Origin of the sequence: Yinghuangia seranimata (assembly GCF_029953285.1) — a bacterium.
In the GTDB taxonomy this organism is placed as follows: Bacteria; Actinomycetota; Actinomycetes; order Streptomycetales; family Streptomycetaceae; genus Yinghuangia; species Yinghuangia seranimata.
The window spans coordinates 1-57,084 of the sequence record NZ_JASAOI010000044.1; the positions used below are offsets into that span (position 1 = coordinate 1).

Sequence of the window (57,084 nt, forward strand, 5' to 3'; positions counted from 1 at the left end):
CCCCCCCCACCCCCCCCCCCCCCCCCCCCCCCCCCCCCCCCCGCCCCCCCCCCCCCCCCCCGGGGGCCCCCCCCCCCCCCGGGGGGCCCCCCCTTCGGCGCTCCCACGGCCCGGTGGGAGACGCGTCGTGTCTCGCGCTGAGGCCCCCTCAGGCAGCGAGTCGGACGCGAGGCCGGTGCGGTGCGATCATCCGGCCGTCCGGGAGAAGCTCCCCGGTGTCGTCGAACAGGACCACGCCGTTGCACAGCAGGCTCCACCCCTGCTCGGGGTGTGACGCGATCACATGCGCAGCCTCCCGGTCAGGACTGTCCGCCGGAGGGCATTGCGGTTGGTGCTGGCACATCCTCGTACCTTCTCGGTGTCTTCGCGACGGGGTCGCGAGGGGCCGGGCGGCAGCCGACCGGCCCGGTGGTGGTCGGGCACTTTCGACGTCGACACGACCTGACTCGTGTCATGTCCCAGTCTCCGCCCGCGCACCGACGAGCGCAGGGAATTACGCACTTCTCACCCGACCGCGCCATGGCGTTTACACCGGGAGGGTCATCACCAACAGGGGCGAAGTGGTCGGTGCGGGGGAGCCCCCGGAGGGCTCGAGGGTCACGCCGATGCGCGACGCGTCACCGAGCCCCGGGGCGTACAAACGGTTGGCGCCACCCGAGCCCAACAGCCCTGCCGAACGCGCCCCCGAGTCCGCCATGAACCACACCTGGTAGACGTGGCCGGGAGCAGCCTGCGGGAGGCCGTCGGCGAGCACCACCGCCCCGTTCGCGCCGCGTGACGCGACCACCGTCGCGTGCGCGTCGCCGGGACCGCCCGCCGTCACACTCCGGGCGTCGGCCGCGGTCACCACAGCGGCGATCCGGTCGGCACGGGTGTCCTGATCATGCGCGCTCGCCAGCATGACGCCGAGCACCACGGCCACCACGAACATCGCCGCGGCCGCCAGCCACGGAAGCCGCGTCGCGGCGGAGAACCCGCGCACCGAACGCGACGGCACAGGCCGCGGCGGCACCTGCCGCACCGAGCCGATCTCGGCCAACACCCGTTCCCGCAACCGGTCAGGCGGCGGAACCGACGTCGCCGCCGCGAGCCGGGCCGCGGTCTCGCGCAGCTCGCGCACCTCGTCACGGCAGGCCTGGCACACCTCCAGGTGACGCTCGACCAGCTCGCGCTCCCGGTCGTCCAACGCGTCCACCGCGTAAGCACCCGCCAGCGCGTGGACGTCCTCGCCGTCGCCGCGGCGCACCGGATTCAGGGGGTGGTTCATGTCAAGGTCACCCCCAGACAGTCGCGCATGCGTATGAGCCCGTCGCGCAGCCGGGTCTTCACCGTGCCCAGCGGCACGTCCAGCAACTCGGCGACCTCACGGTACGTGTAACCGCCGTAGTAGGCGAGGGTGATGGACTCCCGTTGCAGTTCCGTCAACGAGGCCAGACAACGCCGCACCTGCTCGCGCTCGAGCCGGGCCTCGACCTCCTCGGCCACCTCGTCGTACGCCGGCACCTCGGCCCGCCGCCCGACCCGCTCCTCACGATCCGCCGCGGACTGCGCCGACCTGACCCGGTCCACGGCCCGCCGGTGCGCCATCGTGCAGACCCAGGCATGCGCACCCCCGCGCCCGGGGTCGTACCGCGACGCCGTCCGCCACACCTCGACCAGCACCTCCTGCGCGACCTCCTCCGACTGCGCCGGATCGCGCACCACCCTGCGCACGACACCGAGCACCACCGGCGAGACCCGCACGTACACCGCCTCGAACGCGGCCGTGTCCCCTCGCGCGACGAGCGCTAAGAGCCCCTCCAGCGACTCGTCGGCCGAGGGTTCGGGTTCGGGCTGCCCTCTGCCCCCGCGGATCGCCCGCATCACGAGCCCTCCCTCCGACGAGGCTCACCGACACGACCAGTTCGCCACCGACCCCAGGACGGATTGGTGGCTGGTGACGCGAGTGTGACGCGAAGACCCCTGAATGAGGGAGTTCTGGTGATTCGCATACGTGACGGCAAAGTGATGGGGGGTCGAGGCCGTGCCCCCGACCGAGTCAGGCAGACGCGCTCCCACGCTGGAACAAGCCCCGGCAGCGCAACGAACCCCAGCAACAAAACCCGCCCGGAACCCCAAGCGAAACCGCAGCCCGGCGGCGCGGCGCCAGGAGCGGTGAAGCAGCACCGCAAAACGAAGCAACACCGCAGCCCGGCGGCGCGGCGCCAGGAGCGGTGAAGCAGCACCGCAAAACGAAGCAACACCGCAGCCCGGCAGGGAAACCAAAACAAGTGCGTCCACACCCCGCGCCCCTCCCGCCAGGTGCGAGGTGGTTCAGCGCGGACGGCCCGCGGGTCAAGCCGCAACAGGACAAGGCCAACAGAACCAACGCTGCCAGTATCGGCTTGAGGCGCGGGCCGTCCGCGCGGAAAATCCAAGAGCGGGAGGGGCGCCAGGCCTACACCGCAAGCCAGGTCAGGAACAGCGCAGGTCAAGGACCCCGCCCCCCAGGCGTCAGGCCACCGAAAGCGAACCAGGCCAGGAACGGGGCAGAACCTAGGGCTGCACGAGAAGCTGCCGCCCCCGAGCCGCCAAACTCTGCGTCAACTCCGCCGCCGGATACGCCCGCAACGCCTGAACCCCGGGAGGCGCCGGAGCCAACGGCACCAGGAGATCCTGTCGTCCCGAAAGCCCGGCGAGATCAGCGAGCCACAGAGCAACCGTGTACAGCCCCGGGATGTGCAACAGCCGCAGCTCGTAGTACCCCCGCTCGATCTGCGGAAGCCCCCTGATACTCGCCACCGCGGCATCCGTGCACGTCGTGAACGGGCCTTCCGTGAACCGGGCGACAGGCCGCCCCGTCCCGACGTCGGCGACCTCGACCGCGCCGACCGTGTGACCCGCGTCGTGCACCAACCACCGCCAGCCGACCGGCCGAGCCGCGTCGACCCCGCGGGCGAGGTCAGCCAGATCGATCTCGAACATCCGGTGCGGACACACGGCGGTGAAGCGCCCGCCACGCAGGACCGAGCCCGCCGCGATGGTGGCGCGCAGGACCTCCGGCGGCACGGCGGGGTCGAAGCCGGAGGGTGGGAGCGCGTCCGGGACGTCGGGCTCGCCGGGCTCGGCGGAGTCTTGCGCGGGGGTCGCACGCCGCCGCGGCGTGTCGAGCACCTCGCGTACCGCCTCCCGGGCGTGCTCCGGGGTTTCGGGCACACGCAGGACCATGAGACCGCCTCATTTCTGATGCAGCGTCTGGGGGGTACGCCTCTGGGCGTGGTTCGGGAAAAACCGCTGTGCCGGTCCGGGCCTGCCGGGTGCTGCGCCGCGCATGCAGGTACCGGCCCTACAAGCCGGTCAGCGCATTGTACTTGAATGGCTGCGAAAAGTAACGAACTGTGCGCGGTCACTTGTCGGGTGTCGCCTGCTAGTCGACCGAATGTACGGTTTGCGTCGGCCGGCCCACGGCGAAGCGAAACGGGGGGCGTGCACAGGCGTGCAGCCAGGGCGCACGCCTAGGCCGAACACGCGCCAGGCGTCATTCAAGCCAGGAACCCCGCAAGCACATCATCCAGACTCGCCAACCCCGCGATCGTCCCGTCCGCATCCTGCACGACCGCCAGGTGCGTCCGCCCGGCCCGCATGCGCGCCAGCAGCGTGGACAGCGTCGCATCGGGCCGCACCGCCAACAGCGGGTAGACCGGCACCGCGTCGCCCGCCCCGCGGTCAAGCGTGTCGTGCACATGCACGTAGCCGGTGACCCGCCCGTCGTCCACGACGGGGAACCGGGACCGACCCGTCTCGACGGACGCGTGTTCGAGCGCCTCCCCGGTCACCGGCGACGCCAGCGTCAACACCTCGATCCACGGCCGCATCACCTGTTCGGCGGTACGCGACTGCAGCGTGAGCGCCGCCTCGAGGCGGCCGTGCCCGCGCTTGTCGAGCAGGTCGTGCTCGCGGGACTCGGCGAGCACCGCGGGCAGTTCCTCGACCGTGTACACCCGCCGCACCTCATCAACCGGGTCGATCCGCACCAGCCGCAGGCACAGGTTCGCGACATGCCCGAGGATCCACAGCACCGGCGCGGTGACCCGGGAGAACACCCACAGCGGCGGGGTCAGCCACATCGCGCACTCCTCGGGCCCGGCGAGCGCGATGTTCTTGGGCACCATCTCGCCGAGCACCATGTGGCAGAACACGACGATCGCAAGCCCGACCGCGAACGCCAGCGGCCGCACCGCCCCGTGCGGAATCCCGGCGGCCCGCGCCGGCCCTTCGAGCAGGTGCTCGACGGCGGGTTCCGCGACCGCACCGAGCGCGAGCGACGCGACGGTGATGCCGAGCTGCGCGCCGGCCAGCATGACGGACAGCTGCTCCATGCCGCGCAGCACGATCCGCGCCCGCCGCGAGCCCTCCTCGGCGCGCGGTTCGATGCGGGTGCGCCGAGCGGAGATCAACGCGAACTCGGCCCCGACGAACAAGGCGTTGGCCATCAGAAGAAAAACGGCAAACACCAGCGACCCGATCACAAAGCGCCCCCCACCCGGCCGCGAAAAGCCTCGTCGGGCGCGACCACGACGCCGAAAGCCGGCGACCCGATCACGGAGCATCCCCGGCCCGCCTCGCAGGGCACGAGGAGGCCGCAGAAGGCCGGCACACCGATCACGGAGCATCCCCGGCCCGCCTCGTAGGGCACGAGCAGGCCGCAGAAGGCCGGCACGCCGATCACGGCCCTTCCCCCGTCCCACCAGCCCCCTCGTCGGGAATCCGTGCGATCTCGACCTCGTCGACCCGCAGCCGATCCATGGCCGTCACCGTCAGCCGACGCCCCTCCACGTCGACCCACTCGCCGACCTTCGGCATGTGCCCCAGCCGCGCCAGCACCAGCCCCGCCAGCGTGCTGTAGTCGCCTTCCGGCATGCGCCAGCCGGTGGCCTCCTCGGCCTCGTCGGCCCGCAGCAGGCCGGAGACGCGCAGCGGCGCGGCCGAGTCGCGCCCCGGTACGACCAACGGCGCGTCGGGCTCGTCTATCGGGTCGTGCTCGTCGGCCAGGTCACCGACCAGCTCCTCGGCGAGGTCCTCGGCGGTGATGACCCCGGCAGTGCCGCCGTACTCGTCCACCACGACCGCGAGTTGGGTGTGCGCCTCGCGCAGGCGTTCGACGACGACGTCGAGGTTCAGGGACGTCGGCACCAGCACAGCCGGCCGCGCGATCGTCCGCACCGGTGTCGTGGCGCGCACCGCGGCCGGCACCGGGAAGGCGTCGTGCACCACAGCCACGCTTGTGATGTCGTCCAGCGTCTCGCCGCGCAGCGGGAACCGGCTGTGCCCGCTGTCGCGCGCCGCCGCCATCAGGTCGGACACGGTCGCGGTCGCCGCCAGCGACACGACGTCGATGCGCGGCGTCATGGCCTCGTCGGCCTGCTTCTCGGCGAACCGCAGCGCCCGGTGCAGGACGCGCGCGGTGCCCGCCGGGAGCGCCCCCTCGTGTGCGGAGTGGCGTACGAGCTGCGCGAGTTCCTCGGCGGAGCGGGCCGACCCGAGCTCCTGCTGCGGCTCGATGCCCAGGCGCCGGACGAAAAAGTTCGCGGACCCGTTCAGGAAGGTGATCATCGGCCGGAACGCCGTCGTGAAGCCCGTCTGGAACGGCGCCACGACCCGCGCCACGTCGAGCGGCCGGGCGATCGAGGCGTTCTTCGGCACCAGCTCGCCGAGCACCATCTGCACCGCCGCGGCGAGGACGAGTGCGAGCGGCGCGGTCAGCGCGTCGGCGAGCGACCCGCTGACGCCCGGGATCGCGTCGATCACCGGGTCGATGACGCGCGACAGCGCCGGTTCGGCGAGGTAGCCCGCGACCAGCGAGGTGATGGTGATGCCGAGCTGCGCGCCGGACAGCTGGAAAGACAGCGTCCGCAGCGCCTTGCGGATCCGCCCGGCGCCCCGGTCGCCGGCCTGCGCGCGCTCCTCGACCGCGCTCCGCTCGACCGTGATGAGCGAGAACTCCGCGGCGACGAACATGCCGTTCGCGGCGATCAGCAGCAGGAGCAGCAGCAACGGCCACGCGACGTCGATCGCGGTCTCCTCGGTCCGCCCGCGGCCGGAGCCCGGCTCGCGGCCGCCTGAGTCGCGCGGTCGCACCGGCTCCGGACGATGCCCGCATCGGGCACCGTCCGGTCAGATTACGTCGCTTTCCGGGCGCTGTCCGCCGCGCCACGCCACGCGGTCGCCCCGCGGGCGTTCGGCCGAACGGCGGACCCGACCTCAGCCCGCCGCCCCCACCGGCACGGTGAACTGGTACCCCTCGGCCTGCAGCTTCGGTATCAGCTTGTGCAGCAGGTCGATCGTCATGGCGCGGTCGCCGCCGCCGTCGTGCATGAGGATGACGCCGCCGGGGCCGAGCTGCTTGTCGACGGTCTCGAGGATCTTGTCGATGCCCGGCTTCTTCCAGTCCAGCGTGTCGACCGTCCAGCCGAGCGACCGCATGCCGAGCGACGCCGCGATCTGCTTGACCTCAGGCGACCAGTTGCCGCCGGGCGCGCGGTACCACGGCACCGGGGCGCCGGGCGCGGCCGCCGTGATGGCGTCGAGCGCGTGCTGCATCTCGGCGCGGATCTGGTCGGGCGACTTCTTCGCGAGCTGCTCGTCGTGGGTCATGGTGTGGTTGCACAGGGTGTGGCCCTCGGCGACGACCGCCTTCACCAGGCTGGGCAGCGCCTTGGCCTGGTTGCCCACTATGCAGAACGTCGCCTTGATGTCGTACTGCTTCAGGACCTCGAGGATCTGCGTGGTGTACGTGTTCCACGGCCCGTCGTCGAACGTCAGCGCGACCCACTTGCCCGGGTCGGTGCGGCCGGCCTTCGACTGGAGGATCGCCGGGACCTGGCCGGGCGGCGTCGTGCCGGGGGCTCCGGTGGTACCCGCGGCCGGCACCACGGCGCCGGGCTGTTCGGGCGACTGGGTGCCCTGCTTTCCGTCGAACGGGGCCTCGTCGTGGCTCGGTTGGCCGGCGTCGTCCTGCTGCCCGGTGCGGGTTTCGGCCGCCTGGGCGCTGCCCGTCACGGGATTCGCGCTCGCCGTCCAGACGAGGAAGCCGCACAGGAACACGGCCAACGCCGCGACTGCGGCCTGGAACGATGCGCTGCGCACGGGAAGGACCGGCACGCTGAACCCCCTGGTGGTGCGTGGACTTCGGGCGAGCGTAGTCCCGGCTTCCGGGTGGCCCGATGTCAGGGGTGACGCGGCGCATGCTCGTACGGTTCCCTGGAGTGCGGGCGGTGGCCGAGGCGGTGGGGCGCCGAGTCACTGCGGCCCGTCCGCGACGCCGGTCTTCAGCGGAACAGGGGGACGCCGATGGGGGAGAAGGTCGACCAGGTCGAGTTCACGAGGTCCGACCGGCAGCGCTACCGGCACAAACTGCGCCGCTGCCTCGCGACCCTCGAACGCCTCGTGGAGCTAGGGAGGTTCGAGAGTCCGCGCAAGCTGATGGGTGTCGAGATCGAGCTGAACCTGACCGACGCCGACGGCCTGCCCTGCATGGTCAACGACGCCGTCCTCGACAGCATCGCGAGCCCCGACTTCCAGACCGAGCTGGGCCAGTTCAACATCGAGGTCAACATTCCGCCGCACCGGCTCGCCGGGCCGGTGTTCTCCGAACTCGCCGAGGAGCTGCGGACCAGCCTCGACTACGCCGACCGCAAGGCCGCCGACTCCGGCGCGCGCATCGTCATGATCGGCATCCTCCCGACCCTGACCGACGCGCACATGGTGCTGGAGAACCTGTCCCACAATCCGCGCTACACACTGCTCAACGACCAGATCCTGATGGCCCGCGGCGAGGACATCAGGCTCCAGATCGAGGGCGTCGAACGCCTCGACACCACCTCCACCACCATCGCGCCCGAGGCCGCGTGCACGTCCGTGCAACTGCACCTCCAGGTCACCCCCGACAACTTCGCCGCCGCGTGGAACGCCGCGCAGTCCGTGTCCGGCGTGCAGGTCGCGCTCGGCGCCAACTCGGCGTTCCTGTTCGGCCGCGAACTGTGGCGCGAGACCCGGCCGATCCTCTTCGAGCAGTCCTGCGACACGCGCCCCGAGGAGCTCATCGCGCAGGGCGTCCGCCCGCTCACCTGGTTCGGCGAGCGGTGGATCGACTCCGTCGTCGACCTGTTCACCGAGAACGTCCGCTACTTCCCCTCGCTCCTGCCGATCTGCGACGACGAGGACCCGGTCGAGGCGCTCGACCGGGGCGACGTACCGCACCTGCGCGAACTCAAGCTGCACAACGGCACGATCTACCGCTGGAACCGCCCGGTGTACGACGTCGCCCGCGGCAAGCCGCACCTGCGCGTCGAGAACCGCGTGCTGCCGGCCGGCCCGACGGTCGCCGACATCATCGCCAACTCGGCGTTCTACTACGGCGTGCTGCGCTCGCTCGTCGAGGACGAGACACCGGTGTGGCGGCGCATGCCGTTCGAGCAGGCCGCCGAGAACTTCCACACCGGTGCCCGGCTCGGCATCGAGGCGCCCATCGGCTGGCCGGGGTTCGGCCGGGTGCCGGTGACGGAGCTGGTGCTGCGCGAACTGCTGCCGCGCGCGTACCGCGGCCTCGACGCGTGGGGCATCGACCCGCGTGAACGCGACGAGTACCTGGGCATCATCGAGCAGCGCTGCCTGCGGCGTACCAACGGCGCGGCCTGGCAGAGCGCGATGTTCCACCACGCCCGCGACCGGATGGGCCTGGACCGGCTCGGCGCGCTGCGCGCCATGACGCTGCGGTACGCCGAGCACATGCGCGACGGCGAGCCGGTGCACACGTGGCCGGTCGGCTGAGCCGGCCGTGCCGGTCACAGCACGCCGTGGTCCTTGAGCACCCGCCTCGCCTGGGCGAGCAGCATGCCGACGTTGACGTTCTTGCGGCACACCACGACCGCCACGACGTCGTCGGCGCTGGCCACCCGCAGGAACAGGTGAGCCAGGTTGTCGCTGTTGACCAGGATCTCCTGGAAGTAGTGCTTGTCGCTGACGACGCCCCGGCGTTCCTTGAAGATGTTCTCGATCAGGACCACGTTGCGCCCCTGGAACAGGTCGGCGGTGGCCGCCGCCAGCATGTCCAGTACCTCCGGCGGGTGCGAGTCGACGGTCTCGACGGCCATCAGCATGCCGGTCGTCATGTCGATGACGCCGGCCGCGAGGCATTCGGGCACCTCCGAGCGCAGCGATTTCACCAGCGCCACCACACGGTCGGACAAGGACAGATGCTGGTCCGAGGACCGCGAAACGCTCATAGTGCTCCTCTCCGGGGAATCCCGCCGGTCCGCGGACCGGCGGTCAAAGGACTTCCATAAACGCGCCAGTCGGCCGCGCTTTTTGCGATCGCTCATGAACCGACCCGGACCGCGGATTTCCGGATCTGCTCGATCTGTGTTTCGTTCAGGCCCAACCGGTCGCGGAGAAACCGTTCCGGCAGCACCGGAATTCGCGCCCCCGCGCGCGGCGGGGCCAGCACCGCGTTGATCCCGCTCGCGCCGCGCCGCCGCCGCGGCAGCGGCTCGGCCGCCGCGTCCGACGTCCGCGCGACGTAGCCGTCGGCGAGCAGCCGGCACAGGCCGACCGTGACCGCGTACAGGCTCAGGCCCACCCGGAACGCGATGTCGCGCGCCGTGCTGCGGCCGTCCACGTGCGCGAGGATCTCCCGCCGCGGATCCGCGGGGCCCGCGCCGTACGGCACCACCTCGGCCCGCACCAGCCGGTCCGCGAACGGCGCCACCCGCCGCGGCTGCGCCTCGACCGCGCGCAGCCGCCGCTCGGTCTCGCCCAGCAGCCAGTCGCGGTCCAGGCCCTCGGCCACCGCGAGCCGCCTGGCCTCGGCGTCGTCGAGCGCGTCGGCCGGCCCGTCGACCCCGCCGTCCGCCGGATCGCCCATCGCGATGGCGAACGCCGCGTCCAACGCCGCCGCACGGCAGACCAGATGCAGTTCGCGCGCACCGATCAGCGCGCGGTCCACGAGCAGCCCGCCGACGCAGCCGGACGCGTCCCCCGCCTGGCACACCGCCGCCCACTCCCCGGCCCCGATCCGGCCCGAACGCACCAGGATCGTGGCCGCGTCCGGCGCGCCACCCGACGCCACCGCCGTCACGCGCCCGGCGGTGATCCGGACCACGCCGCCGGGTTCGCCGGGAACCGCCAGCGCACCGGAGAAGCCCGCCTCGGGAGGCGGCGCGAGCAGCCGCACGAGACGCCGGTACGCGGCCCGCTCCGGAGCGACCTGCGGATTTCGCGTGGCCGTGGTACCGGAAATCGACATGGGCATCCCTGTGGACAGCCGACAGCACAAACGGGGTGAAGGAAAACCGAACTGACGTGCCAAGAACGGGTTGATGGACATCAAAGCCCCGGGCGTCGCCAATCGTCAAGCGGGACAAGGAATTTCGCGAAAGCGCCGAATCGGCGCCGCATTTTAGTGCGATGCGTCGAAGGCGCCGGGGAATTCGGAATTTCCGGGACGGCGACGCCATCGGCCGGTGCCGCGCACGCCCGCAACGGTTGCCCGCGACGGGCGTGGGGGCGGGCGGCGCCGGGCCGCGGGCGCCGTGTACCCGGTCCTTATCTCGTGCGCCGCTACCCTGTCCCGGTGATCACGGAAGACCCCTCCGAGCGGGCCGCGCCCGCGCTCCCGCCGCGCCGCAGGATCCTGCGCGACGAGGTGCTGCTGGTGCTCGCGCTGTCGCTGGGCGCGTCCGCCGTGTCCGCGATGATCTCGTTCATCGGCTCGATCACCCGGCCGGGCGGCCTGGCGCACCAGGCCGCGGTGCTCAACCGCTCGGCGGCGCCCGGGCGGCCGTGGCTGGACCTGGCGTGGCAGCTGTTCGGCATCGCCACCGCGCTGGTGCCGGTCTTCCTCGTCGCGCACTTCCTGATGCGCGACGGCGAGTCGATGCGCACGCTCGGCGTCGACACGAAGCACCGCTGGACGGACCTCGGCCGCGGCGCGGCCGTCGCCGCGGTCATCGGCGGCACGGGGCTCGGGCTCTACCTCGCGGCGCGCGGCGCGGGCGCGAACCTGACCGTCGTGCCGACCACGCTGCCGGACGTGTGGTGGCGCATCCCTGTGCTGGTGCTCTCCGCGTTCCAGAACGCGGCTCTGGAGGAAGTCGTCGTCCTCGGCTACCTGATGCACCGGCTGAAAGGCTTCGGCTGGTCGTTCCCCGCGGCGGTGGCGGCCAGTTCGGTGCTGCGCGGGTCGTACCACCTGTACCAGGGGATCGGCGGGTTCTTCGGCAACCTGGCGATGGGCGTGGTCTTCTGCCTACTGTACCGGCGGTGGGGCCGGGTCATGCCGCTGCTCGTCGCGCACGCGCTGATCGACACCGTGGCGTTCGTCGGGTACGTGCTGCTGGCCGGCAAGGTCGGGTGGCTGCCGACGCCGTGACGGGCGCCGGCCGGCGCGTCAGTCGTCGGTGCCGGTGTCGATGAGGCCGGCCAGCGCGTACGTCGGCGAGCGGTCCAGGTTGTGCCGCGCCCGGTCGTAGCGGCGCGTGGTACGGCTGTCGGCGTGCCCCAGCAGGTCCTGCACGTCGCGCAACGAGGCGCCCGCGTCCAGCGCGAGCGTCGCGCACGCGTGGCGCAGGTCGTGCGGGTGCAGGGTGTCCGCCAGGTGCGGAACCGCGGTGGCGGCGAGGGCGCGCAGCAGCCGCCACACGCCCTGCCGGTCGAGCGGCCGCCCGGTCGCGGTCGCCACCAGTGGCCCGGAGTCGCGCCCCGCGAGATAGGCGTCGATCAGTTCGCCCGCGCGCGGCGGCACCACCATGCGCTGCCGCTTGCCGCCCTTGCGGGTCACCGTCAGCACCCGGTGCCCGCGCTCCCAGCCGAGGTCGCCGACCTCCGCGTGGCACAGCTCGGACACGCGCAGGCCGCAGAACAGCAGCAGGTTCGCGACCACGGCGGCACGCGGCGAATGCGCTTCGGCGGCGGCCAGCAGCCGGCCCGCCTCGGTCTTGGACAGGCCGGTCGACTGCACGTTCTCGCCGACCTTGGGGCGCCGCACCCGGGCCGCCGGGTTGCGGTCGATCGCGCCCTCGTCGACGGCGTACGCGTAGAACCCGGAGACCGCCGAGAGCCGGCGCACCACCGTGGACGGGGCGGCGCCGGAGCGGGTCAGGTGCTCGACGTACGCGTCCACGTGCACGCGCCGTGCCGCGAGCACGCCGACCTCCATCCGGTCGCACCATGCGCCGTAGTCCGCGAGGTCGCGGGTGTACGCGGCGCGCGTGTTGCCGGAGTGCGACAGCAGGAAGCCGACGGCCAGGCGCTGGGCGGTGTCGCCCTCGGCCGCGAGCGCGAGCAGGCCCGCCTGCGCGGGGAGTTGCGCGGGGAGCCGGGTGACGGGTTCGCCGGCCGTGGGGACGGGGGAGTGCGCCGCGGGCTCCGCCCCGCTCACGTCGCCGAGCCCCGCGGGGATCGCTGACGTGTCGTCAAGGTCCGGGCCTGCTACGGGGATCGGGGTGGGCTCGGAGGCGGGCACGCGGGGCAGACTCCTGGAATCCTCGGTACGGAACGAGATGATGTGCTCACGGTACCGGTCGCGCGCGGCCGGACCGGCGTGTCGGTGTCCGGCGGAACGGCTGTGTTGGGGGTGCCAATGGTGGCGGGCGGAATCCGCGAACGACTGCGGCTGCGCAGGGAGGCCGCCGAGGCGGACGCGCCGCCGCGCGCCAGGCCCGGGCTGGTCGCGCCGGTGCTGCTGGCGCTGTTCTTCGTGCTGGTCGTGATCATCGTCGTCAAGATCGGCGGCGGCGAGGACAAGAAGTCGGGCAGCGCCGAGAACGTCGGCGGCTCGGGCGACACCGACGCGTCGGCGAGCGCGTCCGCGAGCCCCGAGGGGCCGCCGGTCGCCCCGCCCGGCTCGATTGAGGGCGCCGTGAAGTCGCGCGTGGCACTGGCCGTCTACAAGCAGCCCGAGGCGCGCGGCAAGACGGTGCTGAGCGCCGACCACGGCGTCAAGGTCATGGTGGTCTGCCACATCGACGGGCAGACCCAGTACACGCAGGGACGGCCGGACCCGACCTGGGCGCGGATCATCGTCTCGGGCAAGCAGGGCTACGTGCCGGTGGGCCAGTTGGAGACGGGCGGGGTGGTGCGGCAACAGGTGCCGGCCTGCGGGTGACGGGACGGGTCGGCGGGGGCGGGCGCCGGCACGGGCCCGGTGCGGGCGGGTGACGTGCCGTTACGCGTCTGGCCTCGCGCGGCGGGTCTGTTCGGGATGCCTCACGCCCACCACAGGGCGCGCGCGTTGCCGCCCAGCACCGCGGCGCGCGCGGCCGCGCCCCGGCGGCGGACCGCGTGCTCGGCGAGCGCGACCTTGCCCGCGTAGTCCGGCGTGCGGGTCTGCGGATGGTCGGAGCCCCACAGCAGGCGCTCGTCGCCGAACGCCTCCGCCAGCGTGTCGACGACGTCGGCCGGGTCGTCGGGCGCGCACGTCGCGAACAGATGTGTGCTGATCTTCACGCGTACGCCCGGCAGTTCGGCGAGCGCCAGCACCGGCGCGAGCCCGGCGGGGCCGGCGGTCGGGTCGGGGAAGCCCGCGTGGTCGAGGGCGACGTCCAGCGTCGGACGCTCCGCGAGCAGCGGGGCGAATGTGGGCAGGTGACAGGCGAACGTGGTCAGCACGAGGGTGACGCGGGCCTCGGCGGCGACGTCCAGCAGCCGGCCGGTGTGCGGCGCGTGGAACCACTCGGGCACCGGCCTGCCGGGACCGCCGGAGACGGCGAACAACCGTACCCCGCACACCGCGTCGCGCGCGGGATGGTCGGCGAGCAAGGCCGCGAGCCGCTCCGGCCCCGCCGGATCGGTCGGGTCGACGGCGACCACGGCACGGGTCCGGCCGGGGTGCGCTGCCGCGGCGTCGAGGACGTAGCGGCAGTCGTAGCCGTACGCCCCGACGCCCTGCACGAGGACGCACGAGCCCACACCGGCCGCCGCCTGCACGGCCAGCACGTGCTCGGCGGTGGCGCTGCCGTCGGACCAGTAGTCGGCGCCGTCGCCGGTCCCGCCGGTCCGGGGGTAGCGGACGGTGTCGGGCGAGACGACGTGGACGTGGGTGTCGACGAGGGGGTTCGGGTCGGTCACGCCGCGACGGTACCGCTGAACTGACGCAGTGTCAGGCGTGGGCGTGGCGGGTCAGCCCGCCAGCTCGCCCTTCAGCACCGTGACGGCGAGGCCGAGCAGCAGCACCCGGTCGCCGCGCAGCTCCACCCCGACGGCCCCGCCGCGCTCCGACGCCTGGAAGCCGGTCAGCGCGGTACGGCCCACGCGCGGGGCCCAGTACGGGCCGAGCGCACAGTGCACCGAACCGGTGACGGGGTCCTCGTCGATGCCGGCCGCGGGCGCGAACACCCGCGAAACGAAGTCGATCCCGGGGGTGTCTCCGGGCGCGGTGACCGCGATGAGGCGGTACGGGAACGCGGCCAGGGCACCCAGCGCCGGCGTCAGCTTGCGCACTTCATCCGCGGTCGCGACCTCGACGATCAGATCCGTGCTGCCGACGACGGCGGCCAGCAGCGGCACGCCGAGCGCGTCGGCGAGGCCCTCCGGGACCTCGACGGGCTCCGGGTTCCAGACGGGGAAGTCGAGGCCGATCGCGCCGTCCGGGTGCCGCGTGGCGACCAGCACCCCGCTACGCGTCCAGAACCGCACCTCGCGCTCGGCGAGGCCCTCGGTGAACAGGACGTGCGCCGAAGCGAGCGTGGCGTGCCCGCACAGGTCGACCTCGACGCTCGGCGTGAACCATCGCAGATCCCAGTCGGCGTCGGGCCGCGCACTGGGCGCGAGGAACGCCGTCTCGGAATGCCGCAGCTCCGTGGCGACCGCCTGCATCCAGTCCGCGTCGGCGGCATGGTCGGCATCGGGCAGGCACACACCGGCGGGGTTTCCGGCGAACGGGGCGTCGGTGAAGGCATCGACGACATAGGCGCGCATACACGCCACCCTAGGCGGCCGGAGCGCGGCGGCGCGTCTCAATTCCACCTCAGTTGCGTCTGGTGCAAGTTTCCCGTGCACAACTTGCAATGGAGATCAAGTCTCCCGACCCCTACCGTTGAACCGTCCGGACGACGACGAAGCGGCGCCGGGCCCGGTGTGGTGTGCACGACCCCCCGGGCCCGCCGCGCGCCGCACCGCCCGAATCCCTCTTCGAGGTGCCTTTCCGTGGAACAGCCCACGCCGCCGCGCTCGCGCGCGGTTCTGCCGGTCACGTGCGCCTGCGTGCTGCTCGTGATGATCATGGTGGCGGCCATCAACCTCGCCATCCCCAAGCTCGCCGCGTCCGATCTGCACCCCAGTGCGTCGCAACTGCTCTGGATCGTCGACGCCTATGTCATCGTCTTCGCCGGCCTGCTCATCCCCGCCGGAGCCGCCGGGGACCGGTTCGGGCGGAAGGGGGCGCTGCTCACCGGGCTCGGCCTGTTCTCGGCCGGGGCCACCGTCTGTGCGCTCGCCACGTCCGTCCCCGTCCTGCTCGCCGGGCGTGCCGTCACCGGGGCCGGGGCCGCGCTCGTCATGCCCGCGACGCTTTCGATCCTCATCCACAGCACCGCGCCGGAGCGCCGGCCCCAGGCCATCACCACCTGGACCCTCGCCACCGGTCTCGGCGGCCTGCTCGGCAACGGCCTCGGTGCGCCGATCCTCGAATACCTGCCCTGGCAGGGCCTGTTCGCCGTGCTCGCGCCGGTCGGTGCGGTGCTGCTCCTGCTGTCCGCGGTGCTGCTGCCGAAGGTTCCGCGCAACCCCGCCTCGCTCGACCCCGTCGGATCGGCGCTGCTCATCGCGGGGTTCCTCGCCGTGCTCTACGGCATCATCGAAGGCCCCGACCAGGGCTGGTCCTCCGCCCGCGTGCTCGGCGGCTTCGGCGTCGGCCTGCTCCTGCTCGCCGCGTTCGTCGGCTACGCGCTGCGCGCCAAGCAACCCCTCCTGGACCCCCGGCTGTTCCTGCGCCCGGGGCTCCGGGCCGGGGTGCTCGGCATCCTGGTGGCCTTCGTCGGCCTGTTCTCGCTCTTCTACGTCAACGCCCAGTACCTGCAGTACGCGAAGGGCTTCAGCGTCCTGACCACCGGCTTCGCGATCCTGCCGCTCGGTGTCGGCATGGTGGTCGGATCGCGGGCCAGTGCGAAGCTGGTCGTCCGGTTCGGCAACCGCCCCGTGATCGTCGGCGGCATGCTGCTGATCACGCTCGGCCTGTTCACGCTGTCGTTCCTGACGAAGGACACGCCGTACCCGCTGTACCTGGTCTGCGTCACCTGCAACTCGCTCGGCTTCGGCCTGGTCGGACCGGCGATGTCGACCGCGGTCTTCGCCGCGCTGCCCGCCGACCGCGCCGGGCTCGGTTCCGGACTCAACGGCGCCGCCCGCGAGTTCGGCAGCGCCCTCGGCGTCGCGATCTACGGCACGCTGCTGAGCACGTCGTTCGACGCGAACCTGCCGGACGCGCTCGGCCACGCCCGCACCATCGGCGAGGCCGTCGGCCGTGCCCCGTCGCTCGGCCCCGGCGGGCACGCCGCCGTCCTGGACGCGTTCACCGACGCCATGTCGACCGCGTTCCGCGGAGTCGCCCTCGTCATGCTCGCCGCCACCGCGCTCGTCGCGCTGTGGTCGCGGGAGCGCCCCGACCCGGCGGCGGCTTCCGACGCGCCGGCGAAGGCGTACGCGGGCGCGTCCGGCCGGTCATGACCCGACCGGTCCGGAGGCCGTCGGTCCTTCCGCGACGGCCTCCGCGACCGCGTCCCGCACCAGCGCGCGCAGCCAGGCGTGCGCGCCGTCCGCGTCATGCCGCGGATGCCACACCTGGACGACGCTCAGCGGGTCCAGGTCCAACGGGATCGGGAACGTCCGCAGGCCCAGGGCGCGCACCGAAGGCGCGGACATCGCCTCGGTGGTCATGCCCACCGCGTCCGACAGCAGCAGCATGTACAGCGACGAGGCGTACGACGGCACCGTGCCGACCACCCGGCGGCGCAGCCCCAGCCGGGCCAGCGCGTCGTCGATCGGCCCGGTCGTGCGGCCCCGCCGCGACGCGATCAGGTGGTCCGCGTCGGCGAACCGCTCGGGCGTGACGGTGCCGCGGGTCAGCGGATGGCCCGCGCGCACCACGCCCACGAAGCGGTCGACGGCGAGGACCTCGGAGCGGGCCTCCGGCTCGACGTCCCGGGGCGAACCCACGAGCAGGTCGGCCGCGCCCTCGCGCAGGACGGGCGTGTCGGTGCGCTCCTCCGGGAGGAACCGCACCGTCACGTAGGGCGCCTCGGCGCGGATCCGGGCGAAGACCCGCTGTCCGATCGCCGCGACCAGGCCGTCGTTGATGATCACCGAGAACGTCCGCCGCAGCGTCGCAGGATCCGGCCGCTCGACCGGGCCCAGCAGCTGTCGCGCCTGCTCCACCAGCGCCCGCACCTCGGCGCGCATCGCCAGCGCGCGCGGCGTCGGCACCATCGACCGGCCGGCCCGCACCAGGATCGGGTCGCCGGTCGCCTTCCGGATCCGGCCCAGCGTGCGGCTCATCGCCGGCTCGGACAGGTGCAGGCGCGCGGCCGCGCCGCCCACGCTCTCCTCGTCGAGGAGGACGTCCAGGGCCACCAGCAGGTTGAGGTCCAGCCGAGCATGCATGCCCCGCAGTATCTCGGCTGCGGCCCCGCGGCGCCGGATGGCAAGATCACCGCATGACGAGCCACGACCCCGCGCACGTCGCCCGTCCCGACGCCGCGACCCCGGCCGACGGACTGCCGCCGCAGCTGGTCCCCGAACACCCCTTCCCCCCGGTGCCCGACACGGTGACCGGGCTCGGCCTGGTGCTGCGCCCGTGGACCGAGGACGACATCCCGGCCATGATCGCCGTCCTGGACAACCCCGAGGTCGGGCGGTGGACGCGCATACCCGCGCCGTTCGGCCCGCTCGACGCCGAAGCGCGGCTCGCCCGCGGCACGTACGGCCACGAGATCGGCGAGCGCATCATCTTCGCGGTCACCGAGGACGGCGTCACGCCGGTCGGCGAGGTGCTGGCCTTCCACGAGCGGTCCGGCCGCGAACGCGGCGTGGAACTCGGCTACAGCGTCGCGCCGCACGCGCGCGGCCGCGGTCTCGCGTCGCGCTCGGTGCGGGTGATGACCGCGCACGCGTACGACGTGCTGAAGGCGGAGCGGGTGGTGCTCGTCATCTCCCAGGGCAACGAGGCCAGCGAGGGCGTCGCGCGGGCCACCGGCTTCGTACTCGACGAGGCCGCCGAGCCGGTGGAGGTGCACGCCAACGGCTTCGACCACGTCGCCCGCACCTGGGTGCACCGGCGCGGCTGACCCCCCGCGGGGGACGGCGGTCTTGATCCTTGCGCGCGGATCCGCTCTGCTGGGCGTCCGCGACGCGAGGAGGAGCGCATGGGCCAGGACCCGACCGGCGCCGGTGAACTGCGGGAGACCGTCGACTACATCGGCGTCACGCGGTTGCAGGCGGCGTACGCCGACGCGGTCAGCCGCCGCGCGTGGCCGGAGTTCGCCGAGATCTTCGAGCCGGACGCGGAGGTCGTCGTGGACACCGGTGTCGGCGACCCTCTGCGGCTGACCGGTCCCGACGGCGTCTCCGGGTTCATCGCGGGCGCGATCGAACGGTTCGAGTTCTTCCAGTTCGTGCCGCTCAACACGCGCGTGACCACGGCCGTGGGCGGCGACCCGGACGCCGCCGAGGGCCGGCTGTACATCTGCGAGTTGCGGCAGGACCGCGAAAGCGGCCGCTGGACCAACGCGTTCGGGGTCTACCACGACCGCTACCGGCGCACCGGCGGCGTATGGCGGTTCCGGCACCGCCGCTACCAGTCGCTCGCGCGGACGACGGGCCGGGCCGAGGTGTTCACGTTCCCGTACCACCTCGTTCCGGGGTCCCTCGGCGCCGTCCCCATGGATTGACGACCCGTCAGGTATTGCGTTCGCCGAGCCGACGGCACATGATCCGGGCACGGCGTCCGGGCCCGAACCCGGACGCGGCGACGGACACGGCGGCGAAGGCGGGCGGGCGATGGCGGGACGGTTCGACGGCAAGCGGGTCCTGGTCACCGGAGCGTCGTCCGGCATCGGCGCGGCGACCGCGCTGGCGTTCGCGCGCGAGGGCGCCACGGTCGGCGTCGCGGCGCGGCGCGCGGACCGGCTCGCCGAGGTGCTGGCCGGCTGCCGCGAGCACGCGCCCGCGTCCGTCGCGCTGCCCGTCGACCTCGCCGACCTGGACGGCGTCGAGGGGTTCGCGGAGACCGCCGTCAAGGAACTCGGCGGCGTCGACGTCCTCGTCAACAACGCCGGCATCCCCAAGCGCCGGCGCGCCGCCAAGCTCACCCCCGCCGACCTGCACGAGGTCATGGCGGTCAACTTCGAGGCCCCGGTGCGGCTGACCGCCGCCCTGCTGCCCGGCATACTGGAGCGCGGCCACGGCCACGTGGTCAACGTGTCGTCCATGGGCGTGCACATGTTCAGCATGGGCGCGGGCGCCTACGCCGCCTCCAAGGCCGCCGTCGAACTGTGGACCGAGGCGCTGTACTTGGAGCTCGCCGGCACCGGCGTGGCCGCGCACCTGCTGGTGCCGGGCACCACCGACACCGAGTTCAGCCGGCCGCGCGACGACAACGACCCGCCGTTCCCGGTCGCGCCGGGCTCGGCGGCGAGTCCCGACGAGGTCGCCGCCGCGCTGCTCGACTGCCTGGGCACCGACGTGTTCGTCACCTACGCCACCGCCCGCGACGCGGCCACCGCCGCCGCGAAGAACGCCGACCCGAACGGCTTCCTCGCCGCGTTCCTCGAGCGCCTGCGCGGTTGACCCGGGGAACGCAGCCCGAGGTGCTGCGTCGCGGGCCCTCGCGCGGGTGACCCGGCGCGCCCCGGGCGGCGGTTCCCGGCACGCCGTGCGAGACTCGCCCGGTACGCCGAGTCCCCGCGCGGTATGCCGCGGGCTCGGAAGCGCGAGGGCGGGGAGGTCCCCACGGTGAGCCACACGGAACTGCCGTACCGTCAGATCCGGCAGTCGGCCAAGCTCGCCGGCGTCTGCTACGACATCCGCGGCCCGGTGCTCGACGAGGCCAAGCGGATGGAGGACGAGGGCCACCGCATCCTCAAGCTCAACATCGGCAACCCGGCGCCGTTCGGCTTCGAGGCGCCCGGCGAGATCCTGCACGACATGATCCTCGGCCTGCCGTCCGCGCAGGGCTACTGCGACTCCAAGGGCCTGTTCCACGCCCGCCGCGCGGTCGTCCAGCACTACCAGGAGCGGGGCATCCACGGCGTCGACGTCGAGGACGTCTACCTGGGCAACGGCGTGTCCGAGCTCATCGTGATGGCCCTCCAGGCGCTCCTCGACGACGGCGACCAGGTGCTCGTCCCGGCCCCCGACTACCCGCTGTGGACGGCGGCGGTGTCGCTGTCCGGCGGAACCCCCGTGCACTACCTGTGCGACGAGACCGCGGACTGGTTCCCCGACCTCGACGACATCGCCGCCAAGATCACCGACCGCACCCGCGCGATCGTCGTGATCAACCCGAACAACCCCACCGGCGCGGTCTACTCGCGCGAGCTCCTCGAGGGCCTCGTCGAACTCGCCCGGCGGCACCAGCTGCTGCTGCTCGCCGACGAGATCTACGACAAGATCCTCTACGACGACGCGGAGCACGTCCCGCTGGCCTCGCTCGCGCCCGACCTGCTGTGCCTGACCTTCAACGGCCTGTCCAAGGCGTACCGGGTGGCCGGCTTCCGCTCCGGCTGGCTCATGCTGTCCGGCCCGAAGCTGCACGCCGCCGACTACATCGAGGGCCTGAACATCCTGGCCAACATGCGGCTGTGCGCGAACGTCCCCGCACAGCACGCGATCGCCACCGCGCTCGGCGGGCACCAGAGCATCGAGGCCCTGGTTCTGCCCGGCGGCCGGCTGCGCGCGCAACGCGACAAGGCGTACGAGCTGCTCACCGCCATCCCGGGCGTGACCTGCGTCAAACCGCGCGGCGCGCTGTACGCGTTCCCGCGCGTCGACCCGGCGGTGTGCCCGCTCGTCGACGACGAGCGCTTCGTCCTCGACCTGCTGCTCCAGGAGCGGATCCTGGTGGTGCAGGGCACCGGCTTCAACTGGCCGACCCCGGACCACTTCCGCATCGTGACGCTGCCGCACGTCGAGGACCTGGACGACGCGATCACCCGCATCGGCAAGTTCATCGGGTCGTACCAGCAGTAACGCACAACAAGGGAGCCCGGCCGGGCGGCTCCGCCGCCGCCCGGCCGGGCCGCCCGTCAGACCTTCTTCACCCGCGGGATGATGCGCTCGCCGAACAGCGCCGCCTGGTCGAGGAACTCGGCGCGGCTGTGCGCGGGCAGGGCGATCGTCACGCCCGTGACGCCCGCGGCGGCCTGCTCGGTGAGGTCCTCGACGACCGCGTCGGCGTCGATGCCGGCGCCGGAGAACATGCTCAGGCCGCGCGGCATGAAGATGACGTCGATCGGGTCGGTGCGGCCGACCGACTCGGCGTACTCGCGCGCGTAGTCGAGCCGGGCGCGCAGGTCGTCGAGCGACTCGATGCCGGGGGTCTTGAGGCTCTTGGACGCCTTGGCCGGGGCCGGCATCGGCAGCCAGCCGTCGCCCAGGTCGACGACCCGGCGGATGGCGCGCTTGCTGTTGCCGCCGACCCACACGGGGATCCGGGGCTGCGCCGGGCGCGGCAGCATCGTGTTGCCGGCCGCCGTGTAGCCGGTGCCCTCGAAGGTGACGCTCTCGCCGGTCCAGGCGGCGCGCATCGCGCGCAGCGCCTCGTCGAGGCGGTCGTTGCGGTCGTCGAAGGACGCCCCGAGCGCGGCGAACTCCGGCTCGAGGTAGCCGGCGCCGACGCCGAGGATGACGCGTCCGCCGCTGAGCGCGTCCAGCGAGGAGATCATCTTCGCGGACACGAACGGGTTGCGGTACGCCGGCACGAACAGGTTCGTGTGCAGCCGCAGCGTGCTGGTCGCGGCGGCGGCGAAGGACAGGGTCACCATGGGATCCACGGTGTGGTGGCCGCCGCGGGCGAGCCACGCGTCCCCGGGGAAGGGGTGGTCGGTGGTGAAGACCGCGTCGAACCCGGCCGCCTCGGCGGCACGGGCCATTTCCATGACGGCCTCGGCGCTGATCAGGTCGGCGCCGGCGTCCACCAGATGGGTCGGAAGCCCGAGCGAGAGGAACATGGGCGCACGCTAGCAGTGTTCTGACGATCCGTCAGGTGCGGGTCACGCGGACCCGGACCGCGGCTCCGACCGCGGCGCCGACTGCGCCTCGGGACCCGGCTCGACACCCGGCTCGGCACCCGGACCGGATCCGGGCGGATCGACCGCGTCGGACGCGCGCTCGGCGGCGTTGCGCGCCTTGGCCGCGCGGAGGACGACGACGACCGCGAGCATGAGCACCGCGTACGCCGCGACCCCGATCCCGACCCAGGCCCACACAGTGCTCTCCCTACGCGAATCCGGTCACCCGCGGTGACCCGACGATCCTAGGGCGTATCAGGACATGCCCTGACCCAGGGCGACGGGCCCCCTACCGGACTCGATGCGGCGGTGCGTGACGGCACTTGCCCGAAATGTACCCGCTTCGCGGTGGGATATAGCGATCAACACGCTTGCTGTGAGGGCGAGTTGGCGCACCCTCCCAGGTGGCGGCGGGCGGCGCGGCAAAGGTGGCGCGAAATCGACGCTCTGTCGGTGTTGCATCGCGACAGTATTCCGATATATCGTTGAGGCATCGCGAAGAGATCGCGATAACTCGAAGGAGTGATGAACCATGAACGGCAACATGAAGCGCCGCCCCAAGTGGGGCGAACGAGAAGGACGCCGACCCGCCTACGGCCCCTGGGGTCCGGGCCACGGCCCCGGCCCCGGCTTCGGCCCGGGCTTCGGACCCGAGTTCGGGCGTGAGTTCGGCCGTGGCCACGGCCGCGGACCGCGTGGTCCGCGCGGCGGCCGCGCCCGCCGCGGCGACGTCCGCGCGTCGATCCTCGCGCTGCTCAACGAGCGGCCGATGCACGGCTACGAGATGATCCGCGAGATCGGCGAGCGCACCCAGGGCGTGTGGAAGCCCAGCCCGGGCTCCGTCTACCCGACCCTCCAGCTGCTGGAGGACGAGGGCGTCGTCGTCGGCGAGGAGTCCGGCGGCAAGAAGCTGTTCTCGCTGACCGACGCCGGCCGCGAAGAGGTCGCCCGGCAGCCCGAGGGCACCGCCCCGTGGGACCAGGCCAGCGAGGGCGTCGACCACGAGGCGCTGCACAACCTGCGCCAGTCGGTCTTCCAGGTCGGCGACGCGCTGCGCCAGGTCATGGCGACCGGCAACGAGACGCAGCGGGCCAAGGCCCTGGAGGTCATGGCGGACACGCGCAAGCGTCTCTACCTGATCCTCGCCGAGGCCGAGTAGCGGTGCCGGCCGTGATGGTCGCCACCATGCTCACCCTGGTCCTGCGTCCCACCCGCACACCCGGCTGCCGACAGCCGCGACCCGCGACTGCCGGCGGCCGGGTGTCCACCACCCCGTCCGCGCCGCGTCACCAGGGCGCGACGGCGTAGTCCTTCAGGAAGCACCCGAACGGCGGCTCGGCCGCCTCGTTCTCACCGCGCACCACCGGGTCGTACACGCGCGCCGCGCCGTCGACGACGTCCAGGGGCGTGCGGAATCCCGCCCGTGCCACGCGCTCGCGGTCCGGCATCGGCTTCTCGTCGGTGATCCAGCCGGTGTCCACGCTCGTCATGTAGACGCCCTGCCGCGCCAGGTCGGCCGCGCTCGTCCGCGTGAGCATGTTCAGCGCCGCCTTCGCCATATTCGTGTGCGGGTGCCCCGGCGCCTTGTAGTGCCGGTTGAACTGCCCCTCGACCGCCGACACGTTCACGACGTAGCGGCGCTCCGCGGGCGCCTTCAAAAGCAGCGGCAGCAGCCGGCTCACCAGCAGGAACGGCGCCGTGACGTTGACCAGCTGCACCTCGAGCAGCTCGACCGGGTCGACCTCCTCGACGCGCCGCGACCACGAGTTCGCGGGCGACGGGTCGGGGACCAGGCCCGCCGCGTCCAACGGCAGCGCGGGCGCACCCGATCCGCGGCCGAGTATCCCTGACCCCGCCCCCGCCGCGAGCGCGGGCAGCGGCTCCGGCAGCTCGGCCGGCGCGGTCAGCGCGGTGACCGGCTCGAACGCCGCCGCGCCCAGCGCCGCCCGCTCGGCCGCCAGCAGCGGCGCGTACGACGCCGGCGGCCGCCGCACGGTCTGCGCGGCGTTGTTGACCAGGATGTCCAACGGGCGTCCCTCGGCGACCAGTTCGTCGCACCACGCGAGCACCCGCCCCGGGTCGCGCAGGTCCACGGGCACGACGGTGAGGCGCTCGGCCCACACGGCGTGGTCCGGGGCCGCAGCGAACCGGGTGCGGGTGTCGTGGGGGAAGCGCGAGGTGACCATGACCTCGGCGCCGTCGCGCAGCAGCTTGAGGACCAGCTCGTAGCCGATCTTCACGCGGCCGCCGGTGACCAGCGCGCGGCGTCCGGTCAGGTCGGCGCGGGCCCGGCGGCGGGCCCGGTTCTCGGCCGCGCACGGCGGGCACAGCTGGTGGTAGAAGCCGTCGACCTGCATGTACGGCTGCTTGCAGATGTAGCAGCGCAGGCCGGGCACCAGGCCGACCGGTCCGGCGGGCGAGGCGCTCTCGTCGAGCGGTTCGTCGTCGACGCGGTGGTCGGCGCCGGTCGCGGTCTGGGCGATCACCGCAGCGCGCGCGGCGGACCGTGCCGCGCCGCGGGCGGCCCGGCGGCGCTTGCGGCCCGACTTGGTGAACGCCGCGACGGCCTGCTCGATGCGGATCCGCTGCGGGTCGAAGGGCTCCAGGTCCTCGTACGCGGCGAGCCGCGCGAGGCAGGCCTCGAGCTCGGGGTCGGTACCGACCTGCGCGGGGCGCGGCCGGTGGATACGGGCAGACGGCACCTCTGGGGGTGCCGGAGTGGTCTCGGTCATCGCGGCGCTCCCCTTGGCGTCGTCTTGGGACAGGCGGTGCGGGCCCTACGGCTCGGCGGCGGGGCGTTCCCCGCCGCTCGCACTCGCGCCTGCTGCTCGCGTATTCACACGGCTTCTCCCTCTGTGTATGCGGACGCCTCGGGCCGGGCCGGATTCGAACCGGCGTTTCCCCACGGCTGGTCGGGGGTGCGCCAACCACTGCGCTACCAGCCCCTGACGTGCCGTCACCGTACCGGCGCAACAGGCGCCACGGCACGGGGATTTCCCCCGCTGTGCCGGTTGGCCGGGTGGACGGGGTAGCGTCGGCGCGTCGCCGTACCGATCACCGGGAGCAGGGCATGACCGTCGAAAAGTGGAGCACCCTCGAGGAGATCGCCGAGGCGCGGGCGCGCTTCGAGGCCGCGATCCCCGGCTGGCGGGCGCCCGCGGCGTTCGGCGTCGGCATCGCCGCTCGCGAGCCCGACGACGCGCACCCCGAGGCGGTGTTCCCGGTGGTCAACGTCGGGAAGGGCCCGCTGCCCGCGGTGGTCATGGCGACCGTGTGCGGGCACAGCGGCGGCACCGCGAGCTACGAACTGACGCGGGAGCGGCTGGCCGAGGCGATCGCGCTGGCCGAGCCGGCCGAGGCGTGCACGGACGTCCCGCACCCGAACATCAAGGCGTGGCGCGGACTGCTGGCCGACCTCGACGAGGCCGGCGACGCGGCGTTCGCCGTCGCGGTGTTCGTGGGGGACCTGGCCGACCCGGTCGCGGACGGACACGACGCGGCGTTCCGGCGGGCCGTCGCCACGGACGGCACCGTGCAGTAGAGGCCGGAGCGGGAGCGGTCGGACCCGCACTGTCCCGGAATGACCGTTTCTGCGCGAACGCGTAGTGACCCTGGCCGGGAATGATCGATAGGGTCCCGGCATGCCCAGCCGTTCGGCACCGCGGTTCAGTTGTCTCTCCATCGTCGTCGCCAGCGTGCTGGTGATCGGCCTGGTGGTCGGGGGCCTGGTCGTCATGCTCAAGCTCGAGGCGCGCCGCGACCTCAAGCGCACCGACAAGCTCGCCCTGGAGCACGCGCGGCACTGGGCCACCGTGGTCGCGGGGGAGATGGACGCCGGGGCGTCACCGATGAGCGACGCGCTCCAGGTGGACTTCTTCCAGGTCAAGGTCAAGGTCGTGACGCTCGAGCGCAGCGCCGTAGGCGTCACCGGCATCGTCAAGGCCGAGGAGAAGCGCACCACCACGTTCGGGCACTCGGTCGTGCACCGCTGCTTCTCCTACGACATACCCGTCAAGCCGCGCGGCCAGGACCGGTTCGCGGTGCTGCGGGTCACGTGCCCGCCCGTGCTGCCGGGGATCGGCGGCGGCTGAGCGGCGGCCGAACCGGCCCCGGGAACGCCGAAGCCGGACGGCGCGCGGGTGCCCTACCCACCGCGCGCCGTCCGGCCGTTTGGTTCCGCGCCCGTGCCGGCTACGCCAGCGCGCGCCGGCTCTCGGCGATCCGCTCCGGGTCCCAGCCGGGCCCCGGCACGGAGTCGATCAGCAGCCGCGTGTACGCGTGCTGCGGCGCCGACAGCACGTCCGCCGTCCGCCCCGACTCGACGATCTTCCCGTTGCGCAGCACCACGACGTCGTCGGTGATGTGCTTGACCACCGCCAGGTCGTGGCTGACGAACAGGTAGCCGATGCCCTCCTCGCGCCGGATCGTGGCGAGCAGTTCGAGGATCTGCGCCTGGATCGACACGTCGAGCGCGGCGACCGCCTCGTCGAGGATCATCACCCGCGGGTTCGCCGCGAGCGCCCGGGCGATCGCGACGCGCTGCCGCTGACCGCCCGACAGGCGCTTGGGCAGCGCCCCCGCCTCGCGGGCGCCGAGGCCCACCTGGTCGAGGAGCTCGGCGACGCGCGCCTCCCGGCCGGGCTTGCCCAGCTCGGGGGCGTGCAGCCGCAGCACCTCGTCGAGGCAGTCGCGCACCGCGATGCGCGGGTCGAGCGAGAGGTACGGGTCCTGGAAGACCATCTGCACCTCGCGCGCCCGCGCCAGCCGCTCGGCGCGGTTGCGCGGACGGCTCGCCCGCTCGCGCCCGCCGACCGTGATGCTGCCGCCGTCCGGACGCTCGAGGCCGACGATCATCCGGGCCGTGGTCGTCTTGCCCGACCCCGACTCGCCGACGATGCCCACCGAACCGCCGGGCGGCAGCGTGAACGACACGTCGTCGACGGCCTTGTGGTCGCCGAACGTGCGGCACAGGCCGCGTACTTCCAGCAGTCCGGCGGCCGCCTCGGGACCGCCCTGCGGTGTCTTCGGCTTGCTCACGCCAGGATCCCTTCCTCGACGCGCAGGCACGCGGCGGCCCCCGTGCCGTCCTCGACCAGCGCCGGCTTCTCGGTGCGGCACCGGTCGACGGCGAACGCGCACCGGTCCGCGAACGCGCAGCCCGTCGGCGCCTCCGCCAGCGACACCGGCCGCCCGGAGATGGCCGTCGGCGGCTCCGCGCCCTCCTCCAGGCGCGGAGTCGACGCGAGCAACGCCGCGGTGTACGGGTGCCGCGGCCGGGCGAACAGCTCGGCGGCGGGCCGCGACTCGACGATCCGGCCCGCGTACATCACGTAGATGCGGTCGCAGATCGCCGCCGCCAGCTCCAGGTCGTGCGTCACGAACAGCATGCCCGTGCCGTGCGTCGCCTGGAGGCGGCGCAGGATGCCCACCACCTCTGCCTGCGTGGTGACGTCCAGCGCCGTGGTCGGCTCGTCCGCCAGCAGCAGCGCCGGGTCGCTGGTCAGCGCCGCGGCGATGACCACGCGCTGGAGCATGCCGCCCGAGAACTCGTGCGGGAAGCGCCGCAGCGCGCCCTTCGGGTCGCGGATGCCCACCTCGGTGAGCAGCTCCTCGGCCCGGGCGAGCGCGTCCTTCTTGGACATGCCGCCCAGCCGCAGGCCCTCGGTGAGGAAGTCCCCGACCCGGCGCATCGGGTTCACCGACGCGCGCGGGTCCTGGAAGACCATCGACACCTTGTTCCTGCGGAGGTCGCGCAGCCCGGCGGGGCCGGCCGTGAGCACGTCCGTGCCCTCGACCCGGACCTCGCCGGTGGTGCGCGCGTTCTTCGGCAGAAGTCCGAGCACCGTGCGGCAGGCCACCGACTTGCCCGAGCCGGACTCGCCGACCAGGCCGATGGTCTCGCCGCGTTCGACGCGCAGGCTCACCCCGTCCAGGATGGGCCGGGCGGCCGCGCCGTCCGGGAGGCGCAGGGTCACGTCGTCCAGCGCCAGCAGGGGTGTGGCGCTGTCCGCGGCCCGGGTCGCCGGGACGCTGTTCTTCTTCTTCGTGGTGCTCTTCGTCGTGTCGGCCATGTCCGTCACCTCTCCCGCTTCGCGACGCGGTCGGCGAGGCCCTCGCCGACGATCCCGAACGCCACCACCGCGATCACGATGGCCGTCGCGGGGGCGAAGGCGGGCAGCATGACGTCCTTGACCAGGGGGCTCTGGCCCGCGTTGACCATGACACCCCAGTCCGCGGTCGGCTCCTGCACGCCGAACCCCAGGTAGGAGAGGCCGGCGAGCTCGATCAGCGCGTACCCGAAGCTGATCGCGGCCTGCGCGAACACGGTCGGGACGATGTTGGGGATCAGGTGCTTCGTGCAGATCGACCAGGCCGACCAGCCCTGCACCTTGTACGCCTCGATGTACGGCCGGGACTGCTCCTGCCGGGCCACCGAGCGGACGAACCGCCCGACGTACGGGGTGTACGCGACCATCATGGCGATGACCGGCGCGGTGAGCCCCGCGCCGTAGACCGCGACGCACAGCATGGCGAGCAGCATCGCGGGGAACGCGAACAGCATGTCCATGGAGCGGGACAGGAGCGAGTCGACCCAGCCGCCGCGCCACGCGGCGACGACGCCCATGACGATGCCGAGCAGGGTGGACACGCCGACCACCAGCAGCGGACCGAGCAGTCCGGTGCGGGCGCCGTAGAGCAGCCGGGAGAACGTGTCGCGGCCCGACTGGTCGGTGCCCAGCCAGTGGTTGGGGCTGGAACCCGCGAGCGAGTTCTTCAGGTTGATCTGCTCGGGGTCGTACGGCGCGAGCAGCGGCGCGAAGATCGCCGTCAGCACCAGCAGCACCAGGACCACGACGGCCACGGTGAAGAGGGGGCCGTTCGCGGCGAGCGCGCGTATCCGGGCCGGTGCGCCGCGGCGCATGCGCGGCGATTCCGGGGTTCCGCCCTGGACGAGCGGGGGAGCGGCGGCGGTCACTTCTGGTCACCTCCCAGCGCGACGCGCGGGTCGATCAGGGGTTGGAGCAGGTCGACGATCAGGTTGGCGATCATGAACACCGCCACGACGAGCAGCGTCACTGCCTGCACGACGGGGAAGTCCTTGGCCGTCACCGACTTGATCAGCAGCGAGCCGACCCCCTGGACACTGAACGCGGTCTCCACGATCGACGTCGCGACGAGCATGCTCGCCACCATGGTGCCGACCACCGTGACGATCGGGCCCAGCGCGTTGCGGAGCACGTGCTTGCGGATGACCTGCCCTTCCGGCACGCCACGGGCGCGGGCGACCTCCACGTGCTCACGGGAGAGCTCGTCGAGCATCGAGGCGCGGGTGACGCGTGCCAGCAGGCCGGCGAACATGAGCGCGAGCGCGAAGGCCGGCAGCGTGAGGTGCCACAGCATGTCCGAGAAACCCTCGCCGGCACCGTAGATCGGGAACCAGCCGAGCTTCACCGAGAAGATCGACAGGAGCACGATCGCGGCGATGTACGACGGGATGGCGACCGCCATGCCGGTCCACACCAGCACGATCTTGTCGATCAGGCCGGGGCGCAGCGCCGAGAGGATGCCGAGCGCGAGGCCGAGCACGGCGATGATCACCATGGCGTACACCACGAGGAAGAGCGTGGTCGGCAGCTTGTCGGTGATCATCGTGCTGATGTCCTGGTGGAACTGGACGGAGCGTCCGAAGTCGCCGCTGAGGACGTCGCCGAGCCACAGGAAGTACTGCTTCAGGAACGGCTGGTCCAGGTGGTACTGCGCGGTGAGCACGGCGCGGGACTCCGGCGTGATCGGACGCCCGCGCATGAGGAACGTCACGGGGTCGCCCGGGGCAAGGTGCACGGCGCTGAACACCACGAAAGACGTGGCGAACAGCACCAGCACCATGCCCACGACGCGCCCCGCGAGGAAGCGGAGCAGATTGCGGTTCATCAGCTCGCGGACCCCAGGAGCGCGGCCCACGGGTACGTCATCTGCGTGATGTTCGGGGTCACGCCCGTCACGCGCTTGCCGAGGTAGAGCGACAGCGGCGAGTCCCACAGCGGGATGCCCGGCATCTCGCGAAGCGTGATCTCCTGCAGCTTGTACGTCAGTTCGGCGCGGGTCCCGGGGTCGTTGGTGCCGAGGGCCTGCTGCGCGATCGCGTCGTACTCAGGGTTCGACCAGCTGCCGTAGTTGGCGAACTCCCCGGTCTGGAAGGTCTGGTAGAACTCCAGCGGGTCGGGCGTGAGGTCGTAGCCGCTGGTGACCAGCAGGTCGATGCCGTCGCGCTGGCTCGGGTCGGTGAACAGCGCGGTGTACGCGTCCGGCGCGATGGTCTTCAGCTCGACCTGGAGGCCGATCGCCTTCGCGGCGTCCGCGATGGCGTTGCAGGAGACGGTGAGCTCAGGGGCCAGCGGGCTGGTCGCGATGACGATCTTCTTGCCGCCCGCGCCCGCCTCCTTGATGAGGTTCTTGGCACCTTCGACGTCCTGGACGAGCGGCGGCAGCGCGTCGTACTTGGCCTTCGCCTGGTCCGCCGGGGTGGTCGCCCAGGCGGCGGGCGGGGCGCCGGCCTTGGAGACCGTGCCGTAGCCGTTGACGCCGGCCTGGACGATGCCCTGGCGGTCGATCGCCATGGACAGCGCGCGGCGCACGCGCACGTCGCCGAGCGCGCCCTTGAGGCTGGTCACCGCGGCCGAGTAGCTGCCGGTGATGTCGCCGAAGTAGAGGTGGCCGTCACCGGTCTTGAGCTTGTCGTACGCGGTGGTGGGCAGCAGGTAGCCGCCGTCGACGTCGCCGGTCAGCAGCGCGTTCGCGCGCGCGGCCGGGTCCTGGATGAAGACGAACTCGATCTCGTTCGCCTTCGGCATGAGCGTGCTGTCCCAGTACGCGTCGTTCTTCTTGAGCGTGATGCTCGTGCCGGCCTTCCACTCCTTGAGCGAGAAGGGGCCCGTGCAGTTCACGCCGACCGCGGGGTTGCCGTAGTCCTTGCCGGCCTTCTCCAGGAACGCCTTGCTCTCGATCGAGCCCGGCGTGGCGGCGAGTTCCTCGTTGAGCAGCACGTCCGGGCGCTTGAGCTTGATGGTGACCTCGAGCGGCGCGGTCGCCTTGATGGTGTCGACGTTCTTGAAGACGGTGCTGTACGAACCGCCGACCGCCGGGTCGCGCTGGTGCTCGAGGCTGGCCACCACGTCGTCGGCGGTCATCGTCGTGCCGTCGTGGAACTTGACGCCCTCACGCAGCGTGTAGACCCAGGTCAGCGGGTCAGGGTTGGCGGAGCTCTTGGCCAGCGCCGGGGTGATCTTCAGGTCCGGGTTCACCCGGAACAGCGACTCGCAGACGTTCGAGACCACCGTGCTCGGCGGGTAGTCGAAGGCGTAGGCGGGGTCCAGCGACTGCGGCTCGGCGTACAGCGACCACTTGACGTGGTCGATCGGCCCCTTGGCCGCGGGCGTGTCGACCTGGGTCTTGAAGTCGGCGGTCGACGACCCGGATCCGTTGTCGCTGTTGTCCCCTCCCGAGCACCCGACGGCGGTCAGGGCGACGACAGCGGAGATTGCGGCGGTTCTGAGCATGCGCAAGAAACCCACCCCTTTCGGAGGGAGTACGGGGGGCATGAGGAGCGTGCCGAGGAAGGATGTCGCAGACAGGTGTCGGCGAGTATTGACGCGGGAACGTTCCCGCACAAGGGTTTGCGGGAACGATTCCCGCGAGGTCACAGCGTTGTAACCGGGGGCTGTATCGCGGGCCCGTCACCATGTCAGGATCGAGGCCATGAACGAACCAGATCGTCGGGTCGGGGGACGCGGGGGCGGCGTCGGCCGCCGACCGGGTTCCGGTGCGCCCGCCGTGCCACGGGTACGGCTCGTCGACGTCGCCCGCGAAGCGGGCCTGTCCAAGACCACCGTTTCCGCGGCACTCAACGGAACCGGGCGGCTGTCCGACGCGGTGCGTGCGCACGCCCGCGAAACCGCACGCCGGCTCGGCTACCGCCCCAACGCCACCGCGCGCCTGCTGCGCGCCGGGCACGCACGGCTCATCGGATTCGCGGTGCGCGAGTACGTGGCCGCCCCCTGGGTGTACATGGAATCGCCCTACTTCACCCAACTGACCAACGCCACCGCGCGCGCCGCCATGGAACACGGGCACGCACTGGTCCTGCTGCCCAACCACTCGGGGCGCGACGAGTGGGCCGACCTCCCGCTCGACGCCGTGTGCATCAACGACCCGATCATCGACGACCCGCTCGTCGACGACTTCCTCGCGGCCGGCATCCCCGTGGTCTCCGACCGGCGCGTCGACGGCCAACCGGGCGGCTACTGGGTCGACATGGACCACGACCTCGCCATCCGCGGCGTCCTCGACCACCTCGCCGACAACGGCGCGACCGACATCGTCACCCTCGCGGCCGGCAGCGACACGCTGTTCACCGTGCGGTCCCTCGAGGTGCAGGCGCAGTGGGCCGCCGAACGCGGCGTGCGCACGCGCGTCGAGGTCGTCGAAAAGCCGGGCTACGGGCACACGTTGGCGAGCGTCGAGAAGGTCCTGGGAGACGACGACCGGCCCGACGCGCTGTTCATCCTCACCGAGACCAGCCCGCTCCTCGTCATCGACGCCGCGCGCCGGGCCGGCTACCGGGTGCCGGACGACCTGCTCATCGTGTGCGTGAGCGAGGACGGCATCGCCGAGCACACCGACCCCGGCATGACCACGCTCAGCCTCCAGCCCGAGGAACTCGCCCTCGCCGCCATGGAGTTGCTGGTCGAGGCGCTGTCAGGGGCGGCGCAGGACTCGCGCGGGATCGTCGTGCCGACGAAGCTGCACATCCGCGGCTCGACGGTCCGAAAATCGGGGTAGCCGCTCCCGCCCGTCGGCGCACGACAGGGCCCCACACGCTCGAACGAGAGTGCGGGGCCCTGGAGTTCGTGCCGGCCTGTGGCTGAAGGCCTAGTACGGGTGGCGCAGCCCCGTCCGCGCGGTGCGCGCCGCACGGTCGATCTCCGCGGAGAAGTCCTCCATGGGCAGCGCGCCCACCATCACCTTGCCGTTGACCGTGAACGTCGGAGTCATCTCCGCCCCCGCGTCCCGGCCGGCCCGCACGTCGCGGTCCACCGCGGCGCGCGCCTCACCGCTGTGCCAGTCCTCCTGGAACCGCTCCAGGTCCGGCACACCGGCGGCGCGCGCCACCTCGAGCGCGCCCTCCGGGCCGTCCGTGCGCGTGCCGTTCACGTAGATCTCGTCGTGGAACTCCCAGAACCGGCCCTGCCGGCCCGCCGCCCACGCAGCCTGCGCCAGATCGGACGAATTGCCGCCGCGGATCGGGTAGTTGCGGAACTCGAACCGGACCACGCCGGTGTCGATGTAGCGGCGCAGCAGCTCCGGTTCGGTCTCGCGTGAGAACCGCACGCAGTAGCCGCAGTTGAAGTCCGCGTACTCGATCATCAGGACGGGCGCGTCGACCCGGCCCCGCGCCATCGGGTCGCCCTCGGTCCGGGAGACAGACGCCGCGGTGAGGCCCACCGGACGGGTCACGTCGTGGTCCGAGGAGACCACCGCGCCGTCGGCCGGCACCGGGGCCATCGGCACCGACGTCGCCTGCGTGAACTGCGCGACGGCGCCCAGCGCCACCGCCAACAGCCCCGCCACCGCGACGGCGCCGACCCGCCGCCGGTACGCCGGGGACGTGGGGCCGTCGCCGGCCCCCAGGATGATCCGCACTTTGCCGCCTTCCGCTCGCGAACGTGGTCGTCGTACAGCGCGGAGCACAACGAACCACGGTGATCGGAAGACACGGCCGTTAGGCCGCCCGGCCGCCGGGCGCTATTCCCAGACGGTCACCTGGGCGCGGACGGTGGTCGGCGCGCTCAGGACCTTGAGGTACGCCACGTGGCCCTCGTCGGTGACGACGCACATGCGCTGGCCGGTTTTCACGTCGCCGCCGTCGTACGTGCCGCGCTTGTCGACGGCTTGGCGGCACTCCGCCGCGGTCGGGTCGGCGGAGCCCTCCGGCAGCAGCGCGAGCGTCTTGGTGGAGCCCTCGGTGGCGAAGCCGGGCGGCGGGACGTTGACGAGGAGCACCAGGTCCGCGCCCTTGCCGCCGGGCAGCGCCATCGGGGGAACGGTGTCCAGCTCCAGGTAGCTCGCCCCGTCCTTGAGAACGACCTCGACGGGCCCGGCCAGCACCTTCGCCTCGGGGGCGGGGTTCTGCGGGTTCGCGGGCTTCGTCGCCGCCGGAGCGCCGGACTGCGACCCGCCGGTGGCCGCGGAACCGCCGGACGCGTTCTGCGGAGCCGTCGACGAGGACGACGTGTCCGACGAGCCGGAGTCGCCTCTGTTGACCGCCCAGATCGACACCGCGATCCCGAGGAGCGGAATCAAGATCCCGACGACCCACCAGGCCCACTTCGGCTGGTTATGCACGTTGACGCCTCTCCCCGATCGTGGCTGCGGCTACAACCGGGGGACCATACCAGCGGCCGTGTGCCAACCGGCGTGACGGAAACGTGAGTCCAGTGCGCGCCGTCAGCCGTACACGCGGGACGTCCGCCCGGTCCGACACAATGCCCCCATGGCGCCGAACGTGATCGACACCCTGACCGTCCCGTGGATCCGCCTGCCGCACACCCTCGACCGGATGCTGTCCGACCGCATTCCCGACGGCTACGCCGTCGCCACCTCGTACGTCTTCGTCGTCGACGCGCTCGACCGGACGCTGCTGACCGACGTCGCCGAGCCCGGCCGCGGTTGGGACGTGCCCGGCGGGCACGTCGAGGCCGGCGAGTCCCCGGCGCTCGCGGCCGTCCGGGAACTCGCCGAGGAGACCGGGCTCGACCTGGCCGTCGACGCACTCGACCTGTTCGGCGGGCAGCGCATCACCCTGCTGGACGAGCCGCCGCCAGGGCACCCGTACCCGCAGCACGACTACATGGCGTTCTACGTCGCCCGGCTCCCGCACGAAGGCGCGCCGACCAGCCCGCACCCCGACTCGGAGTGCGTCGAGGCCGCCTGGCTCACCCGCGACGAGGTGGCCGAGCGGTGCGCCGGAAAGATCTGGCTGCCGCTGTACGACGCGCTGTTCGCGGATCAGTAGGCGGCCAGGTGCGCGAGGAGCGCGTCCGTCAGCTCGTCGGCGGCCAGCTCCGGCAGCCAGTGGCCCACCCCCGCCAGCGGGACGAAACGGTACGGGCCGCGCACGAACTCGGCGGTCCGCTCCGCCGCGTTGCGGCCCAGCGCCCAGTCGTCCTCGCCCCATACGAACAGCGTCGGCAGGTCGATCGGGCCCGCCTCGTGCAGCGACTTCGGCTCGATCGACCGGTACCAGTTGAGCGCCGCGGTCAGCGTCGCCGGGTCCGTGAACAGCGCGACGTACTCGGCGACGGCCTCGTCGGGCAGGCCGTGGTACAGGTTCCGCAGGCGGGCCGCGCCGTCGGCCAGCAGCACGTCCTCCGCCTTGCCGCGGGTCCGGAACAGCTGCATGTACGAAGAGCGTTCGCGCTGGTCGGAGGCGGTGTCGCGGGTCGACGCCCACATCGCGTCCGGGTGCGGCGTGGACACGACGGACAGCGTCCGCACGCGGTGCGGGTGCAGCCCGGCGACCTGCCACGCGATGCCCCCGCCCCAGTCGTGTCCGACCAGGTCGAACGGCGTGTCGCCGCGGCCCAGCGCGGCAGCGACGGCCAGCACGTCCCCGACCAGCGCGTCGCGGTCGTACGCCGACTCCTCCGCGGGCCGCGCCCCCGGCGAGTACCCGCGCTGGTCGAACGCCACCGCCCGGTACCCGGCCGCACCCAACGCGCCCAGCTGCGCCAGCCATTCGGCGGACGTCTCGGGGAACCCGTGCAGCAGCAGGACCAGGCGCCCGTCGGCCGGGCCGGTCGCCCTCGCGGTGAACACCATCCCGCGGGCCGCGATCTCGATCCGCTCCACGCCCGTGCCGTCCTCGACGCTCCCGTTCCCGGTCACGCTGCCACTCCTCGCGCTCGACGCCCGATCCCACCCACTGCCACCCGGTGTTACCCGATACGACCGCCGCGCGCCAGCCCCGGCGCGAGACCCGGTGCCACCCCACATCGCCGCGCTTCGCACCGGCAACGCGCCGTGCACCGGCCCGTCACCCACGACGACCGAACGGGGGCCGAGGGCACCCCCTAGGCTCGGCCTGTGCCCTCAACCCAGCCGCCGCTGCTGCTTCTCGACGTCGACGGACCGCTGAATCCGTACGCCCTCCAGCCCGGTCCCGTGCGGCCCGGATACGTGAGCCACCGGCTGCGCCCGGGTGCCCCGGCCGACGCGCCCCCCGTCGACGCGGGCGAGCGGTCGGCGCTGCGGGTCGACCTGAACCCCGAGCACGGCGAGGCCCTGCTGGCGCTGCCGTTCGACCTGGTCTGGGCGACCACGTGGATGCAGGAGGCCAACCGGCTGATCGGCCCGCTGATCGGCCTGCCCGAACTCCCGTTCGTGGACTTCCTGGACGACGACGTCGCGACTCCCAGCCCGACCGCGAAGCTGCACTGGAAGACCGCGACCCTGGCCGCCTACGCCGGAGACCGCCCGTTCGCCTGGGTCGACGACGAACTCGCCCGCGCCGACCGCCGCTGGCTCGCCAGGAACCACGCCGCACCGACCCTCGCGCACCACGTCGACCCCAAGGTCGGCCTGGTCCCCAAGGACTTCGCGCGCCTGGCGAAGTGGGCCGCGAAACTCTGAACTCGGCGAAGCCTCAAGGCCTTCGGCGTCGGGTCAGTCCCCGTCGAGACGGCTCCACTGCCACACGCCTTGTTGCCCGTACTCGGGGACCGGGCGGCCGAGCAACTCCCAGAAGCGGTCCGCCATGCGGCCCGCCTCTGCCTCCAGGTCGGGGGTCGGCGCGGACTCGGTCCGCGGACGGGCGCCGGGGACGCCGTCCGACCACGACAGCGTGACCCGGGCCCGGTGGGCGAACTCGTCGTGGACGCCGGCCAGGGCCGCGGCGACACGGGAGCGGCGCAGGCCGACGAGCCGGGTCATCGGCCCGAGCTGTGACTTGGGGCGGCCGCGCACGGTCTCGACGAGCAGCCGTTCGACCTCGGCCGAGGCGCCGGAGACGGTGACGAGGTCCCGGAGCGAGAGCCCGAGTTCGCGGACCAGCGCGGCGGTCGAACGCTCGTCGCCGCGCCAGGTGTTCGCCTCCTCCATGGCGCGGTAGCGGGCCTCGGGGACGCCGATGCGCATGCACAGTTCGGCGGCCGACAGGCGCTGTCCGATGCGGTGTTCGCGCAGCGCGCCCGCCGAACCCATGAGGTCGGCCGGCGAGCACCACAGCGTCTCGGCGAGGGCGAGAAGTTCGGCCTCACTGGGCGCGCTGTAGCCGGTCTCCCAGTCGGCGACCGTGCGCGGGCTGACCATGATCCGGAAGGCGGCCAGGCCGTAGGCGACCTGATCGTGCGTCATGTGCAGGCCGGCGCGGGCCCGACGCGCGGCGGCGGGGGAGAAGGGCGGGCGTGCGGGGGTGTCTCTGGCGGGCTCCACGGGGCCAGGCTAGGGGCGGTGTCCCCGATCCGAACCTGGACGATCGCACCGGCGTCACGTGTCGACCCGGCGCCGGAATCGGCCGATCCTCCAGCAGGTGGCCGTGACCTCGGCGGGAACGGCGGCATGGAGAAGGCCCCGGAACGAACGGGGGGACGCTCCGGGGCCTCACGCGGTACAACGAGGGGCGCGCGGCGGGGTTACGGGCCCGGCACGGAAACTTCCGCGGACTTCCCGACAGGCCCTCCGGCACCGCGCGCCACATCCGCCACGGCGGCCGACCCGCCTCACTCCTCGCCGAGCAGTCGCTCCAGCAACGCCGAGAACTCCTGGTCCACGACGATCGCGAGCCCGTCAGGGCTCCGCTCGCTCAACTGCACCAGCCGCCCGCGCCGCCACCAGTACGCGTAGGGGCTCACCGGCCCGGGCGCCTCGTCGTGCCGGTACGCCGCGAAGGCGGCCATCGCGGTGAGCGAGGGCACGACGTCCATGCCGGTGATCGGATGGAACGCCAGCAGGTGCCGGAACGGCAGCGCCACCAGCGCCCCGTCGGGCCCGAGCGGCTGCCCGGTCACGCGCGGCACGAGGTCGTCGAGGACCAGCGCGCGACTCGCGGTGAAGAACGAATCCCCGGCGATCAGATGGAAGTTCGCGCCGTCGGTGTGCTTGACCACGTCGTGGTCCTCGATCGGCAGCGCGCGCAGGTTGTTCATGGCGCGCAGCCGCAGCGACGGCAGGTCGCCGAGTTCGGCGAGCGCGTCCGCGGGCAGCGTCTGCACGCTTTCGGGCAGGTCGAGGCCGAGGACCTCGCGCAGCCCGGGGGCGGGGACGGGCGCGTACGCGAACGCCGGGTCGTCGGGCAGGCTGTCGTCGGCGGTGATGCGCGGATACAGCCGGGCCCACAGTTCGTCGGCGGGCATGGTCGCGAGCGCGGGGGAGTCCATCGCGCGGACGAGCTTCTGCACGTGGTCCTGGATGAGGATCGGCCACGCGCGCGGCCCGCGTTCGTCGTTGTGGCAGCCGGCGGCCAGGTTGTAGAGGTTGTAGTGCCGGCCCGACGCGTCGGTCATGTGGTCGGCGTACACGCTGACCTCGAGCCCGCACTCCGCGAACGACTCGCGGGTCAGGGCGCGCAGCCTGCGCCCTTCCTCGAAGGACATGAACTCGAAGGCCGGATCGCGCGGCGCGTCGCGCGGATCACGCTTGGGCCCCCGACGGAACAACCCCACGCCTGCCTCCTCGGCGATACCTCTGCGCGGTGCTACTGCGGGCCGCGGTGATCACCCTTCGATCGTATCGGGGCGAGGCGTGCTCCCGTCGGGGCCGGTGCGCGCGCGGCACCGGCCCCGGAGCGGTTCAGGCCGAGTCGCGGCGGACCAGCACCGGCTCGTGCTCGGGGACGACCGGGGGCTCGTCGCCGAGCGTCCGGTCGAGCTGCTCCATCAGCACCTTGACGTGCATCTCCGCGAAGTTGGTGGAGTGCAGCGCGACGGACGTCAGCCGGGGCGTGACCAGTTCGCACAGCGGCGTGTCGTCGACGCCGACCACCGCCACGTCGCCGGGCACCGACAGCCCGACGTCGCGCAGCGCGCGCATCATCAGCGCCGCGAACTCGTCGTTGTAGGCGAAGACCGCGGTGGGGCGGTTTTCGGACGCGGCCCACGCACGGGCCACCGCGAGCGCCCGGTCGTGGTCGAACGGCATTTCCACACGCGTGAGTTCGAGCGACGGGTCGGCGTCGGCCACGTCCTGGAGCCCGGCGTAGCGCAGTTCGCCGGCCTCGGACAGGTCGCCGAGGGGCACGATCCCGGCGATGCGCCGGTGCCCCTCCTTGACCAGGTGCTCGGCCGCGACGCCGCCGACGCGCCGCTGCTGGAAGACCACCGTCGGGGCGTACGGCACGGCCTCCTCGCCGACCAGGACGACGGTGTGCACGCCGTGCTGGCGCAGCATGGCCACCGACTCGCGGGTGCAGCGGCAGGAGTCGGCGATCACCGCGCGCGGTCTCAGCTCGGCCCAGCCGCGCGCGGCCTCCATGCCGGTCAGGTTCCGGTCGCCGTGCACGATCAGGACGAGGCCGCGTTCGGCGAGCGCGTCGCGGGTCCGCTCCAGGAGGGTGTGGATGGTGTGGCCGAGGGGCCAGCGCGGCATCGCGTAGAGCACGAGGTTGCTGGTGCCGGCCCGCAGCGCGCGGGCGCCGGCGTTCGGCGAGTAGCCGAGCTTGCGCACGGCGGCCAGCACCTTCTCCCGGGTGGCCTCGCTGATACCGGATCCGGGGACGTTGTTCAGGACGAAGGAGACCGTGGTTCGGGACACGCCTGCGGCCCGGGCGACGTCGGCGCTGGTGGGCGCCTTCCCGGGACGAGGGACTTGGACCATGAGGGGGCGGTCCTCACATCTGGCTCGAATGAGGGTTCGAGGGGGCGTTCGAGGGTTTCCGCAGAGCTTCCGCAGGCGTTCGGCGGGTGCTCGGCGAGGTTCTACAGGTCTGCTGAGAGGAGGTTGCCATGGCGCCTGTCGGGTTGGTTCCCCGGGGGCGATGCGACGTACGTCACGTTCTGTTCACCCGCCCTTCATGCCATGCCATGATCCGTGCACCCGCTGCTGACACGTGTCAGTAACACGAGTCAGTGAAACGTGTCAGCAGAATTAACAACAGCACCAGCAGTACCGAGAACGGCCCCGTGACCAACCCCGTGCGACGTACCAAGGACCACGGGCCGTGACTACCCCTCCTCCGACGACTCGGTGATTCACATGACGCAGAGCAACGTTGCGGCCCGCGAAGCCGCCCCTGCGATTCCGGCCCAGGTCGGACCGCTCGACGCCGACGGCAAGCCGCGCTTCAAGCTCGGCCCGTTGTACGTAACGCTTCCGCTGGCCAACCTCGCCCTGTATCTGGTGTGGATGGGCGTCGGGTCGTTCCTCATCCCGCTCCAGGTCACCTCGATCAAGGGCCACCCGGACCCCGACGCCCTGAAGAACGCGGTCGCCATCGGCGCCGCCCTCGCCGCGATCGGCAACCCGGTCTTCGGTCAGATCTCGGACCGCACCCGCTCCCGCTTCGGGCGCCGCGCCCCCTGGATGCTGCTGTGCGCCGGCGGCGGCGCGCTCGCCCTCATCGGGCAGGCCAACGCCACCTCGATCGGCGCGCTGGCGGTGACCTGGGGTCTCGTCCAGCTCATCCTGAACGGCTACCAGGCCGCGCTGACCGCCGCCATGCCGGACCGCATCCCCGCGTCCAAGTACGGCATCTTCTCGGGCCTGGTCGGCCTGGGCATCCCGCTGGGCATCGTGGTGTCCGCGTACACCATCGCCGGCATCGACGTCTCGAAGCTCGGCCTCGACGGCAGCATCGGCGGCTTCGACGGCAAGTTCGCGGGCGAGAAGGGCTACTACCTGATCGCGGGCATCCTGGTCGCCGCGATGCTGATCTTCATCTTCGTGACGCCCGACAAGTCCAGCAAGGGCATGGTCGTCGAGAAGTTCAGCTTCAAGAAGTTCCTCTCGAACTTCTGGCTGAACCCGAAGAAGCACCCCGACTTCGGCTGGGCGTTCCTGTCCCGCTTCGGCGTCGTGGCCGGCTACTTCACGGTCCTCACCTACAACATGTACATCCTCATGGAGTACGTGAAGGTCGCGCCGCAGGACGTGCTCCCCACCATGGGCTTCCTCATGGTGCTGAACGCCATCGCCACCGTCGTCGCGTCGGTCGTCGTCGGCAAGCTGGTCGACCACTTCGGCGTCATCAAGCCGTTCGTGCTGGGCTCGGGCGTGCTCGCCGGCCTGTCGCTGTTCATCCCGATGATCTGGGGCACCGTCAACGGCATGACGGCGTTCAACGTCGTCAACGGCTTCGCGTTCGGCATGTACATGGCCGTCGACATGGCGCTGATCACCAAGGTGCTGCCGCGCGGCGAGGACGCCGGCAAGGACATGGGCCTGATCAACATCGCCAACGCCGCGCCGCAGGTCGCCGCGCCGTTCATCGCCTCCGCGATCGTCGAGAACTGGGGCTACCACGCGCTGTTCCCGATCTCCGCGTGCATCGCGCTGGTCGGCTCGGTGCTGGTGGTCTTCGTGAAGAGCGTCCGCTGACGGCGGTGCTGATACGAGTCAGCAGCTGACACGAGTCGGCACACAGACTCCTCGCAGAGCGGCGGGGGGGGGGGGGCGCCGCGCGGCGGGGGGGGGGGGGGGGCGGGCGCGGGGACGCCCTGTCACCCGTCCCCCCACCCCCCGCCCCCCCGCCGCGCGGCGCCCCCCCCCCCCCCGCCCGGGGGGGCGCCCCGACGCCGTTTTCGTGTGCCTGTTGTGATCCCGCGTGACGTGTGTGAGAAAGCGCTCAGCGGCGCGGCGGGTGCTGCGGCGGCTGCTGCGGCGGGAAGTGCACCGGCCCGTGCGGTCCGTCCGGCCCGCCCCAGGTCTGGCCCCGGTAGCCCTGCTGGCCCATGCCGAAGGCTCCGCCGCCGTGCGCGATCATGTTCGGCGGCACGGCCTCGATCGACTGCACGAGGACCCAGCCCTCGCCGATGAAGTTCAGCGTCCAGCCCTCGCCGGTCTGGCCGCGGCGCCGCCACACGCGGCTGGAGTTGGTCTGCGCCTCCAGGCGGGTCACCAGGCCGGCCGACCACGCGACCGCCGCGTCCGCGTCCACGAACACCTCGTGCTGCGGCGTGACCTTCATGATCAGCGGATGCCCGGGGGTGGTCAGCGCGATCATGCCGGTGCCGCTGATCGCCAGGCCGTTGGTGCCGGGGCCCGCGCCTATATGGTGCTCCGACTCCAGCGCGACCGGCGTCCACATCAGACCGGGGTCGAGCGCCAGGACGGTGTCGTTGTCGACCACGAGCGCGTCGTTGAACAGCGGTACGAGGTGGATGTGCTGCGCCTGGTTGGCGAAGTACACCACGCCCGTGCCGGTGCAGCGCATCAGCGGCATGAACTCGGCGCCGTACGCGGCCGCGCGCAGCTCGCCGGGGGTGGGCATGTAGCCGTCGAAGTCGACCGCGCCGGTGAAGGCGACCATCGCACCCTTGCGGGCCAGGACCTCGGGCGCCGTCTGGCGGTCGATGGCGACCCGGAGCATCTGCGGGTTCTGCAAACTGAACCGGTCGTTCGACTGGATGGCGACGTTGTTGAACAGGGGACTCTGCACCACGCCATGATCCCGGGTCCACGCCGCTGCGGTGAACAAAGCGCGGCCCATCTCCAGCGCGCGGGCCCACGGCGTCACCCGCGCGAGTGTGCGCGGACACACGTCGCCGAGCCCGGGGACATCCTTCTGTGACACCGTTACAGTGAGCGTTTATGAGTGACAGCACCCCCGCGCCCGCCCACAGCGCCCTGCCGGACCTCGGCCGCGTCGGCCTGTGGACCTCGGCCTTCGACTTCCTGCCGATCGCCCAACTGCGCGAGACCGCCGCCGAACTGGACGAGCTCGGCTACGGAGCCCTGTGGTTCGGCGAGACCGTCGGCCGCGAGGCCCTGACCCAGGCCCTCCTGATCCTCGAGTCCGCGCCGCGCATCCCCGTCGCCACGGGCATCGCCAACCTGTGGGCCCGCGACGCGGTCGCCATGAACGGCGGAGCCCGCACCCTCCGCGACGCGCACCCGGGACGCTTCCTCCTCGGCCTCGGCGTCAGCCACGCGCCGCTCGTCGAGGGCCTCCGGCCGGGCGGCAACGTGTACGACAAGCCGCTCAGCCTCATGCGGCGATACCTCGACGGCCTCGACAGCGCGCTCTACTTCGCAGCCGGCGGCGAGCAGCCGCGCCCGCCGCGGGTGCTGGCGGCGCTGGGCCCGCGCATGCTCGACCTCGCCCGCGACCGCGCCGAGGGCGCCCACACCTACCTGGTCACGCCGCAGCACACTGCGGACGCGCGGACGATCCTGGGACCCGACAAGTACCTGGCCGTCGAACAGGGCGCGGTGCTCACCACCGACCGCGAAACCGCCCTGCGACGCGGCCGCGAGCACCTGAAGCCCTACCTGAACCTGCCGAACTACCGGAACAACTGGCTGCGCCTCGGCCTGACCGAAGCGGACCTCGCCGACGGCGGCAGCGAGCGACTCGTCGACGCCCTGGTGGTCTGGGGCGACGAGGCCACGATCCGTGCACGCGTCGACGAACAGTTCGCGGCCGGAGCGGACCACGTGTGCCTCCAGGTGCTGGGGGAGTCGATGGTGGACCTGACCATCGAGGACTGGAGGCGTCTGGCCCCCGCACTCCTGACCTGAGGCCGGCCCGACGCGCGGGTGCGGCCTGGACGGCGGGGGTGGCGGGTCGTCGGCTTGCGAACGTGCCGGTACGTGCGGGGTGGGCCTCGGCGGTTGCGGCGTGGAGGTCTCCTGCCATGCGCCGTTCCTGACCTGTCTGTTGGCGGTGTCCTGGCGCCCCTCCCGATTGTTGATGGTCCGCGCGGCCGACCGGCTGTCAAGCCGCAGTGGGGCCATACGTGTTCACGCGGCCTGTCGTGTGCTGTTGGGGGCGGCTTGACAGCCGCCCGTCCGCGCAGACAACCCGGCAGCTATCGGGAGGGGCGCGGGGTGTGAAGGCGCTTTGGTTGCGTTTGCCGTGCCGGGCTGCGGTCCCAGCGTGGTCGCCGCCGACTCCGTCGTCGGAAAGGCCCGCACCCCGCTCCCCCCGCCACCCGCTCCACGACCCTGGGAACCAAATGGACGCTGAGCGTCCATTCCGTTCCCGCGATCATGAACAGCGCCGCCAAAATACCGGATTCAGGGCCTTTATGCTCGCTGGGAGTGCGGAATCGGTGCCCGCCGGCCTCCCGCACCGTGATCATGAGAGGTTCGCGGCAACATATTGCCGCGAACCTCTCATGATCTTGGTCATCCCCGGGCGCCCCCGCGCCCCCCCACCGTTATATTGTGCGGGCCGCCGAAAATTAGCGCCCCCCACCTCTCATGATCTTGGAAAGCCCGGGCCGCCCCGGCGCCCACCACGCTGGGACCGCGACCCGGCAACGCGAAAGCACCCGATGCGCCTCCACACCGCCTCCCCCTCCCGATAGTTGCCGCGGTTTTCAGCGCGGCCGGGCGGCTGTCAAGGCGCCTCCTGGAGCACGGGACGGGCCGCCGTTCCAGTGGAGATCCACCGCGCCTTGACAGCCGTTCGGCCGCGCGGACAATCACAAATCGGGAGGGGGAGGTGGCCGCCGCCGGCGTGCAGGCCAGGGGATGGTGCAGGTCTTCGACTCCCGCGCCGCAGCGGAACAGCCCGGCTCCCCACCTGCCAGACTCGTCCGAGCCCCGCGCGGTCGCCGGAGGCGGTGTGTCGGGGAGGAACAGGGTGGGTACGGCGGTCGCGGGCGCCGCGCGACAGGTGGCCGACCGGGTCGGCGCGGCCTCACCGCGCCGGCGTTCGCGCGCCCTCATGCCGGTCGGCTGCGGCCTGGTCACCCTCCTCCTGTGCCTGTTCCGCATCACGCACCCGGTCCTGTGGCGGGACGAGTTGGCGACCTGGACCGCCGCACGGCGCGACACGTCCGAGCTCGTCCGCATGCTCGGCGACATCGACGCCTCGTCGGGCGCGTACTACCTGTTCATGCACGCATGGACGGCCGTGTTCGGGGACAGCGTGCTGGCCTTGCGGCTGCCGTCAGCGCTCGCGATGGCCGGGACCGCCGCGTGTGTCGCGGTGCTCGCCCGGCGGTCGTTCGGGCCCGCGGCCGGAGGCGCCGCGGGGCTCGTCTTCGCGCTGATCCCGGCCGTGTCGCGCTACGGACAGGAGGCCCGGGCGTACGCGTTCGTCTGCCTGACCGCCGCCGTCGCGACGCTGCTGCTCCTCCGTGCGATCGACGCGGGGCCGCGCCTGCGGCCGTGGTCCTGGTACGCGGCGGCGGTCGCGCTCACCGGCGGCTGGCACCTGGTCGCGCTGGCCGTACTCGTCGGCCACGCAGCGTTCGCCCTGCAAAGGCGCTCCGCCCGTGGCCCGTTCCTGCTCGCCGTCGCAGCAGGCCTGGTGCCGCTCGTCCCGCTGTTCGCACTCGGGGCGAGCCAGCGCGCGGCACAGATCGAGTGGATCCCGGCCCCCGACACGGACATGGTCCAGGGCATGCTGCCGCGCGTGGTGGCCTCGGGCCCGGCCACCGCCGCCCTGCTGGTGCTCGCGATCGGGGCGTGCACCGGCCCCGCACGGCGCACCGTCGCCTGCTGGTGGGCGGCCGCGGTGCTGCCGACGACCGCCGTACTCCTGGTCTCGATACTCGGCGACCAGTCGTACTTCCTGGCCCGCTACCTGCTTTTCACACTGCCGGCCTGGGCGGTCCTCGCGGGACAGGGCGCCGCGCTGCTTGCCGCGAGACTCACACGCAGAACGACGCACCGACGGGTCGTCGTGGCCGCTGTCGTCCTCGCGCTCGCCGCCTGCGGACTGCCGGACCAGCGGACCCTGCGCGGCGTCGGCGCACACGAGCGGCGGTCCTACCCGGACCCGAGCCTCGGCACCTGGCTCGACTACGCGGCGGCCGCCGACGTGATCAGGGCCGACCTGCGCCCCGGCGACGGCATCGCCTACTCGGCGGCCGGCCAGCGGATCTGGCACGTGGACGGCGGCATCGAGTACTACCTGGGCGACGATCACCGCCCGGACGACGTCCTGCGCGCGGCTTCGGGCCCCGACCGGGACACCCTGTGGTCGGTCGACTGCCCCGACCCGGACGCCTGCCTCGACCGAGCCGCCGCACCGAGGATCTGGCTGGTCGCCGTGAACCTGACAAGGCAGCCGGACAACCCGTACCGAGGCATCCGCACCGACACCGCGAACGCGCTACGGGCCCGCTACCACGTGGTGACCTCAACGCCCGTGCACGGTCTGACCGTCAGCCTGCTGGTACCAGGCGCCACCCCACCCGCCCCGGAACCATGCACATCGGCACCCCAACTCACCTGGTCCGGAAGCGAATTCCTGAGCGACTGCCCCTGACCGGCGCGTTGACGCAAGTGTGACGCGGACACCCCCGAATGAGGGAGTTCTGGTGATTCGCATACGTGACGGCAAAGTGATGGGGGGTCGAGGCCGTGCCCCCGACCGAATCACGCAGGCGCGGCCCCACGCCGGAACGACCCTTGGCAGCGCAACATAACCAAGCAACAAAACCCGCCCGGAACCCCACGCAAACCGCAGCCCGGCCGCGCAGCGCCAGGAGCGGTGAAGCAGCACCGCAAAACGAAGCAACACCGCAGCCCGGCAGAGCAATAAAAACCCAAGAGCCACCACACCCCGCGCCCCTCCCGCCAGGTGCGAGGTGGTTCAGCGCGGACGGCCCGCGGGTCAAGCCGCAACAGGACAAGGCCACCTGACCAAGCGCTGCCAGCATCGGCTTGAGGCGCGGGCCGTCCGCGCGGAAAATCCAAAAGCGGGAGGGGCGTCAGGCCACCAAAACGCACCAGCCAAGCCCAGGTGCAGCAAAAAACCCGAGACGAGTTCAGCCAAGCAACGCCGCAACCGCCGAATCCACGTCAGCCTCCGTCGAATAAATATGGAACGAAGCCCGCACCCGCCCAGCCCGAACCGCCGCACGGATACCCGCCGCGTTCAAGGCAGCTTCGGCGCCCGGGCTGTCGACGGTGACAATCGCGCTGTTGCTCGTCGGACGACCCATCGCCGTCAGGAACCGGTTGGCCAGCGCCACATTGTGCGCGTGGATGGTCTCCACGCCGATGCTCCGTACGATCGACAGGGCCGGCGTCGCCCCCACCCACGCGAACCACGCGGGCGACGTGTCGAAGCGGCGGGCGTCGTCGGACAGTCGAAGGGGAGGACCGTAGTAGGACGCATGCACGTCCTTCCCCGCGTACCACCCCGCCGCCACCGGCACGAACCGCTCACGGACCTCAGGCGCGAGGTACGCATAACCCGTGCCACGCGGGTTCATCAGCCACTTGTACCCGCCGACGGCGAGGACGTCGTAGCGGGAGGCGTCGACCGGCAGCCATCCGACCGCCTGCGTCCCGTCGACGACGACCATCGCGTCGTGTGCCCGCGCCGCGGCGAGGATCTCGTCGTCGTCGGCGACGGTCCCGTCGGAGGACTGCACGAGGCTGTAGGCGACGACGTCCGTGCGCTCGTCAATGGACGCGGCCAGCTTGGCGAGCGGCACGGTGACGACCTCGACGCCGCGCGACTCGTGGACCATCCAGGGGAACAGGTTGGAGGTGAACTCGACCTCCGGCACCACCACGCGGGTGCCCGGCGGGAGCGACGCCCCGACCGGTGCGAGGAGGCTGGACACATTCGCTCCGGTGGCGACGTCGGCCGCCGGCACTCCGACCAGCGCCGCGAACTCCGCCCGCGCGCGGTCGGTTTCGGCGCCCCAGCCTTCCCAGCCGGTGTGCCCCACGCGCCAGTCGCGCTGCGCGGCGAGGACCGCTTCGTACGCGGGGGTCGGAGGGAGCCCGTAGCTGGCGGTGTTGAGCCATCCGGGTTCCGGCTGCCACAGGTCGCGTGCGTCGTCAGCGTTCATCGCCTGAACGTACGACGGCGGTTCGCGGGCGGCAAAGAGCCACCTCCGCGGGCCGGCGGTGTGTGGCGCACAGGGGCGGCGCCACACACCGCCTGCCGCCGCGTGTGCCCACAGGGGCGAGGCTCTCGCGGCGACGTGCGGACAATTCTGTGTGATCAGGGCGTTCCGGAAGAGCGATTCCACAGAATCGCCACCGAAACTCCGCAAAACCCCGGCCCTCCCGCGCAGCGGGTAGGGCACCAGGCCCGTCAAGCGCCCGACTCGTGAAGCGCCCAGTTCGTCAAGCGCCCGACGCGTGAAGCGCCCAGTTCGTCAGGCACACGACGCGTGAAGCGCCCAGTTCGTCAGGCACGCGACTCGTCAAGCATCAGGCCCCGGGGTCCCCATCAGTGCGCGCCTGCAGCCAGTCGGGCCACGGCACAGGCGGGTTGGGCAGCGGAGTGATGTCCCGCTCGGCCAGCAGCCGCTCGAATCCCGCCCGGTCGGCGGGTACCGCGCGGGGGTCTCCCGCCATGACCTCGTACAGTGTCGCGCCCTCGGGGCCGGCGATCAGCGGCCCGAACGCCGCCCCCTGTTCGAGGGTGATGTGCGTGCCCGCCGGGCACGGGCGGTCGCCGATCAGGACCTCGCCCGCGATGACGAACACGTAGTGCTCGGACATGTGGCCGTGCCGTTCCACCACGACGCCCGCGTCGTACCGTGCGTAGATCACCATGCGCTCGGGGGTCCACTCGAGGAACTTCTCCCACACCGACACCCGGCGTCCGCCGTGCGACTGTGCCTTGACCTCGTGCCAGGGCGTCTCGCTGATGTGTGTGACCGTCAGCCGCGGCGCCCGCGCTGCCGTGCCGTCCTGTGTGCCGTCCGGCATAGTGCACCCCTCGTGGACCGAAACCTAGCCGTTGGAAAAATAGTTTGCAAGGTCCACTATCCACCTCGCGGGAACTACGATGACACCCGACCGCTTCGCGTGACTGGGAGGCGCACATGCGCGTGTTCACCTCGTTCGACGACTTCGCCGCGCACAAGGGCGAGCACCTCGGGTTCGGCGAATGGCACGTCGTCGACCAGGACCGCATCGACCGCTTCGCCGACGCGACGGGCGACCACCAGTGGATCCACGTCGACCCGGAGCGCGCGAAGGAGGGCCCGTTCGGCACGACGATCGCGCACGGCTACCTCACGCTGTCCATGATCCCCGTGCTGGGCAAGGACATCTTCCGCCTCGAGGGCCCGAAGATGATGGTCAACTACGGCACGGACAAGGTCCGGTTCCCGAGCCCGGTGCCGGTCGGCTCGCGCGTGCGCGTCGGCGCCGAGCTGCTGGACGTGCGCGAGGTCGCGCAGGGCCGCCAGATCACCATCAAGTACACCGTCGAGGTCGAGGGCCAGCCGAAGCCCGCGTGCGTCGCCGAGAGCCTGGTACTCGTCGTCCTGTGACCGCGGGGCCCGCGCCGCGCCCGACCTCGACGCGGGCCCCACCACACAGCCCTACTTGAACCCGATCCGGTCCATGTACAACACACCGGCGTTGTAGACCTCGACGCCGGTCACTTTGCTGTTGTAGATCGGCCCGACCACGGCCTCGGAGTACACCCACAGCGGCAGGTCCTGCATCATGGCCTGCTGCAGGTCGGAGTACGCCTGCTTGCGCGCCGCCGGGTCGGCGCTGGAACGTCCGGCGATCAGCGCGCGGTCAGCCGCCGGGTTGTTCCAACCGCCGTAGTTCAGCGGGCTCTTGGAGTAGAACGCGAGGAAGTACTGCGGCTCGGGGTCCGGGACCCAGCGCTGCGTCAGAAGGCCCTGGAAGTCGTGCTGGATGGCGGACTTCACGATGTAGGCGCCGATCTCCAGCGACTCGATCCTCATCGACACGTCGGTGTAGGAGGTCAGTCGGCTCTGCATGTACTCGGCGGTCTTCTGCGACGACGGGTTCTGCGGGATCAGGTACGTGAAGTCGACCTTCTTGCCCTCGCCGGCCAGTTCGGTGAACAGCCGCTGCGCCTCGGCCCGGTTGGGCGGCGGCTGCACGAAGTTCGGGTCCAGCCACGGCGACGACGACGAGAACACCCCCTTGGCCGGGATGTAGCCGTTGTTCAGCGTCTTGGGGATGTCCGCCGGGTCCATCGCCAGCGACACCGCGCGCCGCGCCCGCGGGTCGTCGAACGGCGGCCGCGTCATGTTGAACAGGAAGTACTGGCCGCCGTCGACCTTGAGCACGGCCGCGTTGGCGTCCTTCGCGCCGCGGTCGAGCAGCGCCGGGTCGGAGCTGGTGAAGATGTCCGCCTGGCCGCTCTTGACCGCGGCCAGCTGCTGCTGGATGTCGGGCACGTTCTTGACGGAGAACCCGTCCAGCTTCGGCAGGCCCTTGTCCTTCTGCCAGTACGTGGGGTTCTTCGTGAACACCTGCTCGTTGCCGCGCGTCCAGCTGGTGAGCACGAACGGGCCCGCGCCGACCGGCTGCGAGCCGTACGCGTCCGGCCCCTTGGCCAGTTGCTGCGGCGACTCGATGTAGGGCAGCTCCTGGGCGATGGTCCGGTCGAAGTTCGCGTTCGGCCCCTGCGGGGTGACCGACAGCGTGAGCGGGTCGACGACGTTCAGCGTCAGCCCCGTCGCAGCGGCCCGGTGCAGGGAGTTGGTCGCCGGATCGGCGTGCATCTCCCAGTTCTTCTTGACGGCTTCGGCGTCGAACGGGGTGCCGTCGCTGAAGGTCACGCCGGGGCGCAGTTTCAGCGTCCAGGTGCGTCCGCCGTCCGACGTCGTGATGCTCTCACCGAGGTGCGGGACGACCTTCCCGGTGGCGGGCTGGATGACGAACATCGGGTCGTACAGCGCGGAAAGCCGCGGCTCGTCGGTCACCGCGACATAGGCGGTGCGGAACGGGTCCAACTGCGCGGAGTCCTGCACCGCGAGCATCCGCAGCGTGCCGCCGGACTTGGCGGGCGGCTGCGCGCTGGCGACGGCGGACTGCGCGGGCGGGGCCGCGGTGGGTTTGGCGGACTTCTTGCCGCCGGAGCCGCTGCACGCGGTGGCGGCCAACGCCAGGACCGCCGCGAGCGTCACCGCGGTTCGGGCCTGGCGTGACACGTGTCGGGTGGAGCGGAACCTGTGTGCTGTGACGGGGGATTGGGGCAACTGTTCCACCTCCGGGAGGGGGAGCGGCCCTGGCGGGGACCGTCCGTGGAGTGTGCAAAGCGCCGTGCCGAGAAACGGAAGTGCCGAGACCGAAGTGCGGGGACGGAAGTGCCGAGACGGAAGTGCGGGGACGGACTACCGAGAACGGAGTGAGGAGACACAGTAGAGCCGCAAAGCGATGTTGAACATGCCCCCAGGACGGTTGTCTCCGGCTAGTTGTACGACATTTCGTCATGCGTTCCGGTGAACGCGGTCCACAGGGATTTGTACGCCCCGTCCGCCGCCAGCAGCTCCTCGTGCGTCCCCGACTCGACGATCCGGCCCCGGTCCACCACCGCGATCCGGTCCGCCTTCGCCGCCGTGGTCAGCCGGTGCGCCACCACCAACGTCGTGCGCCGCTTGGCCAGTTCGTCGGTCGCCCGGGTCACCTGCGCCTCGGTCGCCAGGTCCAGCGCGGCGGTCGCCTCGTCGAGCAGCAGGATGTCCGGGTCCACCAACTGCGCCCGCGCCAGCGCGATCAGCTGCCGCTGGCCGGCGGACAGGCCGCGCCCGCGTTCGCCGACCGGGTGCAGATATCCGCCTGACAGTGCCGCGATCGCGTCGTGCGCGCCCACCGCGCGGGCCGCCGCCTCCACTTCGGCGTCCGTCGCCTCGGGCCGCCCGTACGCGATCGCGTCCCGGACCGTGCCGGCCGCGAGGTACGCCTCCTGTGGCACGACGCCCAACCGGTGCCGGTAGTCCGCCAGATCCCAGTCCCGCACGTCGACGCCGTCCACACGGACGGCGCCCGAGTCGACGTCGTAGAACCGGGCGACGAGCTTGACCAGTGTCGACTTACCCGCCCCCGTCTCGCCGACCAGCGCCACCGTCTCGCCGGGCGCGACGCGCAGCGAGATCCCCGAAATAGCCTGCGGCGCCTTGCCGTTCGGGGACGCCTCCGGCGCTTCGGCAGGCTGCTCGGCCGGGACCGCGCCGTTGGACGCGGGCGCGTATGCGAACACCACGTCGTCGAACACGATCTCGCCCGCGAGCCCGGCCGCCGGCACCTTCACGGGCGCGGTCGCGCCCGGCGTCGACGTCGGCGTGCGCAGCAGGTCGCGGATCCGCCGCAGCCCCACCGCCGCCTGCTGGTAGCCGTCGAACACCTGCGACAGCTGCTGGATCGGCGCGAAGAACATGTCGATGTAGAGCAGGTAGGCGATCAGCGCGCCCGCCGACATCGTGCCGTCGCCCACCCGGTGCGCGCCGACGATCAACGCGAGCGCCGCCGCCGTGTTGGACAGGAACTGCCCGAACGGGAAGTACATCGCGATGTACCGCTGCGCCGTGAGCCGGGACTCGTAGTAGTCGCGGCTGCGTTCCGCGAACCGCGCCGAGTTGCGCTCCTCGCGCCGGAACGCCTGCGCGGTGCGCATGCCCGCGACGTTCTCCTGCAGGTCCGCGTTGACCGCGCTGACCTTCTCGCGCGCGTCGCTGTACGCCGCCGACGAGCGTTTGCGGAAGACCACCGTCGCGGCGATCAGCACCGGCAGCACGCTCATGACCACGAGCGCCAGCTCCCAGTCGAGCACCAGCAGCGCCACCATGATCCCGAAGAACGTGATGACGCTGACGACGGCGCTGACCAGGCCGGTCTGCAGGAACGTGGACGCGGCGTCGACGTCCGTGGTCATGCGGGTCATGATCCGGCCGGACATTTCGCGCTCGTAGTAGTCCAGGCCGAGCCGTTGCAGGTGGGCGAACGTCTTCACCCGCAGCGTGTACAGCAGGCGTTCGCCGGTGCGGCCCGCGATCCGTACCTGAGCCACCGTCACCAGCCAGTCGGCGGCGACCACTCCGAGCGCGACCAGGGACACCAGCAGGATCGCGCTCGTCGCGTGGTCGTCGATGCCGCGGTCCACGCCGGTGCGGATCAGGGCGGGCAGTGCCAGCTGCGCGAACGCGTCCGCCGCCACCAGGAGCAGGCCGATCAGCAGCGGGACGCGGTACGGGCGCAGCAGCGAGCGCAGCGTGAAGTGCGGCTCCTCGGCCCGCGCCTGCGCCTCGTCGACCGCGGGACGATCGTTCGCCGGCGGCAACGACTCGACGGAGGCCAGCAGTTCGGGCGTTGCGGTGAGCATCGTCGGGCCGCCGAAGCCCTGGCCGCCGCCGCCCGGACCGCCGCGGGCCGCCCCCGCGACCGGCGCACCGGCCGCGGACACCGACGCGGGCGCCGTGTCGGGCGCGTTGCTGCGGTCCCACAGCGCGGGGGTGATGCCGGCCACCTGGCCGTCCACCAAAGCCGGCGTGATCCGGGCCACCTGGCCGTCCACGCGCCGTGCGACGGCGGTGTCGTCCAGCGGCACGCCCGCAGAGGTCCCGCCGACGACCTCGACCGCCATGGCGTTGTCCACGGCTCCGTCCGCCATGACGACGGCCTCGTCGAGTTCGCCGCAGTCCCGGCCCTCGGCGTCGTCCCCGGGGCCCGACAACAGCAACCGGAACAGCGGGCAGCGCTCGTCCAGTTCCTCGTACGTGCCGACGTCCACGAGACGGCCCCGGTCCAGCACCGCGATGCGGTCGGCCAGTTGGAGCGTCGACCTGCGGTGCGCGACCAGCAGCGTGGTGCGTCCGGCCATCACGCGGCGCAGCGTCGCGTGGATCTCCGCCTCGACCTTCGGGTCGACCGCCGACGTGGCGTCGTCGAGCAGCAGGATGCGCGGGTCGGTGATCAGCGCGCGGGCGAGCGCGATGCGCTGGCGCTGGCCGCCGGAGAGGGTCAGGCCCTGCTCGCCGACGACCGAGTCGTAACCGTCGGGCAGCTCGGCGATGAACCGGTCGGCCTCTGCGGCGCGCGCCGCGGCGCTTATCTGCTCGTCGGTCGCGTCGGGGCGGCCGTAGGCGATGTTGGCGCGCACCGTGTCGGAGAACAGGAACGAGTCCTCGGCGACCAGGCCGATCGCGGCGCGCAGCGAGTCGAGCGTCAGGTCGCGCACGTCGTGCCCGTCGACGCGGATCGCGCCGTCCTGCACGTCGTAGAACCGCGGCAGCAGCATCGAGACGGTCGACTTGCCCGAGCCCGACGTGCCGACCAGCGCCAGTGTCTCGCCGGGCGCCACGGACAGCGTCAGGCGGTCCAGCACCGGCCGCGAGGCGACGTAGCCGAACGTCGCGCCGTCGAACTCGACTCCGGCCGCGCCCGAGGTGAGCGGCACGGCGTCCGGCTTCTCGGTGACCAGCGGCTGCGAGTCGACGACCTCGTACACGCGCTCGACGGACGCGCGGGCCTGCTGCCCCATGGTGAGCAGCCCGGCCAGCAGCCGCACCGGCCCGACCAGCTGCCCCAGGTACGTGGAGAACGCCAGGAACGTACCCAGCGTGATGTCGCCGCGGATCGCCAGCCAGCCGCCGAGTGCCAGCACACCGACCTGGCCCAGCGCCGGGATCGCCGACAGGGTGGGGGAGTAGCGGCTGTTGAGCCGTACCGCGCGCATCCGCGTCGCGAACAGTCGCTTGCCGGCGTCCTCCAGGCGGGAGATCTCCTGGTCCTCCTGGCCGAAGCCCTTGACCACGCGCACGCCGGTGACCGCGTGGTCCACGACGCCGGCCAGCGCGGCCGCCTCCTGCTGCGCCGCCCACGTCGCCGGGAACAGCTTGCGCCGTGACAGCCGCGCGACCACGAAAAGGCCGGGGCCTACCGCGAGCGACACGACGGTCAGCAGCGGCGACAGCACGAACATCACGACGATCGAGATGACGAACAGCAGCGCGCTGCCGATGAGCATCGGCAGCATCGCCAGGACGCTCGAGATCATGTTGATGTCGGAGCCGGCCCGGCTGACGATCTGGCCGGTCTGCAGCTCGTCCTGGCGTGCGCCGTCGAGCCGGGAGAGGGCGCCGAAGACCTGCGTGCGCAGGTCGTACTGCACCTCGAGGGACAGTCTGCCGCCGATGTAGCGGCGGACGTACGCGGCGGCGAAGGCGATCACGGCGGCGCCGAGCAGCAGGGCCGCGAGCGGGGCGATGGAGGACATCTGGCCGGCGATCGCGTCGTCGATCACCGCGCGCTGCACGAGCGGGACGAACGCGGTGACCGTCATGCCGACGATGGAGGCCCCGAAGGCCCACAGCACGCTCGCCTTGTGCCGCCAGCAGGCGGCCAGGATGCGCCGCAGCCACCCGCGTGCCGGGGCGGTGCGCGGGACCTCGGAGGCGGCGTGCGCCGCAGCGGTGCTCACAACCTCCGAGTCTAGATGCTTAGCACCCCTAACGATTATCCGATATCCGCGGCTACAGGTAGTCGTCGAGGCGCGCGAGAGCGAAGCCCTGGTCGGTGACCACCTGGAGGACGCGCCGCAGCATGTCCCGCATGTCGCCGCGCCACACGTCCGGGCCGCGGAAATGGGTCAGGATGATGTCGCCCGGCTTGAGCAGATGGTCCCCGTACCGGTACTCCATCCGGTCCGGGAACGCCTCCTCGTTCCACAGCGGCACCGCCGTCACACCGCACGACCCGGCGATGCGCAGCGACTCCTCGGTGTACTCGCCGAACGGCGGACGGAACAGCCGCGGCCGAACGCCGATCTGCTGCTGCAGCGAGGCCTGCTGGCCGCAGATCTCGCTCTGCTGCGCGTCGTCGCCGAGCCGCCGCAGGTCCGGGTGGTGCAGCGTGTGGTTGTTGATCGCGACGCCCTGGTCCTTGAGCTCGCGGAAGTAGCCGTAGTCGCCGCGGGCCAGGTAGTCGGTGACGAACGCGCTGATAGGGATGCCGAGTTCGCGGATCATGCGGGTGAACTCGCGGTCCTTCTCCGCACCGTCGTCGACGGTGAGGAACACCACCTTGTCGGTCGTCGGCACCCGGTAGACCACCGGCGGCAGTCCGGGGCGGATCTTCACACCGGGCGCGCCCGGCGCCAGTGCCGGCTTGGTGGCGGGCGGGGGCGGTGCCGCCAGAGGGGTCTTCGCCACGCCCCAGCGCTTCGCCGCCTCCGCCCGCGCGGCGGCCTTGGCCTGCGCGTCGGCCTGCTGCTTGGCCGCGGCGTCCGCCTGGGCGGCCTTCGCGGCGGCCTCCAGCTCGGCCGGGTCGACGGCCTGCGGGGCGGGCGCGGCCTGGGCGGTCGGGCCGCCGTGCCCCGCGACGGCGAGGCCCGGCGACTCGGCGGCCGGACGCGCGAGCTTGTGCGGGCCGCCGCCGCGCGAATGGCCCTGTTCCGTCGAGCACCCACCGGTCGCGGCCGCGGCGATCAGACACGCGGCGGCGATCCGGTGATGGCTTCGGTCCCGGTTCGTAAGGATCACCTCCGGTACGCGGCATTTGACCGACGATCTTTCCCCATTCGGACGCCGGACCATGCGCGCCGTCACTCGAACGCCGTTGCGGATGCGGCGGACCGGCGCAGGGGCTAGGGGGCCGCGCGGCGTCGGCCGCGTGTTCGCCTGGGGCTGGTTCTCCGGAGGGGTGCGCGGAGGCTCGGACGGCGGAGTGCACCCGGCGCGTACGGGCGCACGCGCATCACTCGTCGGAGTGAACTTGCGTGTCCTGAGCCCTTCGACGGGCCCGCAGTTCACCCGCGCGGCGCAATACGGCGCGGCGGAATCTCGACAAAACCCTAGAGTCAAGCCGCCGTCACGCGGGGTGACGGGTTACGGCGCCGACGTCCCGGATGGAACGGCGCCGCGGTGAACCAAGGAGAGACAGGCATGAGGTTCGGATTCCGGCGCGCGGCCGTGGTGGCCGTCGC

General features: G+C 72.2%; 53 protein-coding genes and 1 pseudogene (1 of these 54 only partly in view). 19 read left to right on the forward strand and 35 right to left on the reverse strand.

Annotated features, from left to right (window positions below):
• Positions 1–148: 148 nt before the first annotated feature.
• The 8 genes from QI554_RS26635 to QI554_RS26670 form a co-directional block, all read right to left on the reverse strand.
• Positions 149–343: a DUF5999 family protein gene (locus QI554_RS26635; RefSeq protein WP_281473065.1), complete on the reverse strand. Its 195-nt coding sequence runs from the start codon at positions 341–343 to the stop codon at positions 149–151.
• Positions 344–526: 183 nt separating this feature from the next.
• A complete protein-coding gene (locus tag QI554_RS26640) occupies positions 527–1,267 on the reverse strand; it encodes an anti-sigma factor (protein WP_281473066.1) in 741 nt (246 codons plus the stop codon).
• Positions 1,264–1,863, reverse strand: a complete 600-nt coding sequence (sigK, locus tag QI554_RS26645; protein ID WP_281473068.1) for an ECF RNA polymerase sigma factor SigK — start codon at positions 1,861–1,863, stop codon at positions 1,264–1,266. The genes QI554_RS26640 and sigK overlap by 4 nt, the downstream gene beginning before the upstream one ends.
• Positions 1,864–2,535: 672 nt before the next feature.
• Positions 2,536–3,207, reverse strand: a complete 672-nt coding sequence (locus QI554_RS26650) for a hypothetical protein (RefSeq protein WP_281473070.1) — start codon at positions 3,205–3,207, stop codon at positions 2,536–2,538.
• A 314-nt stretch (positions 3,208–3,521) separates the two neighbouring features.
• The gene (locus tag QI554_RS26655; RefSeq protein WP_281473072.1) at positions 3,522–4,589 is read right to left on the reverse strand and encodes a hemolysin family protein; all 1,068 of its coding nucleotides are present in this window, start codon (positions 4,587–4,589) and stop codon (positions 3,522–3,524) included.
• Positions 4,505–4,708, reverse strand: a complete 204-nt coding sequence (locus tag QI554_RS26660) for a hypothetical protein (RefSeq protein ID WP_281473268.1) — start codon at positions 4,706–4,708, stop codon at positions 4,505–4,507. The genes QI554_RS26655 and QI554_RS26660 overlap by 85 nt, the downstream gene beginning before the upstream one ends.
• Positions 4,705–6,117 carry a hemolysin family protein gene (locus tag QI554_RS26665; protein ID WP_281473073.1) on the reverse strand — a complete coding sequence of 471 codons (1,413 nt, stop codon included), beginning with the start codon at positions 6,115–6,117 and terminating at the stop codon, positions 4,705–4,707. The genes QI554_RS26660 and QI554_RS26665 overlap by 4 nt, the downstream gene beginning before the upstream one ends.
• Positions 6,118–6,240: 123 nt before the next feature.
• On the reverse strand, positions 6,241–7,125 hold the full coding sequence (locus QI554_RS26670) for a polysaccharide deacetylase family protein (protein ID WP_281473074.1): 885 nt from the start codon (positions 7,123–7,125) through the stop codon (positions 6,241–6,243).
• A gap of 204 nt (positions 7,126–7,329) precedes the next feature.
• On the opposite strand from QI554_RS26670, the gene QI554_RS26675 reads away from it, so the two are divergent.
• Positions 7,330–8,808: a glutamate-cysteine ligase family protein gene (locus QI554_RS26675; protein ID WP_281473076.1), complete on the forward strand. Its 1,479-nt coding sequence runs from the start codon at positions 7,330–7,332 to the stop codon at positions 8,806–8,808.
• Positions 8,809–8,822: 14 nt separating this feature from the next.
• Here QI554_RS26675 and QI554_RS26680 read toward each other — a convergent pair whose 3' ends face one another.
• Entirely contained in the window at positions 8,823–9,263 is a 441-nt protein-coding gene (locus QI554_RS26680) for a hypothetical protein (protein ID WP_281473078.1), read from the reverse strand.
• 92 nt (positions 9,264–9,355) lie between these two features.
• Positions 9,356–10,282: a hypothetical protein gene (locus QI554_RS26685; protein ID WP_281473079.1), complete on the reverse strand. Its 927-nt coding sequence runs from the start codon at positions 10,280–10,282 to the stop codon at positions 9,356–9,358.
• Positions 10,283–10,609: 327 nt separating this feature from the next.
• Here QI554_RS26685 and QI554_RS26690 point away from each other — a divergent pair, with 327 nt between their 5' ends.
• A complete protein-coding gene (locus QI554_RS26690) occupies positions 10,610–11,407 on the forward strand; it encodes a CPBP family intramembrane glutamic endopeptidase (RefSeq protein WP_425528061.1) in 798 nt (265 codons plus the stop codon).
• 18 nt (positions 11,408–11,425) lie between these two features.
• Here QI554_RS26690 and QI554_RS26695 read toward each other — a convergent pair whose 3' ends face one another.
• On the reverse strand, positions 11,426–12,499 hold the full coding sequence (locus QI554_RS26695) for a tyrosine-type recombinase/integrase (RefSeq protein ID WP_281473081.1): 1,074 nt from the start codon (positions 12,497–12,499) through the stop codon (positions 11,426–11,428).
• Between the two features lie 42 nt (positions 12,500–12,541).
• Here QI554_RS26695 and QI554_RS26700 point away from each other — a divergent pair, with 42 nt between their 5' ends.
• Positions 12,542–13,141, forward strand: a complete 600-nt coding sequence (locus tag QI554_RS26700) for a hypothetical protein (RefSeq protein ID WP_281473083.1) — start codon at positions 12,542–12,544, stop codon at positions 13,139–13,141.
• 101 nt (positions 13,142–13,242) lie between these two features.
• On the opposite strand, the gene QI554_RS26705 is transcribed toward QI554_RS26700, so the two are convergent.
• Together QI554_RS26705 and QI554_RS26710 are read right to left on the reverse strand one after the other, a co-directional pair.
• A complete protein-coding gene (locus QI554_RS26705) occupies positions 13,243–14,103 on the reverse strand; it encodes an amidohydrolase family protein (RefSeq protein ID WP_281473085.1) in 861 nt (286 codons plus the stop codon).
• Between the two features lie 51 nt (positions 14,104–14,154).
• Positions 14,155–14,952: a PhzF family phenazine biosynthesis protein gene (locus QI554_RS26710; protein ID WP_281473087.1), complete on the reverse strand. Its 798-nt coding sequence runs from the start codon at positions 14,950–14,952 to the stop codon at positions 14,155–14,157.
• 228 nt (positions 14,953–15,180) lie between these two features.
• Here QI554_RS26710 and QI554_RS26715 point away from each other — a divergent pair, with 228 nt between their 5' ends.
• Positions 15,181–16,698: an MFS transporter gene (locus tag QI554_RS26715; protein WP_281473089.1), complete on the forward strand. Its 1,518-nt coding sequence runs from the start codon at positions 15,181–15,183 to the stop codon at positions 16,696–16,698.
• On the opposite strand, the gene QI554_RS26720 is transcribed toward QI554_RS26715, so the two are convergent.
• A complete protein-coding gene (locus QI554_RS26720) occupies positions 16,693–17,631 on the reverse strand; it encodes a LysR family transcriptional regulator (protein WP_281473091.1) in 939 nt (312 codons plus the stop codon). The two genes, QI554_RS26715 and QI554_RS26720, sit on opposite strands and share 6 nt — an antisense overlap.
• Before the next feature lie 53 nt (positions 17,632–17,684).
• Here QI554_RS26720 and QI554_RS26725 point away from each other — a divergent pair, with 53 nt between their 5' ends.
• From QI554_RS26725 to QI554_RS26740, 4 genes are all read left to right on the forward strand, one after another.
• The gene (locus QI554_RS26725) at positions 17,685–18,314 is read left to right on the forward strand and encodes a GNAT family N-acetyltransferase (RefSeq protein WP_281473094.1); all 630 of its coding nucleotides are present in this window, start codon (positions 17,685–17,687) and stop codon (positions 18,312–18,314) included.
• A 78-nt stretch (positions 18,315–18,392) separates the two neighbouring features.
• Complete coding sequence (locus QI554_RS26730; RefSeq protein ID WP_281473096.1) at positions 18,393–18,917, forward strand: nuclear transport factor 2 family protein; 525 nt, start codon at positions 18,393–18,395, stop codon at positions 18,915–18,917.
• Between the two features lie 109 nt (positions 18,918–19,026).
• Positions 19,027–19,815 carry an SDR family NAD(P)-dependent oxidoreductase gene (locus QI554_RS26735; RefSeq protein WP_281473098.1) on the forward strand — a complete coding sequence of 263 codons (789 nt, stop codon included), beginning with the start codon at positions 19,027–19,029 and terminating at the stop codon, positions 19,813–19,815.
• Between the two features lie 165 nt (positions 19,816–19,980).
• Positions 19,981–21,216, forward strand: a complete 1,236-nt coding sequence (locus QI554_RS26740) for a pyridoxal phosphate-dependent aminotransferase (protein ID WP_281473099.1) — start codon at positions 19,981–19,983, stop codon at positions 21,214–21,216.
• Positions 21,217–21,272: 56 nt separating this feature from the next.
• On the opposite strand, the gene QI554_RS26745 is transcribed toward QI554_RS26740, so the two are convergent.
• Both QI554_RS26745 and QI554_RS26750 read right to left on the reverse strand, forming a co-directional pair.
• Positions 21,273–22,196, reverse strand: a complete 924-nt coding sequence (locus QI554_RS26745) for an LLM class F420-dependent oxidoreductase (RefSeq protein WP_281473100.1) — start codon at positions 22,194–22,196, stop codon at positions 21,273–21,275.
• A gap of 42 nt (positions 22,197–22,238) precedes the next feature.
• A complete protein-coding gene (locus QI554_RS26750; RefSeq protein WP_281473102.1) occupies positions 22,239–22,454 on the reverse strand; it encodes a hypothetical protein in 216 nt (71 codons plus the stop codon).
• Between the two features lie 334 nt (positions 22,455–22,788).
• Between QI554_RS26750 and QI554_RS26755 the strand changes: the two genes are divergently transcribed.
• Positions 22,789–23,415, forward strand: a complete 627-nt coding sequence (locus tag QI554_RS26755; protein WP_281473104.1) for a PadR family transcriptional regulator — start codon at positions 22,789–22,791, stop codon at positions 23,413–23,415.
• A 127-nt stretch (positions 23,416–23,542) separates the two neighbouring features.
• Here QI554_RS26755 and QI554_RS26760 read toward each other — a convergent pair whose 3' ends face one another.
• Positions 23,543–24,988 carry an SDR family oxidoreductase gene (locus tag QI554_RS26760; protein ID WP_281473106.1) on the reverse strand — a complete coding sequence of 482 codons (1,446 nt, stop codon included), beginning with the start codon at positions 24,986–24,988 and terminating at the stop codon, positions 23,543–23,545.
• A 139-nt stretch (positions 24,989–25,127) separates the two neighbouring features.
• Positions 25,128–25,201: pseudogene (locus QI554_RS26765) on the reverse strand.
• A 125-nt stretch (positions 25,202–25,326) separates the two neighbouring features.
• On the opposite strand from QI554_RS26765, the gene QI554_RS26770 reads away from it, so the two are divergent.
• Positions 25,327–25,797, forward strand: a complete 471-nt coding sequence (locus QI554_RS26770; RefSeq protein WP_281473108.1) for a hypothetical protein — start codon at positions 25,327–25,329, stop codon at positions 25,795–25,797.
• A gap of 100 nt (positions 25,798–25,897) precedes the next feature.
• Entirely contained in the window at positions 25,898–26,347 is a 450-nt protein-coding gene (locus tag QI554_RS26775) for a hypothetical protein (protein ID WP_281473110.1), read from the forward strand.
• A gap of 100 nt (positions 26,348–26,447) precedes the next feature.
• On the opposite strand, the gene QI554_RS26780 is transcribed toward QI554_RS26775, so the two are convergent.
• The 5 genes from QI554_RS26780 to QI554_RS26800 are packed head-to-tail and all read right to left on the reverse strand — an operon-like array spanning position 26,448 to position 31,813.
• Positions 26,448–27,293, reverse strand: a complete 846-nt coding sequence (locus QI554_RS26780) for an ABC transporter ATP-binding protein (protein ID WP_425528062.1) — start codon at positions 27,291–27,293, stop codon at positions 26,448–26,450.
• A complete protein-coding gene (locus QI554_RS26785; protein ID WP_281473111.1) occupies positions 27,290–28,327 on the reverse strand; it encodes an ABC transporter ATP-binding protein in 1,038 nt (345 codons plus the stop codon). The genes QI554_RS26780 and QI554_RS26785 overlap by 4 nt, the downstream gene beginning before the upstream one ends.
• 5 nt (positions 28,328–28,332) lie before the next feature.
• The gene (locus tag QI554_RS26790; RefSeq protein WP_281473112.1) at positions 28,333–29,232 is read right to left on the reverse strand and encodes an ABC transporter permease; all 900 of its coding nucleotides are present in this window, start codon (positions 29,230–29,232) and stop codon (positions 28,333–28,335) included.
• Positions 29,229–30,188, reverse strand: a complete 960-nt coding sequence (locus QI554_RS26795) for an ABC transporter permease (protein WP_281473114.1) — start codon at positions 30,186–30,188, stop codon at positions 29,229–29,231. The genes QI554_RS26790 and QI554_RS26795 overlap by 4 nt, the downstream gene beginning before the upstream one ends.
• The gene (locus QI554_RS26800; protein WP_281473263.1) at positions 30,188–31,813 is read right to left on the reverse strand and encodes an ABC transporter substrate-binding protein; all 1,626 of its coding nucleotides are present in this window, start codon (positions 31,811–31,813) and stop codon (positions 30,188–30,190) included. The genes QI554_RS26795 and QI554_RS26800 overlap by 1 nt, the downstream gene beginning before the upstream one ends.
• A 199-nt stretch (positions 31,814–32,012) precedes the next feature.
• Between QI554_RS26800 and QI554_RS26805 the strand changes: the two genes are divergently transcribed.
• Positions 32,013–33,095 (forward strand): LacI family DNA-binding transcriptional regulator, encoded by a 1,083-nt coding sequence (locus QI554_RS26805; RefSeq protein ID WP_281473115.1) that lies wholly within the window; start codon positions 32,013–32,015, stop codon positions 33,093–33,095.
• 90 nt (positions 33,096–33,185) lie between these two features.
• Here the strand turns inward: QI554_RS26805 and QI554_RS26810 are convergent, their stop codons facing one another.
• Together QI554_RS26810 and QI554_RS26815 are read right to left on the reverse strand one after the other, a co-directional pair.
• Positions 33,186–33,956, reverse strand: a complete 771-nt coding sequence (locus tag QI554_RS26810; RefSeq protein ID WP_281473116.1) for a DsbA family protein — start codon at positions 33,954–33,956, stop codon at positions 33,186–33,188.
• Between the two features lie 102 nt (positions 33,957–34,058).
• Positions 34,059–34,658 (reverse strand): hypothetical protein, encoded by a 600-nt coding sequence (locus QI554_RS26815; protein WP_281473117.1) that lies wholly within the window; start codon positions 34,656–34,658, stop codon positions 34,059–34,061.
• A gap of 148 nt (positions 34,659–34,806) precedes the next feature.
• Between QI554_RS26815 and QI554_RS26820 the strand changes: the two genes are divergently transcribed.
• The gene (locus tag QI554_RS26820; RefSeq protein WP_281473119.1) at positions 34,807–35,328 is read left to right on the forward strand and encodes an NUDIX hydrolase; all 522 of its coding nucleotides are present in this window, start codon (positions 34,807–34,809) and stop codon (positions 35,326–35,328) included.
• Here the strand turns inward: QI554_RS26820 and QI554_RS26825 are convergent.
• Positions 35,322–36,200, reverse strand: coding sequence for an alpha/beta fold hydrolase (locus QI554_RS26825; RefSeq protein ID WP_281473121.1), 879 nt, complete (start codon positions 36,198–36,200; stop codon positions 35,322–35,324). The two genes, QI554_RS26820 and QI554_RS26825, sit on opposite strands and share 7 nt — an antisense overlap.
• Positions 36,201–36,398: 198 nt before the next feature.
• Between QI554_RS26825 and QI554_RS26830 the strand changes: the two genes are divergently transcribed.
• A complete protein-coding gene (locus QI554_RS26830; protein WP_281473122.1) occupies positions 36,399–36,944 on the forward strand; it encodes an HAD domain-containing protein in 546 nt (181 codons plus the stop codon).
• 33 nt (positions 36,945–36,977) lie between these two features.
• Here QI554_RS26830 and QI554_RS26835 read toward each other — a convergent pair whose 3' ends face one another.
• From QI554_RS26835 to QI554_RS26845, 3 genes are all read right to left on the reverse strand, one after another.
• Positions 36,978–37,745, reverse strand: coding sequence for a helix-turn-helix domain-containing protein (locus QI554_RS26835; RefSeq protein ID WP_281473125.1), 768 nt, complete (start codon positions 37,743–37,745; stop codon positions 36,978–36,980).
• A 287-nt stretch (positions 37,746–38,032) separates the two neighbouring features.
• Entirely contained in the window at positions 38,033–38,974 is a 942-nt protein-coding gene (locus QI554_RS26840) for a hypothetical protein (RefSeq protein ID WP_281473126.1), read from the reverse strand.
• A gap of 127 nt (positions 38,975–39,101) precedes the next feature.
• Positions 39,102–40,124: a LacI family DNA-binding transcriptional regulator gene (locus QI554_RS26845; RefSeq protein WP_281473127.1), complete on the reverse strand. Its 1,023-nt coding sequence runs from the start codon at positions 40,122–40,124 to the stop codon at positions 39,102–39,104.
• A gap of 378 nt (positions 40,125–40,502) precedes the next feature.
• Between QI554_RS26845 and QI554_RS26850 the strand changes: the two genes are divergently transcribed.
• Complete coding sequence (locus tag QI554_RS26850) at positions 40,503–41,843, forward strand: MFS transporter (RefSeq protein WP_281473129.1); 1,341 nt, start codon at positions 40,503–40,505, stop codon at positions 41,841–41,843.
• Between the two features lie 247 nt (positions 41,844–42,090).
• Here QI554_RS26850 and QI554_RS26855 read toward each other — a convergent pair whose 3' ends face one another.
• On the reverse strand, positions 42,091–42,903 hold the full coding sequence (locus tag QI554_RS26855; RefSeq protein WP_281473131.1) for an AIM24 family protein: 813 nt from the start codon (positions 42,901–42,903) through the stop codon (positions 42,091–42,093).
• Positions 42,904–43,055: 152 nt separating this feature from the next.
• Here QI554_RS26855 and QI554_RS26860 point away from each other — a divergent pair, with 152 nt between their 5' ends.
• Positions 43,056–43,985 (forward strand): LLM class F420-dependent oxidoreductase, encoded by a 930-nt coding sequence (locus QI554_RS26860; RefSeq protein ID WP_281473133.1) that lies wholly within the window; start codon positions 43,056–43,058, stop codon positions 43,983–43,985.
• A 1,069-nt stretch (positions 43,986–45,054) separates the two neighbouring features.
• On the forward strand, positions 45,055–46,689 hold the full coding sequence (locus tag QI554_RS26865) for a glycosyltransferase family 39 protein (RefSeq protein WP_281473135.1): 1,635 nt from the start codon (positions 45,055–45,057) through the stop codon (positions 46,687–46,689).
• Positions 46,690–47,191: 502 nt separating this feature from the next.
• On the opposite strand, the gene QI554_RS26870 is transcribed toward QI554_RS26865, so the two are convergent.
• Both QI554_RS26870 and QI554_RS26875 read right to left on the reverse strand, forming a co-directional pair.
• Positions 47,192–48,229: an aminotransferase class V-fold PLP-dependent enzyme gene (locus QI554_RS26870; RefSeq protein ID WP_281473137.1), complete on the reverse strand. Its 1,038-nt coding sequence runs from the start codon at positions 48,227–48,229 to the stop codon at positions 47,192–47,194.
• Between the two features lie 367 nt (positions 48,230–48,596).
• Positions 48,597–49,100 carry a hypothetical protein gene (locus tag QI554_RS26875; protein ID WP_281473139.1) on the reverse strand — a complete coding sequence of 168 codons (504 nt, stop codon included), beginning with the start codon at positions 49,098–49,100 and terminating at the stop codon, positions 48,597–48,599.
• A gap of 116 nt (positions 49,101–49,216) precedes the next feature.
• Between QI554_RS26875 and QI554_RS26880 the strand changes: the two genes are divergently transcribed.
• Positions 49,217–49,669: a MaoC family dehydratase gene (locus tag QI554_RS26880; protein WP_281473141.1), complete on the forward strand. Its 453-nt coding sequence runs from the start codon at positions 49,217–49,219 to the stop codon at positions 49,667–49,669.
• A gap of 51 nt (positions 49,670–49,720) precedes the next feature.
• On the opposite strand, the gene QI554_RS26885 is transcribed toward QI554_RS26880, so the two are convergent.
• The 3 genes from QI554_RS26885 to QI554_RS26895 form a co-directional block, all read right to left on the reverse strand.
• Positions 49,721–51,316 carry an ABC transporter substrate-binding protein gene (locus QI554_RS26885; RefSeq protein ID WP_281473143.1) on the reverse strand — a complete coding sequence of 532 codons (1,596 nt, stop codon included), beginning with the start codon at positions 51,314–51,316 and terminating at the stop codon, positions 49,721–49,723.
• Positions 51,317–51,576: 260 nt separating this feature from the next.
• On the reverse strand, positions 51,577–55,581 hold the full coding sequence (locus tag QI554_RS26890) for an ABC transporter ATP-binding protein (protein WP_281473145.1): 4,005 nt from the start codon (positions 55,579–55,581) through the stop codon (positions 51,577–51,579).
• Positions 55,582–55,633: 52 nt separating this feature from the next.
• Complete coding sequence (locus QI554_RS26895; RefSeq protein WP_281473147.1) at positions 55,634–56,641, reverse strand: polysaccharide deacetylase family protein; 1,008 nt, start codon at positions 56,639–56,641, stop codon at positions 55,634–55,636.
• Between the two features lie 402 nt (positions 56,642–57,043).
• On the opposite strand from QI554_RS26895, the gene QI554_RS26900 reads away from it, so the two are divergent.
• Positions 57,044–57,084, forward strand: the 5' end (the start) of a protein-coding gene (locus QI554_RS26900) for a hypothetical protein (protein WP_281473149.1). Its footprint extends 160 nt past the window's final position; the window shows 41 of its 201 coding nt (coding positions 1–41); its start codon is at positions 57,044–57,046; its stop codon lies beyond the right edge, outside the window.

Coding starts and splice junctions, on each gene's coding strand:
- QI554_RS26635 (WP_281473065.1), bottom strand. CDS start 343: ATGTGCCAGCACCAACCGCAATGCCCTCCGGCGGACAGTCCTGACCGG.
- QI554_RS26640 (WP_281473066.1), bottom strand. CDS start 1,267: ATGAACCACCCCCTGAATCCGGTGCGCCGCGGCGACGGCGAGGACGTC.
- sigK (WP_281473068.1), bottom strand. CDS start 1,863: ATGCGGGCGATCCGCGGGGGCAGAGGGCAGCCCGAACCCGAACCCTCG.
- QI554_RS26650 (WP_281473070.1), bottom strand. CDS start 3,207: ATGGTCCTGCGTGTGCCCGAAACCCCGGAGCACGCCCGGGAGGCGGTA.
- QI554_RS26655 (WP_281473072.1), bottom strand. CDS start 4,589: ATGCTCCGTGATCGGGTCGCCGGCTTTCGGCGTCGTGGTCGCGCCCGA.
- QI554_RS26675 (WP_281473076.1), top strand. CDS start 7,330: ATGGGGGAGAAGGTCGACCAGGTCGAGTTCACGAGGTCCGACCGGCAG.
- QI554_RS26680 (WP_281473078.1), bottom strand. CDS start 9,263: ATGAGCGTTTCGCGGTCCTCGGACCAGCATCTGTCCTTGTCCGACCGT.
- QI554_RS26685 (WP_281473079.1), bottom strand. CDS start 10,282: ATGTCGATTTCCGGTACCACGGCCACGCGAAATCCGCAGGTCGCTCCG.
- QI554_RS26710 (WP_281473087.1), bottom strand. CDS start 14,952: ATGCGCGCCTATGTCGTCGATGCCTTCACCGACGCCCCGTTCGCCGGA.
- QI554_RS26720 (WP_281473091.1), bottom strand. CDS start 17,631: ATGCATGCTCGGCTGGACCTCAACCTGCTGGTGGCCCTGGACGTCCTC.
- QI554_RS26725 (WP_281473094.1), top strand. CDS start 17,685: ATGACGAGCCACGACCCCGCGCACGTCGCCCGTCCCGACGCCGCGACC.
- QI554_RS26730 (WP_281473096.1), top strand. CDS start 18,393: ATGGGCCAGGACCCGACCGGCGCCGGTGAACTGCGGGAGACCGTCGAC.
- QI554_RS26735 (WP_281473098.1), top strand. CDS start 19,027: ATGGCGGGACGGTTCGACGGCAAGCGGGTCCTGGTCACCGGAGCGTCG.
- QI554_RS26745 (WP_281473100.1), bottom strand. CDS start 22,196: ATGTTCCTCTCGCTCGGGCTTCCGACCCATCTGGTGGACGCCGGCGCC.
- QI554_RS26755 (WP_281473104.1), top strand. CDS start 22,789: ATGAACGGCAACATGAAGCGCCGCCCCAAGTGGGGCGAACGAGAAGGA.
- QI554_RS26760 (WP_281473106.1), bottom strand. CDS start 24,988: ATGACCGAGACCACTCCGGCACCCCCAGAGGTGCCGTCTGCCCGTATC.
- QI554_RS26770 (WP_281473108.1), top strand. CDS start 25,327: ATGACCGTCGAAAAGTGGAGCACCCTCGAGGAGATCGCCGAGGCGCGG.
- QI554_RS26775 (WP_281473110.1), top strand. CDS start 25,898: ATGCCCAGCCGTTCGGCACCGCGGTTCAGTTGTCTCTCCATCGTCGTC.
- QI554_RS26785 (WP_281473111.1), bottom strand. CDS start 28,327: ATGGCCGACACGACGAAGAGCACCACGAAGAAGAAGAACAGCGTCCCG.
- QI554_RS26795 (WP_281473114.1), bottom strand. CDS start 30,188: ATGAACCGCAATCTGCTCCGCTTCCTCGCGGGGCGCGTCGTGGGCATG.
- QI554_RS26800 (WP_281473263.1), bottom strand. CDS start 31,813: ATGCTCAGAACCGCCGCAATCTCCGCTGTCGTCGCCCTGACCGCCGTC.
- QI554_RS26805 (WP_281473115.1), top strand. CDS start 32,013: ATGAACGAACCAGATCGTCGGGTCGGGGGACGCGGGGGCGGCGTCGGC.
- QI554_RS26820 (WP_281473119.1), top strand. CDS start 34,807: ATGGCGCCGAACGTGATCGACACCCTGACCGTCCCGTGGATCCGCCTG.
- QI554_RS26845 (WP_281473127.1), bottom strand. CDS start 40,124: ATGGTCCAAGTCCCTCGTCCCGGGAAGGCGCCCACCAGCGCCGACGTC.
- QI554_RS26850 (WP_281473129.1), top strand. CDS start 40,503: ATGACGCAGAGCAACGTTGCGGCCCGCGAAGCCGCCCCTGCGATTCCG.
- QI554_RS26860 (WP_281473133.1), top strand. CDS start 43,056: ATGAGTGACAGCACCCCCGCGCCCGCCCACAGCGCCCTGCCGGACCTC.
- QI554_RS26870 (WP_281473137.1), bottom strand. CDS start 48,229: ATGAACGCTGACGACGCACGCGACCTGTGGCAGCCGGAACCCGGATGG.
- QI554_RS26875 (WP_281473139.1), bottom strand. CDS start 49,100: ATGCCGGACGGCACACAGGACGGCACGGCAGCGCGGGCGCCGCGGCTG.
- QI554_RS26880 (WP_281473141.1), top strand. CDS start 49,217: ATGCGCGTGTTCACCTCGTTCGACGACTTCGCCGCGCACAAGGGCGAG.